General features: G+C 66.0%; 74 protein-coding genes. 63 read left to right on the top strand and 11 right to left on the bottom strand.

The genetic code is table 11. From position 1 onward, the window contains the following. Positions 1-101 precede the first annotated feature (101 nt). The 48 genes from AB0N02_RS42980 to AB0N02_RS42745 all read left to right on the top strand — a co-directional run bounded on the left by AB0N02_RS42980 (position 102) and on the right by AB0N02_RS42745 (position 33849). Positions 102-416: a hypothetical protein gene (locus AB0N02_RS42980; RefSeq protein WP_363959870.1), complete on the top strand. Its 315-nt coding sequence runs from the start codon at positions 102-104 to the stop codon at positions 414-416. A gap of 82 nt (positions 417-498) precedes the next feature. Further along, a complete protein-coding gene (locus AB0N02_RS42975) occupies positions 499-639 on the top strand; it encodes a hypothetical protein (RefSeq protein ID WP_363959867.1) in 141 nt (46 codons plus the stop codon). 118 nt (positions 640-757) lie between these two features. Then, a complete protein-coding gene (locus AB0N02_RS42970) occupies positions 758-1528 on the top strand; it encodes a hypothetical protein (protein ID WP_363959864.1) in 771 nt (256 codons plus the stop codon). Between the two features lie 934 nt (positions 1529-2462). Beyond that, positions 2463-4133, top strand: coding sequence for a TROVE domain-containing protein (locus AB0N02_RS42965; RefSeq protein ID WP_363959860.1), 1671 nt, complete (start codon positions 2463-2465; stop codon positions 4131-4133). 146 nt (positions 4134-4279) lie between these two features. Further along, on the top strand, positions 4280-4510 hold the full coding sequence (locus tag AB0N02_RS42960; RefSeq protein ID WP_363959972.1) for a helix-turn-helix domain-containing protein: 231 nt from the start codon (positions 4280-4282) through the stop codon (positions 4508-4510). Between the two features lie 277 nt (positions 4511-4787). Further along, complete coding sequence (locus tag AB0N02_RS42955; RefSeq protein WP_363959857.1) at positions 4788-5168, top strand: hypothetical protein; 381 nt, start codon at positions 4788-4790, stop codon at positions 5166-5168. Between the two features lie 31 nt (positions 5169-5199). Continuing rightward, a complete protein-coding gene (locus tag AB0N02_RS42950; protein WP_363959854.1) occupies positions 5200-5934 on the top strand; it encodes a hypothetical protein in 735 nt (244 codons plus the stop codon). Then, positions 5931-6269 (top strand): hypothetical protein, encoded by a 339-nt coding sequence (locus AB0N02_RS42945; RefSeq protein ID WP_363959852.1) that lies wholly within the window; start codon positions 5931-5933, stop codon positions 6267-6269. The genes AB0N02_RS42950 and AB0N02_RS42945 overlap by 4 nt, the downstream gene beginning before the upstream one ends. Further along, complete coding sequence (locus tag AB0N02_RS42940) at positions 6269-6592, top strand: hypothetical protein (RefSeq protein WP_363959849.1); 324 nt, start codon at positions 6269-6271, stop codon at positions 6590-6592. The genes AB0N02_RS42945 and AB0N02_RS42940 overlap by 1 nt, the downstream gene beginning before the upstream one ends. Continuing rightward, positions 6589-6885 carry a hypothetical protein gene (locus tag AB0N02_RS42935; RefSeq protein WP_363959846.1) on the top strand — a complete coding sequence of 99 codons (297 nt, stop codon included), beginning with the start codon at positions 6589-6591 and terminating at the stop codon, positions 6883-6885. The genes AB0N02_RS42940 and AB0N02_RS42935 overlap by 4 nt, the downstream gene beginning before the upstream one ends. Beyond that, the gene (locus AB0N02_RS42930; protein WP_363959843.1) at positions 6882-7079 is read left to right on the top strand and encodes a hypothetical protein; all 198 of its coding nucleotides are present in this window, start codon (positions 6882-6884) and stop codon (positions 7077-7079) included. The genes AB0N02_RS42935 and AB0N02_RS42930 overlap by 4 nt, the downstream gene beginning before the upstream one ends. Further along, positions 7076-7264, top strand: a complete 189-nt coding sequence (locus tag AB0N02_RS42925) for a hypothetical protein (protein ID WP_363959840.1) — start codon at positions 7076-7078, stop codon at positions 7262-7264. The genes AB0N02_RS42930 and AB0N02_RS42925 overlap by 4 nt, the downstream gene beginning before the upstream one ends. Positions 7265-7365: 101 nt before the next feature. Then, positions 7366-8079, top strand: coding sequence for a GIY-YIG nuclease family protein (locus AB0N02_RS42920; protein ID WP_363959837.1), 714 nt, complete (start codon positions 7366-7368; stop codon positions 8077-8079). Between the two features lie 173 nt (positions 8080-8252). Beyond that, positions 8253-9056, top strand: coding sequence for a BRO family protein (locus AB0N02_RS42915; protein ID WP_363959834.1), 804 nt, complete (start codon positions 8253-8255; stop codon positions 9054-9056). A 256-nt stretch (positions 9057-9312) separates the two neighbouring features. Then, positions 9313-9456 (top strand): hypothetical protein, encoded by a 144-nt coding sequence (locus AB0N02_RS42910; protein ID WP_363959831.1) that lies wholly within the window; start codon positions 9313-9315, stop codon positions 9454-9456. A 29-nt stretch (positions 9457-9485) separates the two neighbouring features. Further along, positions 9486-9719 carry a hypothetical protein gene (locus tag AB0N02_RS42905; RefSeq protein WP_363959828.1) on the top strand — a complete coding sequence of 78 codons (234 nt, stop codon included), beginning with the start codon at positions 9486-9488 and terminating at the stop codon, positions 9717-9719. 72 nt (positions 9720-9791) lie between these two features. Next, a complete protein-coding gene (locus tag AB0N02_RS42900; protein ID WP_363959825.1) occupies positions 9792-10160 on the top strand; it encodes a hypothetical protein in 369 nt (122 codons plus the stop codon). Positions 10161-10214: 54 nt separating this feature from the next. Next, positions 10215-10865 carry a hypothetical protein gene (locus AB0N02_RS42895; RefSeq protein ID WP_363959822.1) on the top strand — a complete coding sequence of 217 codons (651 nt, stop codon included), beginning with the start codon at positions 10215-10217 and terminating at the stop codon, positions 10863-10865. 34 nt (positions 10866-10899) lie between these two features. Further along, positions 10900-11871 (top strand): hypothetical protein, encoded by a 972-nt coding sequence (locus tag AB0N02_RS42890; protein WP_363959820.1) that lies wholly within the window; start codon positions 10900-10902, stop codon positions 11869-11871. 26 nt (positions 11872-11897) lie between these two features. Then, a complete protein-coding gene (locus AB0N02_RS42885; protein WP_363959817.1) occupies positions 11898-12206 on the top strand; it encodes a hypothetical protein in 309 nt (102 codons plus the stop codon). Between the two features lie 10 nt (positions 12207-12216). After that, positions 12217-12897, top strand: a complete 681-nt coding sequence (locus AB0N02_RS42880; RefSeq protein WP_363959815.1) for a hypothetical protein — start codon at positions 12217-12219, stop codon at positions 12895-12897. Then, the gene (locus tag AB0N02_RS42875; RefSeq protein ID WP_363959812.1) at positions 12894-13574 is read left to right on the top strand and encodes a hypothetical protein; all 681 of its coding nucleotides are present in this window, start codon (positions 12894-12896) and stop codon (positions 13572-13574) included. The genes AB0N02_RS42880 and AB0N02_RS42875 overlap by 4 nt, the downstream gene beginning before the upstream one ends. Positions 13575-13585: 11 nt before the next feature. Continuing rightward, complete coding sequence (locus AB0N02_RS42870) at positions 13586-14554, top strand: NAD(P)-dependent oxidoreductase (protein ID WP_363959809.1); 969 nt, start codon at positions 13586-13588, stop codon at positions 14552-14554. After that, complete coding sequence (locus AB0N02_RS42865; RefSeq protein WP_363959806.1) at positions 14551-14781, top strand: hypothetical protein; 231 nt, start codon at positions 14551-14553, stop codon at positions 14779-14781. The genes AB0N02_RS42870 and AB0N02_RS42865 overlap by 4 nt, the downstream gene beginning before the upstream one ends. Then, entirely contained in the window at positions 14778-15446 is a 669-nt protein-coding gene (locus AB0N02_RS42860; RefSeq protein ID WP_363959803.1) for a hypothetical protein, read from the top strand. Before AB0N02_RS42865 ends, AB0N02_RS42860 begins: the two co-directional genes overlap by 4 nt. 10 nt (positions 15447-15456) lie before the next feature. Continuing rightward, positions 15457-16170, top strand: coding sequence for a hypothetical protein (locus tag AB0N02_RS42855; RefSeq protein WP_363959800.1), 714 nt, complete (start codon positions 15457-15459; stop codon positions 16168-16170). Beyond that, positions 16121-16423 carry an HNH endonuclease gene (locus AB0N02_RS42850; RefSeq protein ID WP_363959797.1) on the top strand — a complete coding sequence of 101 codons (303 nt, stop codon included), beginning with the start codon at positions 16121-16123 and terminating at the stop codon, positions 16421-16423. The genes AB0N02_RS42855 and AB0N02_RS42850 overlap by 50 nt, the downstream gene beginning before the upstream one ends. Before the next feature lie 91 nt (positions 16424-16514). After that, positions 16515-17054, top strand: a complete 540-nt coding sequence (locus AB0N02_RS42845) for a hypothetical protein (RefSeq protein WP_363959794.1) — start codon at positions 16515-16517, stop codon at positions 17052-17054. Then, positions 17047-17205 (top strand): hypothetical protein, encoded by a 159-nt coding sequence (locus AB0N02_RS42840; RefSeq protein WP_363959791.1) that lies wholly within the window; start codon positions 17047-17049, stop codon positions 17203-17205. Before AB0N02_RS42845 ends, AB0N02_RS42840 begins: the two co-directional genes overlap by 8 nt. 181 nt (positions 17206-17386) lie before the next feature. Then, a complete protein-coding gene (locus AB0N02_RS42835; RefSeq protein ID WP_363959788.1) occupies positions 17387-17560 on the top strand; it encodes a hypothetical protein in 174 nt (57 codons plus the stop codon). Between the two features lie 148 nt (positions 17561-17708). Next, entirely contained in the window at positions 17709-18533 is an 825-nt protein-coding gene (locus AB0N02_RS42830) for a hypothetical protein (RefSeq protein WP_363959786.1), read from the top strand. 40 nt (positions 18534-18573) lie between these two features. Then, entirely contained in the window at positions 18574-18783 is a 210-nt protein-coding gene (locus AB0N02_RS42825; RefSeq protein ID WP_363959783.1) for a hypothetical protein, read from the top strand. A gap of 299 nt (positions 18784-19082) precedes the next feature. Next, positions 19083-19559: a hypothetical protein gene (locus AB0N02_RS42820; RefSeq protein ID WP_363959780.1), complete on the top strand. Its 477-nt coding sequence runs from the start codon at positions 19083-19085 to the stop codon at positions 19557-19559. Positions 19560-19673: 114 nt separating this feature from the next. Next, on the top strand, positions 19674-21224 hold the full coding sequence (locus AB0N02_RS42815; protein ID WP_363959777.1) for a hypothetical protein: 1551 nt from the start codon (positions 19674-19676) through the stop codon (positions 21222-21224). Beyond that, the gene (locus tag AB0N02_RS42810) at positions 21221-22663 is read left to right on the top strand and encodes a phage portal protein (RefSeq protein ID WP_363959774.1); all 1443 of its coding nucleotides are present in this window, start codon (positions 21221-21223) and stop codon (positions 22661-22663) included. Before AB0N02_RS42815 ends, AB0N02_RS42810 begins: the two co-directional genes overlap by 4 nt. After that, positions 22638-23402 carry a hypothetical protein gene (locus tag AB0N02_RS42805; RefSeq protein ID WP_363959771.1) on the top strand — a complete coding sequence of 255 codons (765 nt, stop codon included), beginning with the start codon at positions 22638-22640 and terminating at the stop codon, positions 23400-23402. Before AB0N02_RS42810 ends, AB0N02_RS42805 begins: the two co-directional genes overlap by 26 nt. Before the next feature lie 87 nt (positions 23403-23489). Then, positions 23490-24107, top strand: a complete 618-nt coding sequence (locus AB0N02_RS42800; protein ID WP_363959768.1) for a hypothetical protein — start codon at positions 23490-23492, stop codon at positions 24105-24107. A 15-nt stretch (positions 24108-24122) separates the two neighbouring features. Then, on the top strand, positions 24123-25079 hold the full coding sequence (locus AB0N02_RS42795) for a phage major capsid protein (RefSeq protein WP_363959765.1): 957 nt from the start codon (positions 24123-24125) through the stop codon (positions 25077-25079). 62 nt (positions 25080-25141) lie between these two features. After that, on the top strand, positions 25142-26203 hold the full coding sequence (locus tag AB0N02_RS42790) for a glycosyltransferase family 4 protein (protein ID WP_363959762.1): 1062 nt from the start codon (positions 25142-25144) through the stop codon (positions 26201-26203). 9 nt (positions 26204-26212) lie between these two features. Next, entirely contained in the window at positions 26213-26614 is a 402-nt protein-coding gene (locus AB0N02_RS42785; RefSeq protein ID WP_363959759.1) for a hypothetical protein, read from the top strand. Next, positions 26614-26955: a hypothetical protein gene (locus AB0N02_RS42780; RefSeq protein ID WP_363959756.1), complete on the top strand. Its 342-nt coding sequence runs from the start codon at positions 26614-26616 to the stop codon at positions 26953-26955. The genes AB0N02_RS42785 and AB0N02_RS42780 overlap by 1 nt, the downstream gene beginning before the upstream one ends. Positions 26956-26964: 9 nt before the next feature. Further along, a complete protein-coding gene (locus tag AB0N02_RS42775; protein ID WP_363959753.1) occupies positions 26965-27294 on the top strand; it encodes a hypothetical protein in 330 nt (109 codons plus the stop codon). After that, entirely contained in the window at positions 27291-27668 is a 378-nt protein-coding gene (locus AB0N02_RS42770) for a hypothetical protein (RefSeq protein WP_363959750.1), read from the top strand. Before AB0N02_RS42775 ends, AB0N02_RS42770 begins: the two co-directional genes overlap by 4 nt. A 65-nt stretch (positions 27669-27733) precedes the next feature. Beyond that, on the top strand, positions 27734-28318 hold the full coding sequence (locus AB0N02_RS42765) for a hypothetical protein (protein ID WP_363959747.1): 585 nt from the start codon (positions 27734-27736) through the stop codon (positions 28316-28318). Between the two features lie 111 nt (positions 28319-28429). Continuing rightward, positions 28430-28660, top strand: a complete 231-nt coding sequence (locus AB0N02_RS42760; protein WP_363959744.1) for a hypothetical protein — start codon at positions 28430-28432, stop codon at positions 28658-28660. A gap of 194 nt (positions 28661-28854) precedes the next feature. After that, positions 28855-29193: a hypothetical protein gene (locus AB0N02_RS42755; protein WP_363959741.1), complete on the top strand. Its 339-nt coding sequence runs from the start codon at positions 28855-28857 to the stop codon at positions 29191-29193. A gap of 36 nt (positions 29194-29229) precedes the next feature. After that, positions 29230-33630 carry an NlpC/P60 family protein gene (locus AB0N02_RS42750; RefSeq protein ID WP_363959738.1) on the top strand — a complete coding sequence of 1467 codons (4401 nt, stop codon included), beginning with the start codon at positions 29230-29232 and terminating at the stop codon, positions 33628-33630. Positions 33631-33699: 69 nt separating this feature from the next. Next, on the top strand, positions 33700-33849 hold the full coding sequence (locus AB0N02_RS42745; protein WP_363959735.1) for a hypothetical protein: 150 nt from the start codon (positions 33700-33702) through the stop codon (positions 33847-33849). Positions 33850-33861: 12 nt separating this feature from the next. On the opposite strand, the gene AB0N02_RS42740 is transcribed toward AB0N02_RS42745, so the two are convergent. Further along, the gene (locus tag AB0N02_RS42740; RefSeq protein WP_363959732.1) at positions 33862-34137 is read right to left on the bottom strand and encodes a DUF4429 domain-containing protein; all 276 of its coding nucleotides are present in this window, start codon (positions 34135-34137) and stop codon (positions 33862-33864) included. 146 nt (positions 34138-34283) lie between these two features. Here AB0N02_RS42740 and AB0N02_RS42735 point away from each other — a divergent pair, with 146 nt between their 5' ends. The 13 genes from AB0N02_RS42735 to AB0N02_RS42675 all read left to right on the top strand — a co-directional run bounded on the left by AB0N02_RS42735 (position 34284) and on the right by AB0N02_RS42675 (position 43761). Continuing rightward, positions 34284-34529 (top strand): hypothetical protein, encoded by a 246-nt coding sequence (locus tag AB0N02_RS42735; RefSeq protein ID WP_363959729.1) that lies wholly within the window; start codon positions 34284-34286, stop codon positions 34527-34529. After that, positions 34516-34974: a hypothetical protein gene (locus tag AB0N02_RS42730; protein WP_363959727.1), complete on the top strand. Its 459-nt coding sequence runs from the start codon at positions 34516-34518 to the stop codon at positions 34972-34974. The genes AB0N02_RS42735 and AB0N02_RS42730 overlap by 14 nt, the downstream gene beginning before the upstream one ends. Positions 34975-35049: 75 nt before the next feature. Beyond that, entirely contained in the window at positions 35050-35529 is a 480-nt protein-coding gene (locus AB0N02_RS42725) for a hypothetical protein (protein WP_363959724.1), read from the top strand. Then, the gene (locus tag AB0N02_RS42720; protein WP_363959722.1) at positions 35529-36233 is read left to right on the top strand and encodes a hypothetical protein; all 705 of its coding nucleotides are present in this window, start codon (positions 35529-35531) and stop codon (positions 36231-36233) included. Before AB0N02_RS42725 ends, AB0N02_RS42720 begins: the two co-directional genes overlap by 1 nt. A 12-nt stretch (positions 36234-36245) precedes the next feature. Continuing rightward, positions 36246-37325 carry a hypothetical protein gene (locus AB0N02_RS42715; protein ID WP_363959719.1) on the top strand — a complete coding sequence of 360 codons (1080 nt, stop codon included), beginning with the start codon at positions 36246-36248 and terminating at the stop codon, positions 37323-37325. Between the two features lie 39 nt (positions 37326-37364). Beyond that, positions 37365-39224 carry a hypothetical protein gene (locus tag AB0N02_RS42710; RefSeq protein WP_363959716.1) on the top strand — a complete coding sequence of 620 codons (1860 nt, stop codon included), beginning with the start codon at positions 37365-37367 and terminating at the stop codon, positions 39222-39224. Then, entirely contained in the window at positions 39217-39612 is a 396-nt protein-coding gene (locus tag AB0N02_RS42705) for a hypothetical protein (protein ID WP_363959713.1), read from the top strand. The genes AB0N02_RS42710 and AB0N02_RS42705 overlap by 8 nt, the downstream gene beginning before the upstream one ends. Positions 39613-39679: 67 nt before the next feature. Further along, a complete protein-coding gene (locus AB0N02_RS42700) occupies positions 39680-40111 on the top strand; it encodes a hypothetical protein (RefSeq protein ID WP_363959710.1) in 432 nt (143 codons plus the stop codon). A 65-nt stretch (positions 40112-40176) separates the two neighbouring features. Continuing rightward, on the top strand, positions 40177-40632 hold the full coding sequence (locus AB0N02_RS42695; RefSeq protein WP_363959707.1) for a hypothetical protein: 456 nt from the start codon (positions 40177-40179) through the stop codon (positions 40630-40632). Next, positions 40629-41408: a peptidoglycan-binding domain-containing protein gene (locus AB0N02_RS42690; protein ID WP_363959704.1), complete on the top strand. Its 780-nt coding sequence runs from the start codon at positions 40629-40631 to the stop codon at positions 41406-41408. Before AB0N02_RS42695 ends, AB0N02_RS42690 begins: the two co-directional genes overlap by 4 nt. A 122-nt stretch (positions 41409-41530) precedes the next feature. Further along, positions 41531-42115 (top strand): hypothetical protein, encoded by a 585-nt coding sequence (locus AB0N02_RS42685; protein ID WP_363959701.1) that lies wholly within the window; start codon positions 41531-41533, stop codon positions 42113-42115. A gap of 2 nt (positions 42116-42117) precedes the next feature. Then, positions 42118-42480, top strand: coding sequence for a hypothetical protein (locus AB0N02_RS42680; protein WP_363959698.1), 363 nt, complete (start codon positions 42118-42120; stop codon positions 42478-42480). Positions 42481-43230: 750 nt separating this feature from the next. Beyond that, positions 43231-43761, top strand: a complete 531-nt coding sequence (locus AB0N02_RS42675; protein ID WP_363959695.1) for a hypothetical protein — start codon at positions 43231-43233, stop codon at positions 43759-43761. A gap of 795 nt (positions 43762-44556) precedes the next feature. Here AB0N02_RS42675 and AB0N02_RS42670 read toward each other — a convergent pair. Both AB0N02_RS42670 and AB0N02_RS42665 read right to left on the bottom strand, forming a co-directional pair. After that, entirely contained in the window at positions 44557-45423 is an 867-nt protein-coding gene (locus AB0N02_RS42670; RefSeq protein ID WP_363959692.1) for an aminoglycoside phosphotransferase family protein, read from the bottom strand. Next, the gene (locus AB0N02_RS42665; RefSeq protein ID WP_363959689.1) at positions 45398-45862 is read right to left on the bottom strand and encodes a hypothetical protein; all 465 of its coding nucleotides are present in this window, start codon (positions 45860-45862) and stop codon (positions 45398-45400) included. The genes AB0N02_RS42670 and AB0N02_RS42665 overlap by 26 nt, the downstream gene beginning before the upstream one ends. A gap of 203 nt (positions 45863-46065) precedes the next feature. Here AB0N02_RS42665 and AB0N02_RS42660 point away from each other — a divergent pair, with 203 nt between their 5' ends. Together AB0N02_RS42660 and AB0N02_RS42655 are read left to right on the top strand one after the other, a co-directional pair. Continuing rightward, the gene (locus AB0N02_RS42660) at positions 46066-47475 is read left to right on the top strand and encodes a helix-turn-helix transcriptional regulator (RefSeq protein WP_363959686.1); all 1410 of its coding nucleotides are present in this window, start codon (positions 46066-46068) and stop codon (positions 47473-47475) included. Positions 47476-47568: 93 nt separating this feature from the next. Beyond that, the gene (locus AB0N02_RS42655; protein WP_363959683.1) at positions 47569-47838 is read left to right on the top strand and encodes a hypothetical protein; all 270 of its coding nucleotides are present in this window, start codon (positions 47569-47571) and stop codon (positions 47836-47838) included. A 67-nt stretch (positions 47839-47905) separates the two neighbouring features. Here the strand turns inward: AB0N02_RS42655 and AB0N02_RS42650 are convergent, their stop codons facing one another. The 8 genes from AB0N02_RS42650 to AB0N02_RS42615 all read right to left on the bottom strand — a co-directional run. Further along, on the bottom strand, positions 47906-49666 hold the full coding sequence (locus tag AB0N02_RS42650) for an RNA-binding domain-containing protein (protein WP_363959680.1): 1761 nt from the start codon (positions 49664-49666) through the stop codon (positions 47906-47908). Positions 49667-49858: 192 nt separating this feature from the next. Then, positions 49859-50056, bottom strand: a complete 198-nt coding sequence (locus tag AB0N02_RS42645) for a hypothetical protein (RefSeq protein WP_363959678.1) — start codon at positions 50054-50056, stop codon at positions 49859-49861. A 45-nt stretch (positions 50057-50101) separates the two neighbouring features. After that, entirely contained in the window at positions 50102-50335 is a 234-nt protein-coding gene (locus tag AB0N02_RS42640) for a hypothetical protein (protein WP_363959675.1), read from the bottom strand. Then, entirely contained in the window at positions 50332-50622 is a 291-nt protein-coding gene (locus AB0N02_RS42635) for a hypothetical protein (RefSeq protein WP_363959673.1), read from the bottom strand. Before AB0N02_RS42635 ends, AB0N02_RS42640 begins: the two co-directional genes overlap by 4 nt. 100 nt (positions 50623-50722) lie before the next feature. Then, entirely contained in the window at positions 50723-50968 is a 246-nt protein-coding gene (locus AB0N02_RS42630; RefSeq protein WP_363959670.1) for a type II toxin-antitoxin system HicB family antitoxin, read from the bottom strand. A 20-nt stretch (positions 50969-50988) separates the two neighbouring features. Beyond that, a complete protein-coding gene (locus AB0N02_RS42625; protein ID WP_363959667.1) occupies positions 50989-51204 on the bottom strand; it encodes a type II toxin-antitoxin system HicA family toxin in 216 nt (71 codons plus the stop codon). Positions 51205-51738: 534 nt separating this feature from the next. Next, positions 51739-52743, bottom strand: coding sequence for a SpoIIE family protein phosphatase (locus AB0N02_RS42620; RefSeq protein ID WP_363959664.1), 1005 nt, complete (start codon positions 52741-52743; stop codon positions 51739-51741). Between the two features lie 104 nt (positions 52744-52847). Next, positions 52848-53489 (bottom strand): DNA translocase FtsK (locus AB0N02_RS42615; RefSeq protein WP_363959661.1); only part of this gene is annotated, 642 nt, incomplete at its 5' end.

Genomic DNA, 53489 nt, shown 5'->3' with positions numbered 1-53489 from the left:
CACGGCATCCTGCCAGTGACCGAGGCAGACGCCTGTGCAGCAGGCAAAAAGCCGTGCAGGCAGTGCGTGACGACGGCAGCTCCTTCAGGGGAGGCGACCCGATGAGCGATACGCGCATCGTCATCCACATCGTCGGAGTCGAGTCCCTGGAGATCGCCGTGAGCCTCCTCGCCGCAGCCGACGCCCGCCGTATCGGACGCTCCCGCCAGTTCGCCGTAGACGGACCCACCATCACAACCACCCAGGCCGAGGCCATCCACCGCCTCGCCGACGAGGAAGGCGTCTCCGTCACCCCTGGCGACATCCCTGAATGGTGGAGGATCACCGCCGAGTACCAGGAGATTCCCGAGATGAGCTTCAACGAAGCCGATGCTTGGTGGAGCGCCAGCTACAAGAACCCGGCGGCCAAGCTGTAAGGGAACCGTCCCGCAGCTGAGAAAATGACTCATCATGGTCGAATCCCCTCCTCTCATACTCAGCCATCCACGCCTGCCCGGAGTGCAACTCCACCGCGGCCCCCGCTCAGGCAGGTCCTACCTGCTGGCCATCGGCGTAGAGCTCGATGGCGAGCAACTCGTCGATGTCGGCACCTGGCTCGCTCAAGAGGGCCGGGAAGAACTGGAGCGCTCCGGACGCTAGAAAGCGGAAACGGCTCCCCGCTGTCCTCGGAGAGCCGCTCCACCACCTCGACCGCCTCGCCGACCACCGCTGATCACGAAGCCTCCTGCAAAGCGTACGACCTCGGGGAGGCTCCACCGTGTACGACGACATCGATTCCTGGTGCCAGGGCCAGTGCATGAACGCCAACCGGCGTAAGGTCCGCACCTACCAGCACGCCCTCGCCACCTACGACGCCGAGTCGAGCCGGTGGCACGCCCCGCTCGTTCTGCCGGAGCCGCCGGCCACGCCGCGCCTGGCCTACCCCATCTACGGTGAGCCCGTCTACTGCTCCGCCTGTGTCTACGGCATCAAAGCCCAGTTGTCGCAGCTGGATGTGCTGGCGTGCGTCTACCTGCGCGAGTGCGACGGGATGCGCGGGGCATCCTCCGAACCGCGCGTGTCCGGCTCCGCGGAACCGCCCTCCCCGTCACCCGCCCTGGACGAGCTGGACGCCCTCGACGGTTGGTTCCGCTCCTGGCGGGCCGACTACCTCAAAGTCGACTCTTTCGCCCGGCAGGGCCTCCTGGTGGACTCCCTCACCTACGGCTGCGCGTGGCTGACCGCCCGCGCTGAACGCATCCTCGGACGCGCTGAGGTGGCCCAGTTGTTCGGCGACGAGGTCATCGAGTGGCACAACAAGCTGTCGGGCGTAGCCAAGACGGAACCACGCCGTGTCCCTAAGACGCTGCGCTGCCCCCAATGCCACCTCGCGACCCTCTCCCAACTGGAGGGCGAGGACCGCATCGAGTGCCGCAACAGCAGCTGCGGAGAAAACCGAGGCGGCCCCAAGGTCATGACCCTCGACGAGTACGAAGGTCACGTCGCCGACGCTCTCCTCGCCGTCCAAGCCGTTCGGCGGGCATCATGAGCGAGTCCTGCCCCACTTGCCTCGGCCGCGGAACCCTGCCCGACCTCAAGACGTGCACTCTGCCGGACTGCGGACGCGAATTCCGGTGGCAAGACGACGGCCGCGGCCGGGAACACCCCCGCGAGGATTCCGCCTACTGCTCGACGTCCTGCCGGCGGGTCGCCGCCCAACGTGCTTACCGCCGACGGCGCGCCGCGTAATCGCATCGCTCGGAGGGATGCGATTACATTTCCCGACATCGTCTAAGACGCCCGGAAATCCAGGTGTGGCACCTCAGGGGAATCGGTAGCGTTGCACGCAGTTCATCGGGCTTGGAGTAGGTGCGGGTCGAAGGACATCGGTTATCAGGCTTGGATTCGCCGGTGTCTGCCCTCATATCCGCTCCCACTCCCGGCTCGATGAACTGGTCAGGTCTGGTGCTGGCACGGGTCGAAGCATCATCGGTTATCGCTTTGGGAGCCGGATGTCGCGGGTTCGAGTCCCGTCGCCCTGCATTCGCGGGGTGTAGCTCAGTTGGCAGAGCGCCGTAAAAAGCCGGTGGGCATCCCCACATCCGTGCCGGTTCCAGACCTGATCGTTCGTCAGCCTTGTCGGCGGTGCGGGTCGAGTATCGATCGGTTATCGCCTTCCAAGCGGGTGACGCAGGTTCGAATCCTGCCGGGCCTACCGCGCAGGCCCGTCGTCTAGCGGCCCAGGACACCTAAACGCCGGTCGGAGCCCCCACATCCGCACCGCCGACAAGGCTGACGAGCAGGGGGAGAGCGGGTCGAATCCGGTCGGTTATCACTCACAGTGAATGCAGGTTCAAATCCTGTCGGGTCAGCTCGCCTGGCCCGTCGCCCAACTTGGCAGGGCACAGCCGGCCGGAGCCACCGCATCCGCTCTCCCCTTTCCCATATCCGCCCCCAGGCGGGTCGAACAAAGGAGAACACTGATGGCCCGTGACCCCCTCGCTGGGATCTCCACGATCGCAACGCCGCAGAACCAGCGCATCCCCGGCCGCACCGACCAGGTCCTCAACAACGCCGGCGGGTACGTCTTCGACAAGGACACCTGGACCCGCCTGGAGGACTTCCTCATCCTCGGCACCACCGGCGGCACCTACTACGTCGGCCAGGACCAGCTGACCGCAGAGAACGCCGACGTGCTGTTCGCCGCGATCGCCGAGGATGGCTCCCGCGTCGTTGACCTCGTCTGCGACATCTCCACGGCCCACCCGCCGCGGGCACCCAAGCAGCGTCCGGCCATCTTCGCTCTCGCCGCGGCGTTCGCCCGTGGTGACCTCGACACCCGCAAGGCGGTCAAGGCTGCCTTCCCTCAGGTCGTCCGCACTACGGATCACCTGGCGATGTTCGTCGGCTACCTGAAGAATCTCGGCGGCAAGCCCTCCCGCAACGGCACGAGCCTCGTCGTCGGCCGCGCTCTTCGTACGGCCCTCGCCTCGTGGTTCCTGCGGGACGAGCCCGACGCGGTGGCGTTCCGCGCCTGCAAGGCCATGCAGCGCAAGACGCCCAGCGGGGAGGCGTTCTCCCTACGCGACGCGCTGCGCATCGCCCACCCGGCCGCGGACACCGACCAGCGTCGGATCCTGTTCGGTTGGATCGCCGGCAACATCTCCGACGACGAGGCCCGCGACGAGCTGCCCGCCGTCGACAGGTTCCTCACCGCCAAGGCCGTCACCACGCCAGCGGAGGCGATCCGCGTCGTCACCGAGGCGCGGGTGCCGTGGGAGTTCCTTCCCGACGCCATGCTCCGTGAGCCCGCGGTGTGGGAGGCGCTCGTCGACACCGTCGGCATGACCGCCCTCATCCGCAACCTCGCGAGGATGACCCGCATAGGCACGCTCAAGCCCATGGGCGACGCCACCCGGAGAGCGGTCGCACGCCTCACCAACGCCGACGCACTCCTGCGCGCCCGCATCCACCCCATGGACGCCTGGCTCGCCCTGCGTGTCTACAACTCCGGGCAGAGCCAGCCCAACCCGCGAGCCGACCGCCACACCTGGCAGCCCGTACCAGCCATCTCCGACGCCCTGGAGGAGACCTACGAGCTGTCCTTCGGCACCGTGCAGCCGTCCGGCAAGCGGCTCCTCGTCGCCGTCGACTCCTCCGGCTCCATGAGCAGCAGCGGCCCCTACGGCGTCAACGTAGGCGGCTCACCAATCGGCACCCCATACGAGGTGGGCTGCGCCATGGCCGTCATGCTCGCCCGCATCGAGAAGGGCAACGTCCACGTCATCGACGTCGACACGTCCGTCCACGCCTCCAAGGTGACTCCGCGCACGAACCTGCGCGAGATCGCCTCCTGGCGGCCGTCCGGCGGCGGCACCGACCTGTCGCTCCCATTCACCTGGGCACAGCGCGAGCATCTCAACGTGGATGGCATCATCTGCTTCACCGACAATGAGACCTGGGCAGGCCGCTCCCACGCTTCCCAGGCCCTCACCGCCTACCGCAGAGCCATCAATTCGAACGCCCGCGTCGTGGTCGCCTCCATGGCAGCCAACGGCTACTCCATCGGAGACCCAGCCGACGCCGGAGTGCTGAACATGGCAGGTGTGGACGCCTCCCTGCCGATGGTTGTCAACGGCTTCATCCGCAGGTAATTCTCGGGGCGCGCGAGGGGAGGAGATACGTCCTCTCGCGCGCCCAATAGACAAGATCAGGTTTTTCTGCAACGATAGCTCTCGACCGCAGGTGTGCCCTTTGGAGGTTCTTCTCCGAGGGGCTTTTTTCGTTTTCGGGGGTGACCATGCCTCCCGAGATCGATCCAGACATTGACCCCTCCGAAGTCGTCACTCCCTCGCAGGCCGCGGAACGTTTCGGCATCCCGGCAGGCACTGTCCGGTCGTGGATCTCTCGCCGAAAGATCAAGCCCCTCGGGACGATCGGCCGCTACAACGTCTACGACTACCGGGTCCTCGCACGGATCGAGTACGAGATGAACTACCTGCCCGATGAGGCCAAAGCTGCCGTCGCCTAGACACCTTTAGACATTCCCAGACGCGCACCTGGCGGGGTGCGCTGCTCCGCGGACTTCCCCGTGCCGTGTTGAGCTCGTGGCGGCCGGCCCTGGATCTGGCGATGGGCCAGGACCGGCCGCCACCCAAAAACGCACGCTGTTCACGGCGGCGTGCTGCGTGCCGCTGAGCTGGAGTCCCCCGACAACACGCTCGCCACGCAACGTGGCCCGGCCTCTCTGCAGGGGGTGCGGGAGGCCGGGCCACACCCCAACCCTCCAAACCCCCTGGAGACGATTCATGACCATCTGGCAGGCACTCTTCGGGGTGCTGTTCTTCCTGGCCGCTTGTGCCGCACTCGCAGGTTGTGTTGGCCTGTACAACCTGATGCTGTCCGACAAGGGCACCCGCTGGTGGGCGCACGCCGCAGTCTGGCTGGCCAGTGTCGTGAGCCTCGCGCTCCTCGTCGCCATCGCGGTGAATAGCGGATGGATGACCGGACGCCGCTACAGCCGGGAAATCAGCATCTCGGTGCAGCAGCCACAGCCCGTACCGACCTCCACAGTCAAGCTCGACCTTCCCGGCACTCCCACAGCTGAGCAATGCCGCCGCGCCGTCAACGAGGGGCAAGCCAAAGGCTCTGTCCCCTCGGGCGTGACCATCGTCGCCGAGTGCTACTAACCCTCTGCTCCAACCCCCTTGGAGAACCCGCATGTCCGAGTACCGGAGTCGCACTGACCGCTACGTGCCCGACAAGCTCTTCCTTGACGGCCGCCCTCACTACGCCGAGATCGGCTTCACCAGAGACATCGAGACCGGCCGCAAGGAGACCCTCAAGGCCCGAGTCGCGCACGGCCTCGCCGACGAACTCAACCGGGAAAGCCACTGGCAGTGGGGCGACGTGTTCGGCGACGGCTCGCACTGGTCCCATTTCAGTGGTCACCACGTACAGATCGACGTCGCTTTCCGCACTGAGAATCGCCGCGAGGTGAACGACTGGAAGGGCCGCGACGAGATCCGCGCCGAAGGCGAGTGGACGCTCGCGCTGAACCGGCAGCCCTGCTGGGAAGGTGTCATCGCCCCTGACCCTCTCGTCACCCTTCGGAAGATTCCCGACATCATTGAGCAGCTCCTCAACCATCCGGCGATCGACTGGCTGGACGACAAGCCCGCCGCCGAGCAGCTCCTCGGCAGACGCGTCTACTACGAGCGGACACCCGCCGTGGTGTCGTCTGTATCCGTGCTCGACCAGGGGTGCGTCATGCTCCGGCCGGTTGGTGTCGAGGTTTTCCCACCCGCTGCGTATGAACTCGACGGGGACGACGACGGCGACGTCTCCGAGCGCCGCACCTACAAGGTGGATTTGCTGTCGCCGCACGTGTGGTGGTGGCGCAACAGGCTGTACGGGGGCGAAGTGGAGGCGGCCACGCCCGAGGCGAAGGCGTGATCCCCGCCCGCTACCGGAGCCGACCGGTCGAACCCACCCAGGTGGAGGCACTGCTTCTCACTGAGGACAACCTTCAAGAGGTCGCCGACTGGTGGAACGACTTCCCCGCCAGCACGCTCACGAGGCACGGCAGAGCTACGGTTGACACCTACGAGGACTTCCATCGGACCTTCGAGACTCACACCCCGGACGACCCGTCGCTGTGCTCCTGCCTCACCCCTGTAGGGGAGGGCACCGCAAAGGACAACGGCCCTTTGGTATGGGAGCCGGACTGCAAAAGGTGCGGTCGCCCCCTCACCCAGGAGGCGCTTGACTCCCTGAAGGGGCAGGCCTGATGCGCATCCAGATCCTGACCTTGCCCTCGGTCGTCGTCGGCGAGAACGTCGAGGAGCCCTTCGCCCTCATCGTCGACCAGTGCGGCCCAGTCACCGTGCCTGCCTCCAACGATGCCGAGATATGGCAGCGGTTCAAGCAGGACTGCGGAGCCCGCGCGATCCTCGTCACTGACGAGACGGTCGAGATCGTGGACCCGTACCTTCAACATGTCGCGGATGCCGATCACTTTGACGATCCGGATGCCCTCGGGAAGAACCTGGAGGAGCGCGAACGGCTGCTGAAGAGGGTCCGGGAGAACGCGGGCTTCGGAAGCGTCTCGTGAGGTTGTTCTTCCGCCGCCACCGGGGCTCCCAGAGCGTGCGCGGCCCGCGCGTCTCGATCAGCATGTCGCCGGATGCTGATCCGGCGCAGATCGCACGAGAGCTGAGCTTCGTCATGGCAGGGCGCCCGCGTCCTGAACGCCTCACCGCCCGCCAGGTCCTCATCGACTCCCTCAGGAAAGACGACTACTTCGTCCAGGAGCCCGACCACAGGATCGGATGGCTCGCCAACCAGCTCCTGCTCGACCTCGACGAGGCAGGGCTGGAAATCGTCGCCGAAGAGGACGTCGAGTGATGATCGTCGTCTCTATTAGCTGGTACGACGGCGAGTTCCACCACGAGTTTTACGGGCCATTCACCGTACGAGCAGACGGCTCGCACCTCGCGGAGGTCGAAGAGTTCATGAAGCGGTGGATGAGAGAAAACGACGGCCGCCACAGCACGATGGTGCTTCACCTCGTACACCCACACAAAGCAGTCGGAAGATGAGCCGCGAGTATCTCCGCCTGTCGGTTGGCGCAAGCCTTTCCTCCAGTACCGACGAGGAGATGCTCGCCCACCGCCGCCTGTACGAACGCCTCGTCGGACGGCTCACCAAGGTCGTCGAGGACCCGGAGTTCGAGCCCATCCGGTCTGTAGTTCTGGGCAGCGGCCTGTACTGGCTGGGTGACTAACTTTCTGCCTCACGTACCCTCACAAGATCCTGCGGTTCGCTACCTCAGGTAGAGCGCCCCGAGTCTCCCGGCTCGGGGCGCTCGCATTTCCGGGAGAAACAATGCAATGGGTCTGCCCGTCCTGCCACAAGAGTGCTGCGCTGGTCGACTTCTCGGGCGATGAGCTACAAGTCATCGGGTGCATCGAGTGCGACTGGAATCAGGTGCTGCAAGCAGACAGCTGGGGTGAGCATCGATGCGTCAACCCTTGCGAGTCTGGCCGAAGATGTTCTCAGTCTGCAGGCCTTGGCGGACGTTGCTGGCAGCATGCGCGCAAAGAAGCGGCCTGGGAGTCGGTATATCGCCGATTCCGTAACGCAGGTGACGATGAGATCCCTGAGGCATATCGCCAGATCTTCACGCGAGCATTGCTAGACGCGAACATCGTGATCCGCGACGAAGAGCACCAAAGGCAGCTCCAAAAACGAGCCGCAGAGCAGCGCGTTCAACCTGAGCGGGCACCCTCGCTGATCTACTTCGTGCAGCGTGAGGGACTCATCAAGATCGGCGTAACGACCAACCTTACTAACCGTCTTAAGGCGCTCAGCAGAGGGTCATGTATGCCGCCAGGCATGACCGTTGGCCCTGTCGAGCTACTGGCAACCGAACCTGGAGACCGTTGCGTTGAGGGGCGCTTGCACACTAGATTCCGCAAGACGCGAATCCAGGGAACAGAGTGGTTCCGTCCATCGAAGGCGCTACGTAACTACATCGATGACTTGACGCGGATCCAGAAGGATCCAAACCACTTCTTCCGCCGAATTAACGCGGCGTGATAAATGAAGTCAAAGGTGGGCGACGCTGCCGCTCTGGCACTCGGCTCAACCAGGAATTGAATGCCCAGACTGGTAAAATAAAGGTAATTCGGGCCTTCTGAATGAAGGTGCCCTGACGGCCGCGCGAACGGTCCGACAGGGCTTGCCGATCAACTCCGTAGCAGGAGATCGACATGACAGAACTTAGCTTCTTCGCAGGTCCGTCAGCCAACCTCCACGGCGAGTCTGGCGTGGTTCGCTACCCGGAGACCGGTCAGTCTCTCCGTTGGGTACGACTTGATGGCGTCCTGTGGATGCACTTCGGGGACATCTGCAAGGGCACCGGACACAGTAACCCGCGCTCTGCGATCCACCTCGTAGAAGAGGAAGACAAGCGCAAGATCGACATGCGGACCATTTCCGCAGGTCAAACCGCCGTAAGGTTCCCGACGCCGGGCACTGGAAACTCCGAAGCATGGTTCGTCAACGAGGACGGGTTCGCCACGATCGGTCTCGCCGGTCGGGGCGACGGGCCAAAAGTGTTCCGCCGTTGGGTCGTCAAGGTCGCCATCCCACAGCTTCGCCAGACAAAGCGCGACGTAACCCGCAAGGAACTGGCGCTGATGATCCTTGCCGCCGAGGAGGAGCTAGAGCGGGCTCACCTTCAGATTGAGGCGGACAAGCCGAAGGTCGAGGTCTTCGATGCCTGGTTCGATCCGGAGAACGCGGTGGAGACCACGGACTTCGCCAAGCGTCTCGGTCTCCGATCGGCGCAGGAGCTGAACAAGCTGATGCAGCAGTGCGGAATCGTCCGTAAGGACACCAACCCGCGCACCCGTCAGGCCCGGAACCTCCCGACCGCCGACTGGGTCCACTGCTTCAAGGTGGTACCAACCAGGATTCCGACCGGCGCCTTCGTAGACGTGGCCTGGATCCTGCCCCAAGGGCAGCTTGAGATCGTCGAAGAACTCCGCAACCACGGGCTGATCGATGTGTAGTCGTGTTCTTCGGCCTGGCTCCTTTGTCCGCGGGGTCCGGGGCCAGGCCGAGCTAGACCCGGGCGGGCAGCTCCCGATGAAAGTCGGCCTTCGCGGTTGCTCGCCCGGCACCAACCCCTGACCGACCTGGAGTATGTGCATGCCTGTCGACTGGCCACACCCTGTCCCGCCCGCTGTCGGAGTGGTCGTCCACTACGTGGATCAGGCTCTCCCAGGCGAGGAAGCCGTCCCATGCAGGGCAGCGATCGTCACCGAGGTGACCGTCCAGCTGGCCGGAGAGGCCGCAGTCGGCCTCGCAGTGCTTGAACCCGACCGGATGTTTTTCTGCCGCGGCGTCACACAGGATGAGGCCGGCGGCGATTCGCGCGGCGGCACCTGGCATTGGCCAGAGCCCGCCTGATTGTCAGTGCCGTCTCGTAGCCTCACCCCGTGTCCGCAGTCCCGCCTCGTCCGCCCCTGGTGCTGTACGGGAGCCGTACAGCATGGCTACAGGCGTGGCGCCGCGGCGAATACCAGCGGCTGGCGCTGATCTTCTGGGACGCCTCGGACGACTACCGCCGCTACGTGGTCGAGCGGTGGGTTCCAGCAGCCGACATCGTGGAGATCGAGGGCGAGAACTACGCCCGCGTACCGCGGCTGCACACTCCGCTCAGCGACAGCTGACTTCCGCACCACCTGAGGGCCGTCCACAAGGGCGGTCCTTTCGCATGCCCACCTTCTCCCGCTTGGAGCCTCGTGCCTGTCGACCCGTACCTGACCGCTCATATCCGCACCGCCCCGGTGCACATGACCAGCCCCGGCTACAGGAATTTCCTCACCTGGCTGGGCACTCAGGATCTGGAGACCCAGGGCTGCGTCTACGAGTGGGAGACCGCCTCGTCTCTCCCGCCGGGCGAGCGCGTGTACGCCAACCACAGGGTGCTCACCCTCTGGGATGAGAGCCCGCTCCGAGGCGTGGCGGCCGTATACGACCTCGATGGGAACGGTGACCGCATTCCGCTGACCGGCGGGGGCGGCTATCAGACGCACGACGTCGAGGTCACTCTGACCTCGCTGCCCAGTAACACCGGCACGATCGGGGATCCGGACCCCGAGCTGCCGTAACCGCCGCCCTCCTGGGCGCCTTGACCATTCTTGACGCCCAGGGAGGGCTTGGCTGTGGCCGTCACTGTCTACACCTACGGGCAGCTCCAGAAGAGCCTGCTGTCCGGGTTGCTCAATTTCAGCAGCGACACGATCAAGGCGATGCTCCTGTCGGCCCACACGGTCGGCACCACGTTGGATACCGCCCAGTTCCTCAACACGGTCCTGGCCGCCGGCACCGAGGCGAGCGGTTCCGGCTACACCACGGGCGGCGCCACCCTGGCCAGTAAGACGGTCACCTACACCGCGGCCAACAGCTGGGGCGTCCAGCGCGCCAACTCCACGGCCTACACGGTGGGCGACGTCATCCGCCCCGTGAGCGCCAACGGGTACGTCTACCAGGCTGTCGTGGGCGGCACCTCCGGCGGCTCGGTCCCGACCTACCCGACCGTGATCGGTACGACTGTCACTGACGGCGGCGTCACCTGGGCATGCCAGGGCACCGGCGTCCTGGTCGCGGACGCCGCTGACCCGTCCTGGACCACCTCGAACCCGGGCACACTGGCGGGCGCCTACATCGTGTTCTACAAGGACACCGGTACCGCTTCCACGTCGCCTGTGATTGTGCTGTGGGACCTCGGCGGCACCCAGACCGCCAGCAACGGCGGCACCTTCACCCCAACCCTGGACAGCACCGAAGGCCTGGTCGCGATGTTCACCAACTGACCCCTTCAAGCACGCGCTGAGGGAAGGGGATCGAGTGGCGACACGTCACAACCTCTGCCAGAACCCGGCATTAGCCAACAACAACAGCGGCTGGGGCGGCGCTAGCACGCCGGCCCGGGTCAGTGTCAGCGGGTTCGGCAGGTCGACCGCCGCCGAATACACGGCCGGCTCCTACGGCGCCACCGCAGCGACCTCCACCGGCGCTGTCACCGTAGGCGCCACCTATACGCTTTCTGTCTACGTGCGGACAGTGTCATCGCAGGTCAACTCGGGGACGTTGTTCATTGAGTGGCTCAACGCTGGCGGTAGCGGATTCGGTTACCCATCTGCCAACTACACCCTGTCCACCCAGGTCCTCACCCGGCTGTCGATCACTGCGACCGCACCAGCCAACGCGGTCGCCTGCAGATTGATTGTTGACGGAATCAACTTTCCGATCAACACCACCCATATCTCGATGGTGCTGACCGAGGAAACCGCCACCCTCGACACCTACTTTGACGGTGACACCGCTGGCGCCACCTGGGACGGCACACCGGGTAACTCCGCCTCGACGTTCGTTGACTCCGCCACCATCACCGCCACAGGCACCGCTGGAGCCATCCGCCTTCGCCCTGGAAGCGCCACCATCACCGCCGCCCAGGCCGCACCTGTCTCCGCCGCCGCAGGCACGGTACGGCTACGCGCTGGCGCCGGCCAGGTGACAGCCGTTCAGAATGCCTCACCGGCCGGCTCGTCAGGCCGGATCGTCACCCGGGCAGGCTCAGGAGCAGCGACCGCAGCCGCGGCCGTTGCCCTCACCGGAGCCGCAGGCAGCATCCGCCTCCGGGCCGCACAGCCCCTCATCACGGCTGTTCAGCAGCAAACGCTCACCGGACGTGCGGTATCCATCCGGGTACGCGCTGGCCGCGGGCAAGTCGCTGCCCGCACCCCATCTGCCGGAGACATCGCGATCCGCCTTGGCGCGACCCGCCGCGGCTGGGCTGCCCGCTCTTCTCGCCGCTAGCACGTGCTTCTGCTGGGAGGTGACGTGTGGCGATCGAAACCTGGCCTAGAGAGACCTGTGAGTATCTGTCCGTAGTAGTCGAAGGCGACAGTAACCTCGACAGTCTCCCAGTCCAGATGACTGTTCTCGCTTACGGCATCCGCCCCACCGATGCTGATTGGGAGACCGCCGAATGGGATGTCGATGATGACGGCGCCACCGTCGCCAAGATCAAGATGGGTCCCGGTACGCCTTTTGACTTCAGCGTGACACCCGGCCCCAAGGTCCCCTGGGTGAAAGTCACAGCCTCTGAAGAGGTTCCCGTCCTCGAAGGCGAGCCCATCCGTGTCACCTGAGAGGAGCGGTGTGTCTGACCTGCTGATCATCGTGCCGTCGAGAGGACGCCCCGGCAACATCGCCGCACTGCACGACGCATGGAAGGCCGCCACGGCAGGCGCTGCTGCCCTCCTGGTCGCTGCGGACGATGACGACCCGATGCTGGAGGAGTACCGGTATGTGTGCCGGTCCCGGCAGATCGAGCTCACAGTCGGACCTCGTCTGCGCATGTGCCCCACCCTCAGCAAGATCGCTGTAGAGCGGGCACCGCACCACTTCGCGGTCGGCTTCTTCGGTGACGACCACCGGCCTCGAAGCCACGGCTGGGACCGTCGGTACGTCGACGAGCTCCACGGCCTCGGCACCGGCATCGTCTACGGCGACGACCTCCTACAGCACGACCGCCTCCCCACGCAGGTTGCGATGACCTCCGACATCGTCCAAACCCTAGGGTGGATGGCGCCGCCCGGCCTACTTCATCTGTGGGTCGACAACGTGTGGAAAGACTTGGGCCAGGCCATCGGCCGGCTCCGCTACCTGCCGGACGTCGTGATCGAACACATGCACTACCTCAACGGCAAAGCCGCCGAGGACGACCGGTACCGAGAGGTCAACAACTCCGCCGCGGCCGAGGCCGACCGGCTCGTTTACGCAGCCTGGCTGGAGCACGACATGCCCGGCAACGTCGCCAAGCTCAAGGCCCTGCTGTGAAGCTGATCTCCTTCAGCCTGTTCGGCCCGCAGGAGTTCTACGTCGCCGGCGCGCTGGCCAACGCCCGCCTCTGCGCCGACCTCTACCCAGGCTGGGTATGCCGGTTCTACGTCGGCGACTCCATCCCTCAGGAGGCCCGCGACCAGCTGGCCGCCCACACCAACGTCGAACTCGTCCCGATGCCTGGCGCGGCAGAGAACTGGTTCTCCACGTTCTGGCGCTTCCACGCCCTCCGCGACGAGGCCGCAGAGGTGGTGATGTTCCGCGACGCCGACTCCCGGCCCTGCGAACGCGAGCAGGCTGCAGTCCACGAGTGGCTCGCCTCCGACAAGCAGTGGCACGTCATGCGCGACCACCCCGAGCACGGCATGCCGATCCTCGCCGGCATGTGGGGCGCTAAGCGAGACGGTGCCCGCGTTTCGGCGGCCCTGCTACCGGAAGGGCATGACGGGGTGGAGCGCTGGCAGGCCGATCAGCTGTGGCTGGCCCACCAGGTCTACCCGGTCGCCAAACGCTCCCTGATGGTCCACACGAGCCCTGAGAGCCCCCAGTTCGAGCCGGCCGGGTTCGACGACAAACGAGACTTCCCCACCCCTCGACAGCCCGGCAGGTTCGTCGGCCAAGGCTGGTACGGAGACGACACCCTTCGCATCCCGGCTGACGCCCTGCGCGTGTAAGGAGGCGCTTCGTGCCCACTGCTCTCGTCACGGGCGCCGCCGGCTTCGTCGGACGCCACTTCACCCACGCCCTCGACGAGGCGGGCTACGACGTCACCGCTTTCGACATCAATCCTCGCGGCCTTCCCGGCGTGCGACTGCTGGATGCCCGAGCGTTCTTCTCCGCTAACTCGGAGCACTACGACCTCGTGGTGCATCTGGCCGCGGTCGTCGGCGGCCGAGCCAAGATCGAAGGCGAACCGCTGTCCTTGGCGGTAGACCTGGAGATCGACGCCAGCCTGTTCCAATGGGCGCTTCGGACCAAACCCAAGCGCGTCATCTACTACAGCTCCAGCGCCGCCTACCCGGTGGCCTACCAGCAACCGCACGGCGCCGATGGCACCCTCGACCGCCCGTACCCACTGCGGGAAGACGACCTCAACCTCAACCCCTACACCGCCGACCACGACGCGTTCCGCCTCGGCAGCCAGCGGCACGTCATCCCGGACATGACGTACGGCTGGGCGAAGCTCACCGGCGAGATGCTCGCCCAGCACGCCGAAGCCGAAGGCGTCCGCGTCCACGTGTTCCGCCCCTTCTCCGGCTACGGCGAAGACCAGTCAAGCGACTACCCGTTCCCCTCGTTCGCCGACCGGGCCAGACGTCGCGACGACCCGTTCACGGTCTGGGGCGACGGCACCCAGGTCCGCGACTGGATCCACATCTCCGACGTGGTCGCCGCTACCCTCTCGGCTGTCGACCACGACGTTCCAGGCCCGGCCAACCTGTGCACAGGGCGGCCGACGCCGTTCAACGACCTCGCCCAGATGTTCGCCGCCGCCGCGGGTTACACGCCGGAGTTGAAGCACATCCTGGACGCGCCGAAGGGCGTCGCCTACCGGGTGGGCGACCCCACCAAGATGCTGGCCTTCTACACGCCCAAGATCACCCTCGAAGAGGGCATCGACCGGGCGCTGAAAGCCGGCCCGTGGCCGTCGTGAACATCGCTGCGATCGACGCCCGCTTCCAGCTCATCGGGGATGAGGACTGCGGCGTCGGCCTGCACTGCCGTCGCTGTGACCGCGGCGGCCTGCCTGTCGCCTACTACGCCGGCCTGTGCGACCCCTACGACGGCGACCCCACGGTCGAAAGCGTCACCGCGATCTTCGGGCTGCTCGCCGCCGCTGACCGCCACCACCGCACCGCGCACGGGGAGGAGGCCGGTTGAGCATCCCCATGATTGTCCTGACGAACGGGCGAGCTGACTGCATCATCCAGTCCCTGCCGTCCGCGACCGGCAACGTCGTGGGCGTCGGCTCGGTGACCATCGTCGACGACTCCGGCGACACCGACTACCGGGCGTGGCTGACCGAGGAGTTCCCCGGCTGCGCCATCGTCCCGGTCGCCGAACAGGCGGCCGGCTACTGGCGGGCCATGCAAACCGTGTGGCGCCTCGCCGCCGACGCCCCGCACGTGTTCTTCGTCGAGGATGACTTCACCTTCAACCGGCCCGTCGACCTCGCCGAGCTCGCCGCGGTCCTCGACACCTACGACCACCTCACCCAAGTCGCCCTGCTCCGTCAGCCGTGGTTCGGCAACGAGCACCACCACGGCGGACTGATCGAGGCGCTCGAAGCACAGGGTCAGCTGTTCGAGGAGTGCACTGACGGCCACTTCTGGTGGATCGAGCACCGCGCCGGCTTCACCGGCAACCCCAGCCTCCTCCCGGCCCGAACCCTCGCCAAGCCCTGGCCAGAGGGCGCCTGGTCCGAATCCCGCTTCGGCCGGCAGCTCTTCAAGAACCGGGCAGCCCGCGGCGCCTACTGGGGACGCCGCAGCGACCCGCCCGCAGTAACGCACGTCGGGCACGAGAGGGCAGGCTATGACTACTGATCCAACAGTCATGGTGGTCATCCCATGGCGGCCCACCACGGACCGCCAGTACGCCTACGACCTGACCGTGGCCCACTACCGTGACCTGCTGCCCGACACGGCGGTCCTGGCCGTCGACACCAACCACCAGCCGTTCTGCCTCGCCGGATGCCGCAACCGCGGCGTGCGCCTCGCCGAGGAGGCCGGCGCCGACGTGGTGGTGCTGGGCGACGCCGACACCCTGCCCGAGCGCGACCCTCTCCTGGAAGCGATCCGAGGCGCCGCCACCAGCGGTCTGGTCCACTTGCCCTACACCGCCTACCGGTCCCTCAGGCGCGACGGCACCGCCCAATACCGCGGCGGCGTCCCGTTGCAGGACTGCAACTACGTCGAAGTCCCCGGAGCATGCTCCGGCGTCTACGTCACCACCCCCGCCACCTGGTGGTCTCACGGCGGCCAGGACGAGCTGTTCCTCGGCTGGGGCGGCGAAGACGCCGCCTGGAGCGCTGCCCACCTGACGCTCCTCGGCGCCGAACCTGCCCGGTATGAGGGCCGCGTCTACGCGCTGCACCACGCCTCCGCCGTCAAAGAGGGCGAGCAGTACACCGCGAACTTCGCCCGCATCTACCGCTACCACCAAGCCCAAGGCGACCCCGAGGCAACGTGGAAGCTGCTCCGCGAAGGCGAGGTAGCCCATGCCGAACGGCCAGTGGAAGGGCCACAACAGGCAAGCGTCGCTCCCTAAAGGCTGGCCTGCCATCCGCCAGCACGTGCTGGAGCGCGACAACCACACCTGCTACAAGTGCGGCGGCCACGCCACCCATGTCGACCACGTCCAAAACGCAGCAGCTGGCGGGTCAGACGACTACGCGAACCTCGCTGCGATCTGCGTAGACGACCACCGGAGCAAGAGCAGCGCCGAAGGCGGACGGGCCAGGGCCGCCAAGCAAGGCCGCCGCCAACGCCCCCCTGAGAAGCACCCAGGGCTGCGCGACTGAACACCACCGAGATCCTCCAGGTCGCTCCTGGAGGTAGAGAGCCTCGGTGTCCTCGTGCGCCGGGGCTCTCGCCATCCACGAGGAGAAGAACATGTCCGAGGAGACCTACACCCTCGATGAGGCTCGGACGGTGCTCGCTGACCAGGAGTGCCAACACCATGGCCACGACATTGAGGTCACCACCCGTCACGGTTCACCTGACCCTGTGTCCGTGTTCTGTTCCCGCTGCGGAGACGCCTGGACGGTCGAGGCCAAGGCGGTCGTGATGCCTGAGCCTGAGGAGCCACGTCTGGAGTCCGGTGTGCTGACTCCGGAGCAGTGGATGCAGGCGTGGAACGAGGCCGACGCCGCTCGCCAGCTCAAACTAGCTGGGATCGTGATCAGCAATGCGGAGTGCGTATCCCGATGCTTCCTGCTTGACCATGACGCTCAAGCTGAAGAGATCGAGCGCCTTCGCGCCGACAACGCCCGGATGAAAGTCCTCCTCACCCGCATCTTGGACATCCCTCGACGTCCCGCACCGTCCGAGCAGGAAGGGGCGCTTGGGTGCGCCTACACGCGGGGCTGGGAGTCCGTCATCGCGGCCATAGACACGGCGCTGCTCACGGAAGTGGGGGCTGCTCATGCCTGAGCCTGAGGACCCCATCACTCAGCTCGCCCAGGGCGCCGTCCAACTCCACGAGGTGTTCGTCGCCTATGTCGAGGCGGGTTTCACTGAGCAGCAGGCGCTGTTCCTGATTGGCCAGATGATTCAAGCCCTCGCCAGAGGCGTCACGGGATGAAGATCATCCAGCACGCCCGCCATGAGTTCTGGTGGGCGGCTGAGCAGTGGTCCGGCCGACTCTGGAGCCGAATCTGTGCTGACGGCATCTCCTGCTGGCTGGACTGGCTACCTGCCTTCTGCGCCCGCCGCCGCTACGCCGCCCACCGTGCACTACACCCCGAACTCTTCTGGCCGAAGAGATGACCGAGCCAGCTCTGATCGTGCTGCGCCCTGGCGACAAGGTCCTGGTGGCCTTCACTCAAGACCTGTCCGACGACGATGCCCAGCACGCCGCCACGACCCTCCGCCGCTCCTTCCCTGGAGTGACCTTCACCGTCCTGGCCGGCGTCTCCGGCATCTGCGTCCAAAGCTAACCCCCACCAAGATCACACGGAGGTGAGCGTGGGACGCCACAGCGCCACCACGTGGAACGAGCACGACCACCCGCGCGCCCTCGACGGCAAGTTCTCCCACGGCGGAGGTGGAGGCGGAGCCCATAAGGCGGGAGCCCGCTCTCGGCGCATGCCCGATATCATCGCCGGATCCGACATCTCAACCCGCGGGGGCGGAGAGATCGCCCTTGACCATCACGTAGACGGCGGTCTCACTGTCAACACCCCGAACGGCTCCGTCCACCTGACGAAACAAGGCGCCCTCACCTTCAAGCGCAGCCTGAAAGACATCAGCCGTTCCGACGACAACGACGGCAAAGAAGACTGGATCACGCAGGTAGACAATCAGGACGGCAGGCCGTACTCCAAGCTCGTTGGGCTAGTCCGCAAGGACGGTGATGACACCTACTCTCTGCGCCTACCCCCCAACGACGACCCGTCCCTGGACGAACTAGGAAACGCCCCAGCCCTGCAGCTCAGCGGCAAAGACCTCACCAAGATCGACGACGCCCTGTTCCGCATGGAATCCGCCAGCCGCATAGACACCGGCCACGGCGACCTCGACATCTTCATCACCGACGACAACAAGTTCGGCTTTCGCAACGTCGGAGACAATGGCCGACCTGTCGAAACAAAGTTCGACGCCAAGTCCTTCGCGAAGCTCAACCACGCTATCGACGTTGTAGTCGACGGCTTCGACGACAGCGACCCCAACGGCCCCGACGAAGGCGTCACCCGAGTAGACGTCAAGACCAACGCAGGAACAGTCCGAGTCGAACTCACCGGAAACTGGAGAGGCACAACCCCAGACGACCGCCTCAAGATCACACCAGTTGGGGGCGGCACCTGGAGCATTGACGTCGCAGGCGCCCACCAGAGCGACCTGCATGACGCCTTAAGCAAGGTCTCAGAAGCAGGCGAAGGCCTCGACTTCTACGACCCCTTCGGCTACTGACCCAAGCAACTCGCGGGTACCCGAGGTAGAGGTGATCACCATGGCGCGACCCCAAGGCAACGCCGAAACCCTCAGACGCTACTGGAGCACAGGAGCTGGCGGACGCTCCATCCGATGGGGAACCTCGGGAGACTGGACACGCTGCGCGCGCAAGCTCAGTAAGTACATGGGGCCCAGAGCGCGTGGCTACTGCCAGCTCCTCCACAAGAGGAACACGGGCTACTACACCGGCTCCTCGAAGAACAAGTAGACCTTGGCGCCGAGATGCGTCCTGTGTGCCGAGAGGGCAACTCGATGGCTCATCACAGCCTCGATGCCTGTAAGCGCGATGCGTTTCGCTGTGTCGCGTTCAGGTGGCCACAGCTCTCGTAGTCGCATAGAGCGACGACATTGTGTCCGATTTATGTCCAAGGTGGGGGATTATCCCCTATGTCCGGTAAATTCAAAATCGGCTGGTGTAGAAGTCGCCCCGACGTACAGGTCTGGGGACCTCGGGGGCAGCTCATAGCCCTGCCTTAGCTACTCATCGTCATTGGAGGTGATCCCTCCATGGCCGGAGTAGGCCCTGCGCCGAAGGACCCCTCGCGGAGGGCGCGACGCAACAAGGACCCTCAGCCGCAGACGATCCTGCGCTTCGAGAAGGCAGATGCTCCTGACCTGCCGTCGTTCTCGATCGAGAAGGACGGGGTGTTGCTGGAGTGGAGGTGGCCGTCTCGGACGGTGGAGTGGTGGGAGACGTGGAAGTCCTCGCCGCAGGCTGAGCACTTCTCTTCCACGGACTGGCAGTTCCTGCTGGACACCGCATTGATTCACGCCCGGTTCTGGATGGGGGATCTGTCGGCCGCGTCCGAGCTCCGGCTTCGGGTGGCCAAGCACGGCGCCACGATGGAGGACCGGGCCCGCCTCCGGATGCAATTTGCGCAGGCGGACGAGGCGGACGCCAAGCGGCCGGAGCGCCCCAAGTCGGAGGACCGGTACGCGAAGCTGAGGGTCCTGCCGTCCCGCCAGGCCGACGAGGACGAGTAGATGCCGTGGCGGGGGCCCCGATATCCCGGGGAACTGCCGACGCTGGGCTACATCGTCCTGGACTGGATGACCGCGCACCTGGTCGTCCCGGATGGTCCTAGTGCAGGAGCTCCGTTGGAGCTGACGGACGAACAAGCGCAGTTCATCCTCAACTTCTACGTGGTCGACCCCGCGTTCTCCGGGCCGGCGGTGAAAGGGCGGCACCTGGACAACGCCCGCCGTATTCGCCGGGCGATTCTATGCAGGCCAAAGGGCTGGGGGAAGTCGCCGCTGTTGGCGGCGCTTTGCCTGACCGAGGCGCTCGCTCCGGTGGTGCTGGATGGCTGGGACGCCTACGGGGAGCCGGTGGCGCGCGAGTGGACGTCGATGGGTTTCAAGGCCAAGGCGCAAATCGTCGCGGTCAGCGAGGACCAGACGGCCAATACGTGGGATCCGCTGCTGGAGATGGCCCGCAACGGCCGCGTCTATGACGAGTACGACATCGAGCCGATGGAGTCCTTCGTCAATGTGCCGCGGGGCCGTATCGAGTACACGACATCGGCGGCCACCTCGCGAGAGGGCTTCAGGCCGATCTTCGCGGTGATGGACCAGACGGAGTCGTGGATGCCATCGAACGGGGGCCGCAAGCTTGCCAGCACCATCCGGCGCAACCTGACCAAGGTGAACGCCGCTTCGGTGGAGAGTCCCAACGCCTTCATTCCTGGCGAGGACTCGGTGGCGGAGAAGTCGTGGGAGGCCTGGCAGAACCAGCAGGCAGGCAAGCTCAAGGGCGGCGACGGCATCCTCTACGACCACCGAGAGGCCGCGGCCGATACTGACCCGGAGGACCGGGATTCGCTGCTCGCGGGCTTGGCTGTGGCCTACGGCGACTCGGCCGACGTGAACGGTGGCTGGGTCAACCTCGACCGGGTTCTCGAAGACTACTGGGATCCAGACACAGACCCCACAGATGCCAGAAGGTTCTTCCTGAACCAAATCACCCATGCCACTGACTCCTGGCTGTCGCAGCCAGAATGGGCCGCCTGCACGGACGCGACGAAGGCCGTAGCGGATGGGGAAAGAATCACCCTCGGCTTCGACGGCAGCCGCCACCGGGAGCGAGGCGTCACCGACGCGACAGCGTTGATCGGTTGCCGCGTCAGCGACGGTCACCTGTTTGAGATTGCGGTGTGGGAGCAGCCTGACGGCCCCACCGGTAAGGACTGGTGGGTACCGATCGCCGAGGTCGAGGCCGCGGTACGTTCGGCGTTTTCGAAATACCGGGTGATGGGGTTCTATGCCGACCCCGCAGCTGACTGGCGGTCGTACGTTGCGGATTGGGAGTACACCTATGGCCGGCGGCTGAAGGTGCGTTCCACTGCTCAGCATCCGATCGAGTGGTGGATGAACCGCACCAACCTCGTGGTGCGAGCGCTGGAGCAGCTGCACGCCGCGATCGTCAACGGCGAGCTCACTCACGACGGGTCGTTCGCCCTGACCCGGCACATACTGAACGCCCGCCGGCGTAGTTCCCGCTCCGGACTGCAGATCGCCAAGGAGCACCCGACCAGCCGCAGGAAGATCGACGCCGCGATCGCCGCGATGCTCGCCTGGCAGGCCCGAGTGGACGCCGTCTCCAAGGGGCTGGGACGTAGAGGACAGGGACGGGCGGTGGTACTGCGATGACCGCGACGATCCCTGACCTGCCGCTGCTGACCCTGTCGGACGACGAGCAAGCGCTGTTGATGGCACTGCGGACCGAGCTGCTGTCGGACCGGTTTCGGCTGGAGCTGCGCGACTGCTACTACAACGGCGAGCAGCGAGTCCGAGACCTGGGCATTTCGATCCCGCCGCAACTTCGGGGCCTGCACACGGTCATCGGGTGGCCGCAGATCGGCGTGGATGCCCTGGAGCAGCGCCTGGACATCGAGACCTGGCGCTATAAGGACGCCCCGGGCAACTCCAACGAATTGGCCGACATCTGGGAGCCGAACGAACTGGTCGCCGAATCCCAGCTCGCCCACCTGGACTCGCTGATCTACGGCCGGTCGTATGTGGCGGTCGGATCCGGGGACTGCGGCTCAGATGACTGCCCGCCGCTGATCTCGGTGGAGTCGCCGCTCGACATGACGGTGTTTTACGACGCCCGCGCCCGTGCGGTGACGTCGGCGCTGCGGCTGTACAAGCTGGACAACGACGATGCCGCGGTGCTGTACCTGCCGAACGCGTCGATCCACATGGTGCAGACCTCCACCGGGTGGGAAGTCATCGACCGCGACGACCACGAGCTCGGCGTGGTGCCGGTGGTGCGGATCTCCAACCGGCAGCGCACCGCGGACCGGGTCGGCAGGAGCGAGATCACCCCTGCGGTCATGTCGATCACCGATGCGGCGTGCCGGACCCTCATGGGAATGGAGGTCGCCCGCGAGTTCTACGGCGCCCCCCAGCGGTACATCCTCGGCGCCTCCGAGAGCGCCTTCCAGGACGCCGAAGGCAACCCCTTGTCAGCGTGGGAAACCTACCTCGGGCGTGTGCTCGCCCTGGAGCGGGACGAGGACGGCGAGGTCCCGCAGGTCGGCCAGTTCGCCGCCTACGACCCATCGGTATCGACCCGCATCGTCGACCTGTACGCGCGAATCATGGCCACCCAGCTCGGCCTGCCGCCCCACTACCTGGGCTACACGACCGACAACCCAGCGTCGGCGGACGCGATCCGCTCCACCGAAGCGCAGCTGGTCAAACGGGCCGAGCGCAAGCAGACCCTGTTCAACACGCCCTGGTCCAACGTGTTCCGCCTAGCGCTGCTGATCAAAACCGGTGAGCTACCGGACCGGGCCCGCCGCATCGAGACGGTATGGCGCAACCCCGCCACGCCGACCATGGCCTCCCAAACCGATGCCGCGGTCAAGCTGGTGCAGCAGCAGATCCTTCCTGCCGACTCCGACGTCACGCTGGAGATGGTCGGCCTGACTGAAGGCCAGCGGCAGCGAGTTCACGCCGACCGGCGCCGCTCAGCTGGGCGGCAGGCGCTCGCCGAGGTCGGCAACGCCCTCGCCGCCAACCGTCGGGAGCGCGCTCGCCCGGAGGTGACGGCCGCCGATGACGCAGCAGGAACGGGCGGCTGAGTATCAGGACGCGCAACGCGCTTTGTCGGCTCAGCTGGTCGAGGAAATGGCTCCGCTATGGGATCTGATTCGCCTTGGTGCGTTCGCCACCACCGTCCCAGCATGGATCGAGGCGGTCATCGAGTTACTGCGGCGCTTCGCCGGCATGTCCGGGGCGCTCGCCGCTGACCACTACGTCGATGAGCGCGACCTTGCCGGGGTGCGCGGCATTTTCCAGCCCACTCCCGCGGAGATCCCGGACGGCAAGGCCGAGGCGGCGCTGAGATGGGCCACCAAGGACCTGTGGATCCCCGAGGCGGACAACCCGCCGCCGATCGAGGAACGCCTCGCCGCAGCCAAGGAGAAGGCTGCGGGCGCTGCCCAGAAGATCGTGGCGGATGCCGGGCGAGACACGATCATCCAAGCCGTCGATGAAGACTCCGAGGTGCTGGGCTGGGGGAGAACCACCGGCCCTGACACCTGCTTCTTCTGCGCGCTGATGGCCTCCAAAGGGCCGGTCTACCACTCTGAAGAGACCGCTGGCGGGGCCGTGAACGCCCAGTTCGAGGGCGAAGGCAAATACAAGTTCCACGACCACTGCGACTGCACGGTCTATCCCATTTTCCGAGGTCAGAAATGGGAGCCGCTCTCCTACGTCGATGAGTGGGACCGGCTCTACACCGTCTCCACCGGCGCCGAGCGCGGCACCCGGGCCAAGCTGCGCGCCTGGCGCAAGGCCTTCGAGGGCCGCGAGGACTGACCTGCATCACTGACTCCCCGCATCACGCGGGTGATTTTCCCTGGCCGTAGCCGCGATGGCACAGGCCACCATTCCTGAAAGGCCGCGATGGCTGACGACAGCACCACCGAGCAGAACAACGACTCCACCACTGTGGAGCCGACCGCGGAGGCCTCTGCGACGGAGACCTCCCGCAGCGATAACAGCACGCTCGGCGAGACCGGCAAGACCGCGCTGCAAGAGGAACGCAGGGCCCGGCGCGAGGCCGACAGAGCCCTACGGGAGGCGGCCAGAGCCCAGAAGGAGCTGGAACGCAAGCTCCAGGAGTTCGAGGATCGCGACAAGAGCGATCTTGAAAAGGTCACCGCCCGCGCCGAGGGAGCGGAAAGCCGCGTCCAGGGCCTGATCACTAAGGCAGTCCGCGCGGAAGTCCGTGCTCTGGCAACCGCAAAGTTCGCCGACCCGGCGGATGCGATTGCCTTCCTCGACTTGTCTTCTTACGCCGACGAGGACGGCGAAATTGACGCCGAGCGTATCCAGACGGACCTCGCTGACCTGCTGGAACGCAAACCGCACCTGGCGAAGAAGGTGCCGCAGCCGGAGCCGGAACCCAAGCGTCCGGCCCCTGACCGGACACAGGCGTCCAGCGCCAACTCCCCCCGATCTTCCAACCCTGTCGACGAGTTCGCGGGGTTCATTCAGTCGCGGCTTCTCAAGGGCCGCTGAGAAAGGTAGTGCCTGATGGTGGCGACCGCCCCGATCAAGCTTTCCGATGTCAATGACGCGCTACTGCCGCGTACGACCTCCGCGCCGATCTTCGAAAAGTCGGTCGAGCAGTCCGCCATCATGTCGCTGGCGCGGCGTGCCCCGCTGGCGATCGACGCCACGACCTCGATCCCCGTCCCGCTGGACGTGCCGACCGCGGACTGGGTCGGTCAGGGCTCCCGCAAGCCCCTGTCGAGTGGCGGGATCGACGTCAAGCAGATGACCGCCAAGAAGCTCGCCGTCCTCATCCCCGTCGCGGAAGAGGTCGCGATGACCAACGCTGCGGGGCTGTGGACGCAGCTGCAGAACGACCTGCCGACCGCGTTCGCCCGCGCTTTTGACCGGGCCGCGATTCACGGCAAGACCATGAAGGGCGCTGCTGGCCCGTTCTCCGATCACCTGATCGAGACCAGCAAGTGGGTGCACCTCGGCACCGCGGCCGACAATGTGGGCGGCATCTACGCCGACCTGGTCAACGGCATGGCAGAGGTCGTCGACGACGACTGGGACTTCACTGGGTTCGCCGCCGACCCGCGCCTGAAGCCGCAGCTGCTGCTCCAGACCGACGCGAACGGTCGCCCGATCTTCGTCGACACCACCTCGCCCGGCATGGACCAGGCCGTGGCCGGCACGCTGATCGGTGAGACGCTCGCCTACTCGCGCAGCGTGTCCGGCAAGCACCGCCGCCAGTCCGCCTCCACCGACACCGGCCTTCGGGCGATCGGCGGCGACTGGTCTCAGGCCGCCTACGGCGTCGGCATGGACATCACCGTCCGCATCTCCAAGGAAGCCACCTACGTCGATGAGGATGGTGGAGTGCACAGCGCGTTCCAGGAGAACCTGGTGCTGCTCCTGGCGGAGGCCTTCTACGGGTTCGTCGTCGGCGACGTCGAGGCGTTCGTCAAGTACACCGCCGCGGGCAACATCTCCTGATGCCGCCCCGTCGAAGAGCGGCTGATGCCGCCCCAGCGAGGCGGACACGTACGCCGAAAGCTGTGGCCACGCCGGAGGGCGGCACCTTGCAAACGCCGCCCTCTCCTGCTGTCGCAGAGCTCACCGGCCGGGCAGATCGGCCGAAACGCATCGTGGTACGCATCCACTCAGCACCGCCGGACCACAACGCCGGCGGCGAGTGGGCGCTGTTTTCCATGCTGCGGCCCCTGGCGGCTCGCGGCCACGAGGTGAGTGTGTGGCTGTCGCGCTACGGCAAGGCCCGCGACCCCTACACCCTTGATGGCATCAAGGTCGTTCCGCTGGCGTCCCGCCTGGACTTCGGGACAGCGATCCGGCACGCCGACGTCGTCATCAGCCAGTACGAGAACGTGCCCGCCGCCGCAGCTCTGGCCCGCGGCTACGGGATCCCGTTCGTCGCCCTGGCGCACAACCCGGCGCCGATCATTTTCAAGAACATCGCCGCCGGGTCGTGTGCGCTGGTCGTCTACAACAGCCTGCATCTGCAGGCCGAGGCTGACGTCCAGTTTGCTGAGCACCCGAAATGGACCAGGCCGGCGCACTCAATCGTGGTGCGGCCCCCGGTGTTCGCCGAGGACTACGCGACCACTCCCGGGTCGGCGATCACATTGATCAACCTCAACCGGGAAAAAGGCGCCGAACTGTTCTGGCGGCTCGCCGAGCGACTCCCCGAGCACCAGTTCCTGGGCGTCCAGGGCGCCTACGGGCAGCAGATCCTCCGCGCCCTGCCGAACGTCGAGGTCCTCGACCAGGTGCCCGGAGAGCGAATGCGGGATGAGGTGTATGCCCGTACCCGAGTGCTGCTGATGCCGTCATACGTGGAGTCCTGGGGCCGCGTCGCGGCCGAGGCGATGGCGTCCGGTATCCCCGTTGTCGCGAACCCCACTCCCGGCCTATCGGAAGCTCTCGCGGACGCAGGCCTGTTCTGCGAGGTCACCGACATCGATGCATGGACGGCGACGATCCGTGCCCTGGACGACCCTGCCGAGTGGCAGCAGGCATCCACCCGGGCCCGGCAGCGCTCCAAAGAGCTCGACCCGACCGAGGACCTGGCCCGCTGGGTTGAGGCGATCGAGGCACTGTAGGAGGTCGCCGTGGCGTTGACCGCCGTGGATCTCGCCCTCTACCTGGACCTGACGGAGATCAACGAGGCCCGGGCAGACTTGCTTCTCAGCCAGGCCACGCTGCTGGCTGAGTCGATCGTCAAACCGCTCCCGACGGGCGCGAGCGCGGTGGTGCTCGCCGCCGCCGGCCGGTGCTACGCCAACCCGCAAGGCGTCGCCTCGGAGTCCGTAGGGCCTTACAGCGTGCAGCGACCTCAGGCGGGCTTGTACCTCACCAAGGCTGAGACGGCGACGCTGAAGCGGCTGGGCGGGCGTGGGGGAGCGTTCACTGTCGACCCCACCCCGGACACCGCTGACCCGTCCGCGTCCTGGCCGATCCTGATCGACCCGACCTGGCCGGAGGAAGGGTGGCATGAGGAGGGCTGGTACTGATGCCCGTCCCTCTGCCGCAGGGCGAAACGGTGGTGATCCTCCGGCCCGGCGCCCGTACCCGGGACAGCGCTGGCAACTACCTACCAGGCCCGGATCGGGAGATCCCGGTGCCGGGGTGTGCCGCCTGGCCGACCGGCAGCACCGAGCAGGTCGAAGCCCAGGACCAGACGAAAGAGCTGTTCACGGTCCTAGCCCCGTACGGGACGGATATCAGGGCCACGGATCGGGTGCGCCTGTACGGGCGGGTGTTCGAGGTGGACGGTGAACCGCAGTCCTGGAAGTCGCCGCTGACCGGCACTGCGCCCGGCATCGAGATCCGCCTCGAACGAACCAAGGGTTGAGGAGGCGTCGTGGCCAAGGCCCGCTTCAGAGCCAACAACAAAGGCATCGGCGCCATGCTGCGGTCCGCGAAGATGGAGCAGGAGATGATCAGCCGGGCGCGCATCATCGTCTCCTACGCCCAGGCGGACGCCCCACACGAGTCCGGCGAGTACGCCGAGTCGTTCACGATCGACAGTGGCCAGTCCAGCAGCCCGATCCAGCTCGGCACAGGCGATCGCGCCTGGGCGAAGATCCGAAACGACTCTCCGGCCGCGGCGCCTATCGAGTTCGGCAACCGCCGGGTCGGTGAAGGCAAGCGGATCCTGGGGCGGGCGATCGACCAGGTGAGTCGCGAGTGATCGACGTCGAGGCGCTGCTGACGTCGTGGATCGAGGCCACCGTCGACAACGTCCACGCCATGTCGGAGACACCCAACGACCTCGATGACCTCCTGCCGGCGGCAAAAATCCGCAGGATCGGTGGCCCCTACGACGGGTTCCGCCTGGACCGGGCGACAGTCGATGTCGACGTGTTCGACGCCACCCGGGACGGTGCGTCCGCCGTAGCCCTCCACATCCAGTGGGCCCTGCACAACCTACTGGCCCGAAACAAGACTGGCGACGCCGTGGTGACCCGGGTGGAGACCCTCACCGGGCCGCGGCCTTTGCCGTACGACAACTCCGGCCTGCGCCGCTTCGGCGCCACGTACCGGATCACTGTTCATCCGGCCTGACCTGGCCAAGTTCTTCCAGCCCCGAGCCTTGCTGGCAGGGGCTTTCTGCATTCAAGGAGATCCTCGTGGTTACGATTGCTCGCTCCGACGATCTGGCCATGGTCGGTGCCAACGGCGGCGGCTGGTGTGGCCCGCGCGGCACCGCTCAGCCTCTCGACCCGCGCAACGCCCCCACTGCCCCTTGGGCAGCGCTCGGCACCATCAGCGACGACGGCCTGACCACCGCTTTCGACGAGGACAGCGAATCGTTCACGGGATGGGGCCAGTCGGCGCCGTTCCGGACCGTCATCACCTCCAGCGTCAGAACCCTGCAGTTCACACTGTGGGAGACGCGCCGCCCCATCGTGCGCTCCATCATGTTCCGCCAGCCTTTGGCGGCCCTCGACCCCGACGTCGACGGCATCGTCACGTTTGCCGAGTCCGCCACCGTCACCCCGGACAGGAGATCGTGGATCTTCGACATCTATGACGGTGACCTGTGGGAGCGCATCTACATCCCCGAAGGGGAGGTCACCGACCGCGGTGATGACAGCGCCAAGCAGGACGAAATGCGCGGCTTCGAGCTGACCGTCACCGCCTACCCCGACGCAGCCAACAACACCCTTTACCGGGCATACCTTGCCCCCGAGCTCTACGAGGTCAACTCCTAAATGCCCCCAACCCGACGCGCAGCGAAAACCAAGGTCATCACTCAGGACGGCGCCCCTGTCTCCCTGTTCTCTCTACGAGATCGGCAGCGCGAAGCCACTGGTCAGCCGTTCGTGTTCGATGTGGACGGCGAGATTTTCACCATGCAGCCGGCAAGTGCGGCTGACTGGCAGGTGACGGCAGACCTCAACGAGGGCAGCGGAGATCTCCGGAAGTTCGTCGCGGCCCTCCTCGGAGACGACTACGAGCGTTTCTGCAAGCTTGAGGGAATCTCCAACGACGACGTCAACGCCCTCATCGAGGCATCTACCAAGCACTACCAAGGTCTTACCCGGGGGGAATAGCCGGCCTCGACGCTCTGATCGACCGGTACGGCGACGAGATCGAGGCCGATCTGTGGATCCACTGCCACCGCACCGACTTGCACGACCTGTGGAAACCCGGAGGCGGCGAAAGCAGGCTCACGTACCGGCGCCTGCGGAACTTCATCCGGAACTTCCCGGCGGAGTCGGCGACGAAGACAGCACTGCGCAACGCGATGAGCGACACGGAGATGGAGCAGGCCGGTAAAGACGCCGACCCTACTCAAGCCCCGTGGTCGCAGGCCGAGATGCTCCTGGCGTCCCTGATCGACTCCGTCCGAACGTTGATCTGGATCACCCTCCGCGTCAACGGCGGCAAAGGTAAACCGCCGCCGCCCATGCCGCGCCCCGGGGTGAAGAACACCAAACGGCGTAAGCGGCAGCTCACCCCGGAGCAGCGGGAGGCGCTGTGGCACCGCATCAACGGCGGCCGGATCGAAGGCCAACTCCTTCACAGAACCGCTGAAACCGTGACCGTACGCAGCAAGCCCGGCTCGGCGACTCCACCCACCTGAACACAGGTCCACGACTCACAGACGGGCAGGTGAGTCGTGGCCGAGTTCACCGCTGGCGATGTCATCGTCCCCGTGGTGCCCAGCGCCAAGGGGTTCATCACCGACCTGAAGAAGCAGCTTCTTCCCGGTGTGTATGACCTCGGTCAGACGATCGGCAAGGACATTCAGCGGGGCATCAGTGACTCTCTGAAAGGCGTCTTTGAGCCACTGAGGGAACAGACGCAAAAGCAGCGTCAGCAGGCCCCCAGGGACGGGGCTGCTGCCGGTGGGGCGTTCGCGAAGGCGTTCCGCGGTCAGGTCGAGGGGGCGCTGAAGGCGCTTCCGAAGGTCGAAGTCAACGCCGACACCTCGGCGGCACAGGCGCAGGTTCAGGAGCTGCGCGGCCGGCTGGAGGAACTGTCGAAGAAGACCGTCGGTATCGACATTGATGCCGCGGCTGCCGAGGCGGAGCTGGCGGCGATCCGCCAGGAGCTGTCGGCGATCGACGGCGAAGCTGTGACGGCTGACCTTCGGGTCGATATCGCTTCTGCTTTGGCGGAGATCGCTGAGGTCGACGCGGGCTTGTCCCGGGTGGACGGACAGGTTGCTCGGGCGCGGGTGGATGTGGATGTGTCCGGGGCGATCACTGCGATCGCATCGGTCACGGTGGCGCTGGCGGCGGTTCCCGCAGCGACCACGGCCGCACTGGGGGCGGGCGCCCTGGGGGGTGCTCTGGTCGCTGCCGGGGCTGGATTCGCCGGGTTGGCTGCTGTGGCGGTGCCGTCGGTGGGCCGGATCAGCGAGGCGCTGAAGGCGCAGGAAGCCGCCACGAAGTCAGCGCAGACCGCGACGAGCGGGGCGGCAGGGGCAGCTCAGCAGGCACAAATCCAGGCGATCAACCTCGCCGCAGCCGAGGAGCGCGTTGTCGAAGCCAAGCGCAATGCCCGCACCGCAGAGGAGGACCTGACCCGGGCCCGGCAGGAAGCCAAGCGGGCGGCTGAGGAACTGTCGCGGACAGTGGCGAACGCCGCACTCGACGAGGAGGATGCGACCCTCGCGGTCGAGGAGGCCCGCGACCGCCTGGCGAAACTCCAAGCTGAGTCGCAGAAGCCTGGCTCGAAGGTCACCGACCTGGAGTTGCAGCGGGCTGAGCTCAGTGTCCGTCAGGCGGAGCAGCGAGCCAAGGACGCCTCATCCCGGAACAAGCAGCTCCAAAAGGAGCAGAAGACCGCTGACAAGGCAGGTATTGAGGGATCGACTCAGGTCGTCGCTGCAAAGGACAAGATCGCTCAGGCGGACAAGCGGGTACAGGAAGCCGAACGTCAGCTGAAGCTCATGCAGCTGCAGCAGGCGGCGGCATCTGCCCAGCAAGCCGCCGCGTCGGGCAAGGTTTCCTCGGCCCAGTCGACGCTCGCACAGAAGATGGGCGAGCTGTCACCTGCGGCGCAGAAACTGATGAAGCAGTGGCAGGCCTTCGACAAGGCCTACACCAGCTGGCAGAAGAACCTGGAACCGGCGGTTCTGCCGACCCTAGCCAAGGGACTGAAGCTCGTCCAAGCTGTCCTGCCGAAGCTGTCGCCGCTGGTGACGGGAGTGTCGAAGTCCCTGGGCGGGCTGTTGACGCAGGCCACCAAGGCACTGCAGGGCAAGTTCTGGACCGGCTTCTTCGACGAGCTCGGCACGCAGGCGCCGATCGCGGTGTCGAATCTCGGCAAGTCCTTCCTGAACATCGTCACTGGTGTAGCTGGGGTGATCAAGGCGTTCTTGCCGTTCACCGGCACCGTGACCGGTGGCATCAAGAACGCGACCGCGGCTTTTGCGACATGGGGCAAGAGCCTCGGCAAATCCGAAGGCTTCAAGTCTTTCATCGAGTATGTCCAGACCAACGCACCCAAGATCATCCAGGTTGTCACGAATATCGCCACGGTCATCGGCAAGCTCCTGCAGGGGGCGCCCTCGGCGGGCGGCGGCATCCTGGACGTGCTGGTCTCCGTCACCAACTGGCTCGCCAGCCTCAGCCCCAGCCAGATCCAGGGCATAGCTCTGGCGATCGCCGGCATCTGGGCGGCCTTCAAGGGCTGGAAGGTCGTCACGACCGCTGTCGACGGGGTCAAAAAGGGCATCGAGACGGTGTCCACCGTGGTCGGCGGGGCAAAGAAGGTCTGGTCCGGGCTGAGCATCGCCGCTCAGGGCAGCGCCAAGCTCGTCAAGGGCGCCGCCACTGGTATCGCCAGCGCGGTCAAGGGCATCAGCTCTGGGGCCGGCAAGGCCGGCACCGCTGTCTGGTCGGGTATCCGAACTGCGGCTTCGAAGGCTGCCTCGGTCGCCAAGGCTTCAGGCTCGGCAATCGCCACCGCTGCGAGAACTGCTGGGGCAGCGACCGCTAAGGGTGCCTCTGCGGTGTGGTCAGGTATCCAGACCGCGGCGGGCAGGGCCGCGTCGGCAGCGAAAGCCGCAGGCAGTGCGGTCGTCACTGCGGCGCGTACGGCTGCCACGGCGGCTGTCGGGCTGGGCAAAGTCGCGTTGGAGTACGGGCGGGTCGCTCTGCAAGCCGGTATTGCTCGTGCTCGGATGCTGGCAACGGCGACGGCGCAAGGCGTCGTGAAGGTCGCCACTTTGGCGTGGGCCGCAGCTCAGCGGGTCCTCAACCTGGTCCTGTCGGCCAACCCCATCGGTTTGATCATCACGGCGATCGGGCTGCTGGTCGCCGGGCTGATCTACGCCTGGAACAACAGTGAGACGTTCCGCACCATTGTTATGGCGGCCTGGACCGGCATCAAGACCGCAGTCTCTGCAGCCTGGGAAAATGTCATCAAGCCTGCCCTGACGGCGCTGTGGAACTTCATTCAGAACACGCTGGGGCCGATCTTCTCTTGGCTGTGGAACACGATCATTGTCCCGGCCTGGAGGGGCATCTCGTCGATAATCAAGACGGCCTGGGAAACGATTATTCTGCCTGCCTTGAAGGCGATCTGGACGTTCATCACCCAGACCCTGGCCCCCAAGATCACGTGGCTGTGGGAGAACATCGTCAAGCCTGCGTGGAAGGGTATCGGCGACTTCATCAAGGCCGCTTGGACGAACGTGATCCAGCCTGCCCTGGAGGCTGTGCGCAGGTTCATCGTCGAAACGCTGGCACCGAAGATCTCGTGGTTCTACGAGAACGTGATCAAGCCTGCCTGGAAAAGCATCGGCGAGGCAATCGACGGCGTTTGGACGAAGGTCGTCAAGCCGGTGTTTGAATCCCTGAAAACCTTCGTTACCGAGACGATTCCGAATGCCTTTGACAAGGGCGTTGGCCTGATCAAGACGGCCTGGGAGAAGATTCAGGCGGCTGCCAAGACACCGGTGAACTTCGTTATTGGCACCGTCTACAACGGAGGCATCGTCAAGGTCTGGAACGCCGTTGCGGATGCGCTGGGCTTGAAGGACATGAAGCTCAACGAGATTCCGCAGCTGGCTACCGGTGGCATCATGCCCGGGTACACGCCGGGCCGTGATGTCGCCATGGCTGCGGTGTCCGGTGGCGAGGCCATCATGCGGCCAGAGTGGACACGGGCCGTTGGCGAGCGCTACGTCCATGGCGCGAACGCCGCAGCCCGCTCTGGTGGAGTAGCCGGCGTAGCGCGATTCCTCGGCGTTGCGGGTGACCCTGGAGGCGGATTCGCCGGCGGGTTCGCTGAGGGCGGCATCGTCGGCAACATCAAGGACGTGCTGGCTGGAGGCTTGAAAATAGGGGCGGAGAAGCTCCTCAACCCGTTGCTGGATCAGGCGCAGGCCGCGATGGGCAACAGCCCATGGGGAAAGATGCTCGTCGGCGTTCCCCGCAAGTTGATCGCGGAAACGATCAAGTTCATTGGCGGCAAGGAGGACGCAGTCGGAGGGCCGAAGGCTGCCAAGGCCATTGCCTTCGAGCGGGCTCAGCTCGGCAAACCGTACCTGTGGGGTGGCACGGGCCCCGACGCCTTCGACTGTTCAGGTCTCGTTATGCGGGCTCTGCAGGCCGCCGGTGTGGAAGGGGTGCCGCGAGTTAGCCAAGACCAGATGCAGTGGGTCAAGCCGGTCGCCAAACCGGTACCGGGTGACCTGGGGTTCCCGCACCCGGGCCATGTGTGGATGTACTCGGGTGGCGGGAAAATCATCGAGGCGCCTTACACCGGGGCGTTTGTCCGGGAGGTGCCGGCCCGCGCCGCTCAGCTGATCGGGCGCCCGCAGTACGACAACGGTGGCTATTTGATGCCGGGCACGTCGCTGGTGCACAACGGCACCGGCAGGCCCGAGCCGGTGTTGACGGACCGGCAGTGGCAGTCCATTCAGCAGGGCGGTGGTACGCGAGGCAGCGATGGAGCTCTGGTCAACATCGAAGGCGACTGGATTGCCAAGGCGGACCAGTCGCCCTACGCGGTGGCCAAGGAACTGCGGTTCGTCATGGGTACCGGTCTACGGTCGCGGGGGTAGTGCGCCCTGTCCCCACCCCTGAGGGGGCGGTGGATAGGGCGGCTGCCCGCCGCCGAGGAGACGCATCTTTTGCATCTCGAACTCCTGGATGGTCATCGCGCCTTGCTGTACAAGCTGCCACAAGGCGCTCAGCTGCCCGGCTACATCAGGCTGTTGAAACTGTGGCTGCGGCTGTGGCGAATGAAACGCCACTTTGGCCTGTTCGATTGCTGCGGCTAGGGCATCGAACTCTTACTGGTGAGAGCGGGTGTATACGACCGTGTTCTCATCCGTGGCGGACTCGTACCCCTTCTGGGGGCGGGATCGCCCTAGCGAGCCGGGGACAGTGAAGCGAATGTAGCCGTTGAACAGCCGGCCAGCGCGTTTGATCCTGACCGCGGTGACCTCGCTGACGTGGACCCGTTTGGCTCCGCTGCCTACAAGAAGCCGGGTGGCTCCGCGGTGTGCGATGGTGACGAACTGGCCGTCGAACTCGACATAGCCGCCTAGGTAGCCGTTCGCACGCATCTGGCCTCTTTCTCGTGTGTGGCGTGTGACGTCCCCCGACCGTCGGCAGTGTGCCATGGCTTGTACCTGGCTCGTGGCGTATTGGGGCGATCGGTAGCCGAGGGGCCTGATTTCCAACCTTTGACGTGATAGGAGGCGGCTTCGGCGTGCCCGAGTATGACCCGTCCCAGTGGCCGTCGTACGGCGCATATTTGAGGGACAAACACATCCAAACCCGCCCGGAGGGGTGGACATACGCCACTCACGACCAGCGCACCCAGGGCCAGCGCGATGACGGCGTGCGATGGCAGCGGACCCGCGACCAGCTCGGCCACGACACCACCGAGCATTTCGACGGCCGTCGTGACGTACGCATCAATCTCGGACTGAGGGGCGCCGATGGCAGTCAGTGATGGCTGGTTCGTGGACACATTCGTCAAAGCACTGGCGAACACGATTGCGCTGGATTTGTCGTCGGCGTCCGGCTTCAAAATCGCAATGTTCACCAACTCGGTGGTGCCGAACTTTTCGCAAACGAACCCCGCTTACGGGTCGTCGCCGTGGGATGCGAACGAAGTCTCCGGAACTGGTTATTCCGCCGGTGGGGCGACGCTCTCGGTCACGTCGTTCGCCGAGCTGGTATCGACGCCAGGTAAGGCGGGCTGGAAGTTGGGCACGGTGAGCTGGGCGGACTCCACTATCACTGGCGCTCAGGGTGGCCTCATCTACGCAACCGGCTTATCGAACCGGTGTGTTCTGCTGCGCAACTTTGGGCAACCGTACGCCACGCAAGGCGGCCTGTTCGAGATCACGTTCCATTCGGACGGTGTATGGCGCCAAGGGCTAGTGAGCTCCTAGCAAGCGCCCGCCGTTCTTTTCTGCTCCGCCGACCCGGTGGGGCTTTTTTTATGCCTCGAAACGGAGTAGTGGCGCATGGCTAAAAGTGGCTACGTTACCTCGACGGAGGGTGCGGTTTCCCTGTCGGCGGCGACCGCGAAGTCCATCATCGGCGTCAAGTCGGGCGCCACCACCGCCAATCATGGCGTTGATCTCAAAAAGTGGCGGGTGTCCTTCGATGGTGTGAGCGCCTCCGCGGTTCCCGTGCTTGTCGAGGTCTGTTTGGCGACGTTCGCCACTAACGCTCCCGGTACGAACAGTACGAGCACCACCATTGACCAGGCATACGGGCGCCACGCGTCCACCGGTTTCAGCGCGGCGAAGGGCTGGACCACCGAGCCGACGGTGCTCACGCCGCTGGAGGAGCTGCTCCTCACCCCGAACGGCGGCACCATCTTCTACGACTATCCGTTGGGTGAGTCGCCCGACTCCGCCTTGGGAGAGGGTTTCGTCGTCCGCTGCACTGCCCCCGCCACGGTCAATGTGCGCGCCACCGTCTGGTTCGAGCGGGTCTGATGGCGGTATCACTACGCGCGGTCTCCTCCAACGCGTCCATTGCAGAAGGGGCGGACACCTGCGCAAAGCCCACAGGCACCGCAGCAGGAGATCTCCTGCTGGCGTTTCAAAGCGCTGACCTTGGCACGCTGGCCCAAATCGGCACGCCGACCGGTGGAACGACCTGGCAGCTGCTTGCCTCCCGCGCGTCTGGTACGGACGCGGATCTCAAAACGAAGATCTGGTGGAAGATCGCCGGGTCTTCGGAGCCCGCCACCTACGGGTTCACCTGGTCGAGTATTAGCTATGCGTGCATCGCGATTGCCGCGCTTCAGGGAGCCGGCACTTCGACGCCCGTAGTGGCGCAGACCGGTAACGACGTGGCTGACACGACCGTGCCGACTCCGTCGGGAACACCGACCGGTAGTGACGATCTCGAACTGCGGTGGGGGGCAGCGTCTGCGCTGGGCTTGGACATACCCGGGTGGACGCCTCCAGCGACCTACACCAAGCAGGTCGACATCACAGCGGGCGAATACCCCACCGTCAGCTTGGCAACCAAGGTATTGACGTCGTCGGCCGCGACCGGCTCGTTGAACTTCGCCACGTCGTCTTCGGTGTCGTATCGCCACGGCTTCACGGTTGATGTGGCGTCGGCGATCTCTCCGGCGCCGAGGGCACCGGTTGTCATGTCTCAGGCAGCCATCCGCGCATCTCGCTGGTAAGGGGGAGAGCGCGTGGCTCGTATCGGGCGTGGTCACCCCAATCGGCCAGTCGTCGTCAGGCAACCAAGGTTCTTCGATGCACACGCCCCGCTGGACGTCTTCGAGACGGTCGCCGAGTGGCCTGCCCTGTCGATCTTCACGCCGGGCATCACAATCCCCCTCAGCGTCTTCGAGACGGTCGCGGAGTGGCCGTCCCTGCTCGTCCGCCAAGACGTCAACCTCGCTCTCGGCGTCTTCGAGACGGTCGCCGAGTGGCCTCAGATCACGGTCACCACGCCGATCCTGCCCGGCGACCTCATCACCGGTGACTGTCAGGTCGAATGGGGCCGACTGCTACTTGGCGGGTTCGGCAACGTCTACCAGGTGCTCGACCCTGGCGTAGAAGGCTGGGACGACCTTCCGGAGCTGGACTCTGGCAACGCGCCACGGTCCGCCCGTCATGGCTCCTGGTCGGGCCGGGACTACGCGCAGGAACGTACGGTGTCGGCGACTATCGCGATCGACGGACCATTGGATTCCACAGCGTTCGTGCTGGCCATGAGGAACTTCCGCCGCGCTTTCGGAGTCAGTGAGGATGGTTCCGAGCAGACACTGACGATCCGCACCCGCGGGGAGACGCTGCTGGCCTACGCCAAAGCTCAGGCCCGGGTGATGCCGACGGCCCTGTATACGCAGGGCTGGACCGCGGTGAATGTGCGGTGGGTCTGCTCCGACCCGCGGCGCTACGACCTTCAGCAGCAATCCGTCACCGTCAGCCCAGGCGGTGCAGCCAACTGCACCAATGACGGCGACGTATCGACCTCGCCCAGAATCAAAATCTTCGGCCCGGTCGCCAACCCGGTGATCGAGAACACCAGCCTCGGCCGGATCCTGCGATTCAACGTCAATGTCCCCAGCGGTCAGATGCTCGACGTCGACACCAACAAGGGCACCGTGCTCCTCGATGGTGAGGATGCCATGGACACGCTGTCGCAGCTGGCGGTGCCGGTTGAGGAATGGGTGCTGGCCGCAGGCACCAACACCATTTCCTACACCGTGACGTCCGGCGGAACTGGCGGTATCGAGATCCAGTTCCGTAGCGCCTACCTGTAACCCCTGTAGCTGCATCGACCTACCCGAGGGGAGGCCGATGTGGCACCCACCATCCGCTCTGTCTCCACCGTGGTGTTCGACGGGCCGTCATCCACCATCGGCCGCCCTGAAGCTGCTGCGACTGGCGATCTACTGCTGCTGATCCACTCGGCGGACAACGGGACCTTGGCCGACATGCAGGTCTCGGGGAGCTGGCAGGTCGCCGGTACTGCGGGCGGTTCGGTCGGCAACTGGGCCGGCACGAAGGTCTGGCAGAAGATCGTCACTGCTGGCGATCCCGACACCTACACGATCAGCCAGGGCGCCACAGCCGACGGTGTGGCCGTCATGGTGGCCATCAGCGGCGCCACCACCGGCCTGGTGATCGAGAACATCAGCCGGCAGTCACAGACGATCTCCATCATGACGCCCGCGGCCACCCCGCCTGCGATTGGGTGCCTGGAGCTGCGGTGGGCCGCCGGCGTGCGGTTCGCCTCGACGGCCATCACGTGGTTCACGCCGGGCGAGTACGACGAGATCACCACACTGCAGTCCCGCACTCACGCCACAGGCGCGCTGGTCGCACGAGGCCTAACCAATAACGCACCGGTCGGCGCGGCCGAGTTCCTCACCTCACTGGGCCTGAATGTGTGGAACGGCGTCACGATTCTGGTGCCGCCGCCCTCGGGTGGCGGGCCTGGGGGAGAGCCGCCTCCTCCGACATCGCCGCCGCCGACGATCCCCGCGATCCCGTCGAGTGAGCGTGTCGTTCACTATGTCTACGAGTTCTGCGACCTGCTGACGGATGCTCTGATCTGCAAGGACCTCGACCTGTACGAGGTGTCCTATGACCGGCGGATCATCGAGGCCGGAACGTTCTCGGCGACCTTGAAGATCGTCGATGAGGCGACCGCAGTGAAGGTCGCCCGCATCGTCCCCCGCCACCCCGACGACCTGTCCACAGGGCCCGGCAGGACGATCGCGCATGTCTACCGCAACGGCGTCATATGGGGGAGCTACGTCATTTGGCGGGCCTCGGTCAGCCGTTCGGGGCGTAGCGAGCCGATCCAGGTCCGGATCGAGGGCGCGTCCCTGGAGTCCTACCTGAAGCAGGTCAAGATCCGCACGGACCTGTCCTACGACGGCGTCGACCAGCTCGACATCGCTCGGGGCCTGCTGACAACCATGCAGGCGACGCCCCGCTACGACATCGGGCTGATCCTGCAGGGCGGGGCATCCAGCGCTACAGCCTCGGTTGAATACCTCGCCTCGGAGGCCAGCACCTACGGTGACCGCCTTGCCGAACTGGCGAGTGCCGACGACGGGTTCGAGTGGGCTGTTCAGACGATCGATAATGACGACGGCACACGCAGCCGGTACTGGGTGTGGGGCTACCCCACGCTCGGCACCACCTCCGCGCACGTGTTCACCGAGCCCGGCAACGTCCTGTCTTGGTCAGAAGACATCGACGCGCTACGAGGCGGCACCACCTTCCAGGTCCGCGGCCAGGCGAACAACGCCGATGCGAGCACGTCGAGTGAGCCGCTGGTCTCTGAAGTGGTCTTGGCTCAGGCGCATCTCACCGCTGGCTGGCCCGGCATTGATGTCACCGCCGACCAGTCAGGCTTGTCCGATGGGGACGCGCTGACCCGGTACGCCACATGGTGGGCATCGCGCCGTTCGGGCGCCGTCCGCGTACACGAGGTCACTGTTCGGCTGCCGGCGGCCACGACGTTCGGGCCAGGCAACTTGGGCGACTGGGTGACGGTCATGCTGGTCAACCCTTGGTGGCCGATTACGAACGGTGTCGCGTCGTTCTCGAAATCGTGGCGCGTCGTCGGAATGGCCTTCAAGCCGCCCGCGAAGGGCTCCGGCCAGGAGGAATGCACGCTGACGCTGGAGGAGGAGGCTGATGCCTGAGTATCGCGACGACATTCTGGCGGAGATCGGCACGATGAAACGGCAGATCGCTGAGGCGTTCGGTACCGGCCAGCAGCGTGTGCCGATCACCGAGGCATCCGCCGGGTGGTTCATGCCGAACCGGACCGAGCCGCCTGCTCCGCTCTCTGGTGTGCATATCTACGCCTCCGGAGGTGAATTCCGCGTCAAGACGTCCTCTGGCGTGGTGCGAGGCATCATCCCGCCTCAGGGGACGGCGGTTGCCAACCCGGCCGTGGTGTTACACAACCCGCCGGCGAGCTACACGCAGGCGCAGATCCAGGAGATCGTCAACACCCTCGACTCGGTCAGCACCCAGTTCCTCGCGCTGCTGACGTCCCTGCGGAACGCAGGGATCATCTCCACCTAAGCCTCCCTGCCCCTGACCAGTCTTTCGCCGTCTCTGTAGCCCATGCCGCCTGCTCTGGAGCCACCTAATGCGACCTGCCTGGATGCGCCACCTGCGGCACCGAATCGGCATCCGCGGAGAATTCCTTCTCGCTCTCGCCTTGCTCGACGTCTGCCAGTGTGTCCGCCTGTGCTGGCCATCCCCAGATACTGCAGCCTCTCCCACCAGCCAGTTCCTCTCCTCGTTGCTGCCGTTGCCTGTATGGGGCGCGGCCTGGGGTGTTGTCGGCGTCCTGTGTCTGGTGCAGGCGTTTCAGTGCCGGGACGGCTGGGCGTTCGCCGCCGCCTCGTCCCTGAAAGTCAGCTGGGCGCTCGCTAACGGCGCCGCTTGGGCGTGGGGTGTGCCGCAAGCCTGGTGGTCGGTGATCATCTGGCTGGCGTTCGCCCGCGTCGTGCACATTCTTGCCAAAGTTCCTGATCAACCCGCTGTTTCCTCGACTTCGACTGGTGGTGCCCCCTGAACGCTCACGTCCCACTGCTACTGACCAATCCCGGAGCTTGGGCGGCCGGCGACACGGTCGCGATCGTGGTGGCGGTACTCGCACTGATCAGTGCGGTAGCGACAGGAGTGCTGGCCGGCCGGGCATCGGTGAAAGCCAACAAAGTCACGGCGCAGTCGAACGAGCGGGTCGCCGAGCAGGCCGCGGCGGCGGAACGGGCCCGGGTGGAGTCGGAGGCGTTTGGGCGAGCCAAGGAGATTTACGACCACGCGATCACCGAACTGCGTGAAGAGCTGGAGCGGATCCGCACCCAGTACGAGCGCACGCAGGAGCAGGTCGACATGATCTCGCAGAAGCTTTTGGCGGAGCGGACGTCGTCGCAGGAAGTGCGCGACCAGCTGTATCGGGCGCAGCGGGAGCTGAACGAGATGAGCTCCCGTATCGCGTACATGGAGCGGGTGATCACGAACCTTCGGCAGCAGTTGTTGGCCGCCGGACTGGAGCCCGCAGAACACATCATCCACGGAGGGAGCTCCCCATGAGAATGATGCAAGCCCGCCATTTCCATGAGGGGCGGATCGCGTCGATCCGGCTGATCGTCATGCACAGCATGGAGTGGGCCGAGAAGGGCACCACGGCAGAGGATTGCGCGAGGATGTTCGCCACGATGGGGCGTGAAGCGTCCGCCCACGTGTGTGTCGACAACGACAGCGTGGTGCGATGCGTGAAGGACTGCGATACCGCTTGGGCGGCGCCAGGAGCCAACGCCGATGGCCTTCAGATGGAGCTGGCAGGCTTCGCGCGGCAGAGGCGAGACGACTGGCTTGACGCGTACTCGAAGGACGTGTTGAGGCAGGCCGCGGCGGTCGCTGCCGGGTGGGCGAAGCTGTACAAGATCCCGATCCGGCATCTGTCCAGAGCCGAACTGAAGGCAGGTAAGAAGGGCTTCACCAGCCACATGGATGTGTCGGCCGTGTACAAACGGTCCGATCACGGTGACCCGGGCGTCGGCTTCCCCTGGGACGTGTTCCTCTCCATGGTGAAGGACGTTCTGTCCGGTGAGGACGACGGCGACGACGAGATCGTGGTGCCCAAGTGGACCCGCCCGCTCTCGACTCCTCCAACAACCAAGGGCACGGACGTCCGTGTCTGGCAGAGGCAGATGCGCAAACGCGGTTGGAACATCACCGTGGACGGCTGGTACGGGCCCGCCGACCAGGAGATCTGCAAGAAGTTCCAGTGCGAGAAGGGGCTCCCGGCCACGGGCATCGTGGATGCGAAGACCTGGGCTGCCGCATGGACCGAGCCCATCACCTGAGTGATCTTGGTGTTGCGAAACCGCCGATATTATCAGCGCTTTTTCACATAGCCCCTGACCTGCACGGTCGGGGCTATTTCATGCCCGCATCCGGGCGCCTACCCACTTCCTGGAGGTCGCCCATGCCCTCACCCGACCGCGCGTTCGAGGCGCGGCGAACAGCCCTGCATGCCGCGGCGGTCCTTCACGGTCCGCTGGTGCTGCAGCCAGGCATACCCCGAGACGACACCGCCCGCCAGGCGCAGAAAGACATCCGCGCTCTGGCGGACCAGCTCGCCGCGTACGTGCTCGGCGCCGCTCACATCTCACTCGTTCCTGGCCCGGTCCTCGATGAGGCAACGGGCCTGCCATCCAGCACCACCCAGCAGAAAGGCGACAAGATGCAGATCAACACCGGTCAGAAGTTCAGTATCAAGGTCACCGCGAAGGACGCCGCCGGCTACCCGACCGCCGCGGACTTCCAGCTGTCTGTCGACAACCCTGACGTTGTCTCCCTCACCCAGGACGAGGACGGCACCTGGTGGGTCATCTCCGGTGCGCCCGGCGAGTCCGTGGTGACCGGCACTGTCCAGCAAGGTGAGGGCCAGGAGCCGCTCACCGCTCGCCTCGTGGTCGACGTCGTCCCGGCCGGCGCTGCCACGGTCGAGTTCGAGGTCGGAGACATCGTCGAGGAGAACGCCGCGTCGACGCCGGGTGAGGGCCAGTAATCGTGGACCAGCAGGAATTGACTGGCGAGCCCGCTCTGTGGGCGAGCCTTATCGCGTCAGGCATCCAGCTCGCCGCCGCGTTTTGGTTGCCGTGGTCGGATGCTCAGATCGCTGTGGTCAACGCTGCGGTGTTGGCTGCGGCCGGCGTGTGGGTGGCGTTCACCACCCGCAGTATTGACAATGGCGGCTCGATCAAGGCCGCGATTCTCGGTTTCGCCCAGGCAGCGATTTCGCTGGCGACGACGTTCGGCTGGGACGCGACTCCCGAGCAGTCGGCATCGCTGATGACGTTCATTGGTTTGGCGGTCGCGGTGTTCATCCGGCAGACGTCAAGGCCGAAGAATGCGTACGATCTGGCGGCCTGATCGGCAGTAGCATCGGGGCATACCTCGCGTCTGGTGAGGAGCGGCCGGAGTGATCACCGGTCGTCGCCCGACGGCAGGACCCTCAACGGCGGCTTGGCTGCAGGCAAGCTGCTCACGAGACCTGGCCCGCGAACCCGTGGGGGAATGGGCTCCCCACGCTAAGCCTCCCGCCTCTGCCGCAGGAGACTGCGGACCCGCCCCGGGGCGGTATAGCGACGGTTAAGGAAGACCCCCTCATCGTCACCATGCTGACGTGAGGGGGTCTTCAGCTCCCGTTCCCGGCACGTTCACGGGCACTACTTTGGTGTTACCTCCGAGGGGTCCGGAATGCCAGGCTTCCCGCCGAAACAGACCTTTTTGCTATGGCCGTAATCGGTGCTGTGGAGCAGTGATGGGGGCGCTATGGCTCGCATGCTCGGCCGCCAGGTTTGGTACGGCGTTCCCTGCTCCTGCTGCAACGGGCCGCGGTCAGTGAAGCAGGAACGCCTCCGGGAGAAACGGGCACTGGCCCGCGAGCTACGGCCCGAGGGCGAGTTGGTCGCACCTACCGACGATCTCAGCGACTGCAGGCACGGCTGTAACGGCGACTGTCTGACCGTGGGCGGCCCGCACGAGTGTGGGTACGTCTGCCATCCGGGGCGGCTGGACGGGAGCTTGATAACCCCCCGTGCCGGTGAACTGAACTAATCAACTAAGCGCCCTACCTGCCCATCTGGGCCGGTAGGGCGCTTTCTCTATCTAGGAGTGTCCTTGCGTAAGGCTGCTGCCGCCCTCGCGGCTGCTGCTCTGGTCCTCGCCGTCGGCGGTACGGCTACCGCCTCCGCTGCCGGCCCTGACGCCTACGACGTCTGCGTCAACAAGACGTCCGGCGTCCCGCGGTTCGTCAGCTCGACGAAGGCGTGCAAGGCGGCCGAGAAGCGGGTCCGTCTGACTAACGAGGACGAGCGGGAGCGAGGTATCGCCTCACAAGGGCCGCAGGGGGAGCGCGGCCCACAGGGACTCAAGGGTGACGTCGGCCCGGTCGGTTCTCAGGGGCCTGTTGGTCCTCGCGGGCCTCGGGGCCTGCCTGGAGTCAAGGGGGAGCCCGGCCCGGCGGGTAAGGATGGAGCGCCCGGCAAGGACGGTGTCGACGGCAAGGGGCTCGACACGTTCGTCCTGGACCTGCAGGGCGCGCAGTCCCTGTGCTCGTGGGACGGCACCTTGAAGGGCTACCCGCGGTTGAAGTGCCGGCTCGGTGTACCGGCTCCCACGGCGAGCCCGGCGCCGTCGACTACTCCGTAAGCGTGCGGCGAAGAGGCCATTGCTACGCTCGGGAGTGTGGGGTCCTGGACGTGCGGACTCACAACTGGGACCCCACGCTTTTGGTCGGCTGAAGGTTTCGGCTAGCCGGGTGTCGGGGCAGGGTGTATCGGGTGTGAAGGCCCCAGAAATGAAGCGGCATTTTCCATCACAGACTGTCCGGGATCTTGCTAAACCGGGCGCCTGAACGGTGTTACCGCCATACTCTGGGGCCTCGTGTCACGGGTGCATCGGGGTCATCGGAAGATGGCCCAGGCCGCGGCTGCAACCGCGATTAGGATGCACGCGCGGATGGTTCGAGCGTTACTTTCCACGGTGTGCTGGACCATCCGCGCCACCTCCCCCACCCAGGTGAGGGCCTCCGACTCGGGCGAGGGAGGCGGGGAGCGGTCCGCGCCCTCGGGGGCCGGCGGATCGGCCGGTGCTGTCATGGCGTTGCTTCCTTCCTGTGTTGGTTGACTCCCCAGACATGGAGAAAGGCTCGCGCAGACCTCCTGATGCGCGCAGTGGAGGATTCTGCAGCGAGCCACGTCGACTTCGGTCCTTTTGCGCATGAGCGCGCTGACGCAGGAGGGATGCGTCGTCGCATGCGGGTCCGGGTGCCGGAGTCTGCTGGGACACACTCAACAGCCCTTTACTCACGGTCCGCAACCGGTTCCGCACACTCCATCATTTCGCACGAAAACCATCGAGCGTCAGCCAGCCGTGCGACCCAAACACGCGAGCGCCCCGTCGTCCTCCTTGCGGAGGGCGGCGGGGCTTTCGTCGTGTCCGGGCTCAGGTGGTGCGGTACTCCACCCATGCCCGGCAGGCTGCGGCAGTCTGGAGCCGTTTCACCTGCAGAGACGCGGGCCCGATCTCAGCCATGCGCGCTGAGAACAGGCCTCGAACGGTGGCCAGCGAGGTGACCGCGTCTGGCGGCGCCGTGCTCCAGGCGGGCACTCGATCGGCGGCCTGCTCTGCCTGGGCGGGTGTGTGGCCAGCGTCGATCAGGCGGGGGATCAGCAGGGCGACGTCGACCCAGGCGGCGCCCATGCTGGCCATCGACCAGTCGACGATCCGCACCTGTTCGCCGTAGGCGAGAAGGTTGTCGGCGTGAAGGTCCGCGTGCAGCAGCGTGGTCCCGCTGAAGTCGTCGAGGTTCAGGGCCTTGATGAGCGGCTCGTAGGCGGTGTCTGCGGGTGAGGCGGCCACCTGCTCCTCGGCTACGCGGAGGAGTCCGCGGATCTTGCCGGCCACGGGCGGGGCGGGCCACGAGCACGGCACCCCGAGGGCGGCGACGGCGTCCAGTACAGCGGGCAGATCGGGTGAGTGCGGGGCGAGGTCGGCGGGGCGGCCGGGGACGTGCTCGAAGAGGAGGACATGCCAGCCAGCGACATCCGCCGTCCACAGCAGGCGCGGCGCCGGGAGGTCCGCGGGCAGGGCGTGGTTGGCGGCGCGCTCGCTCAGTAGATGGTGGGCGACTGGCGCGCGGGCGGGGGCCGCCTTCACGAAGAAGACGGCCCCCTGGGTGGTGATGGTGGCGGCGACGCCGGAGGTCAGGCCGATCGGCGCTGACCGGACACCGGTGACGGCACCGATCTGCTCCTGGATCGCCTCGTGGGCCTGCCCGGGCAGGTCAGCCCAGCTTCTTCGGGCTGTCATAGCAGCCCGCGTGGCATTGATTGCACTTGCTGGTGCATTCGGCCCCCTTCGGCCATAGGGCCGGGTCGACGCGGTAGCCGGCCGCGGTCATGGCCTCGATCGTAGCCGCCAGGCTGGGGCTGGTCCCGGCTTCTCCGGGGATGTCGTCGGGGGTGTGGTGGATGAAGCGGCCCGCGACCCGGTCGCAGAAGTCGGCGTAGTCGGCGGTGTAGAGGATCAGCGTGTGCCACCCGATGTCGACCAGGTCGCTGGGGCCGAGGGCGGCGCCGGGGTTGGCGGCGCAGGTGGCCAAGAACGCGAGCGCCTGCTCCATGATGGGCTCGGCGATGTCGGCGTGCTCGGGGTGGTCGATGCGGATCCGCGTGGTGAGCCGGTCGAACAGCTCGGGCGCGATGAGGGTGCGCGGGCTGGCGGTGGGGCGGTCGACGGTGATGGTCATTCGATCCTCCGTGACGGTCCTGGCCCCCTTTCGGCGGGGGCTCGCGCTTCCACAGTGGCTGCGGCGAGGCGTCGGCGTCATTGCCGGTGTAGTGGCTGGTCATTGATGGCCGGTGTCAATCACAACCGCATGTCCTGCACGGTAAGTAGTGCTTCCGTTACGGTGCACCTGTCGGCGTGGACACCACGCGGAGGTGCACCCTCATGGGGCAGATCACCAGGTCAAGGCGGGCACAGATCCAACGCGAGGCGATGGGTATCCGCGCCCGCGGCCAGCGCGACGGCTTCCCGCCGGCGCGGATCGTCACCGCCCTGCGCAGCATCTTCCCGGAAGTGTCGGCGCTGGAGGCCTGGCGGCTGGCGCTCGGCTGGTCCCGCGCCCAGGCCGTCGGCCAGGTCGCTGACCTGTACCTCGCTGACGGGCTGAAACCTCCCAGCCTGTCGGAGGCGATGCTGTGCCGGTGGGAGCACGGCCCCGGCCGGCCAGGCCCGGAGTATGCCGTCATGCTGGCCCGCGCCTACCGGACGAGCGTGCAGGAGCTAGGTCTGGCGCGTCGGTGCATGTGCGGGGGCGGAGGCGCTGGGTACGGTCAGGCCGGGGCCCACGCTGGGTGGGTGCCGGTCCTGCTGTCAGGAGTAGAGCTCATGACCACAGCCAGTGGACTGCCCGCCCTCCGCGAGTCGCTGCGCCTGGCCCTGCTGGACGCACCCCACGGCAGCACGGCGGTGGTGGAGCTCGCCGAGGCGGCCGTCGAGCACTACGCCCTGACCTACTCCCGCCACGCCCCCGCAACGTTGTTCGACGAGGTGCACGCCGTCCGCGCCCTGCTCGTCGACGCCCTATCCACTCCGGCCGACGTCGCCGTCGGCGCTGGGCTACGCCGGGCCGCCGGATGGTTGTCGGCGCTGCTGGGCAACCTGGCATTTCACCTCGATGACCACGCCGGTGCTCGCGCCCACCTGGCTGTGGCGACCTCTCTCGGGGAACGCGTCGGGGAGGCCCGGCTGACGGCGTGGGGTCACGGCGCGCAGAGCATGGTGGCCCGGGCCCGCGGTGATCTGGCCGGCGCCTTGGCCGCTGCCGAAGCGGGGCTGGTGCACGCTTCGGGACCGTTGGTGAGGGCGCAGCTGCTGGCGTGGGCGATGCTGCCCACGCTCGCCCAGCTCGGCCGGGCCCAGGAGGCGGAGCAGGCGTTCGCGCAGGCCGTGGCGGCGTTCGATGCTGCTTCTGGCGGGGCGCCGGGCCGGTTCGGGTTCGACGATGCCGAGTTGGCGCTGCACGAGGCTGACGCATGGCTGGCGCTCGGCCGCCAGGCGCGGGCGATCGCCCGGGCGGAGGCGTCGGCTGGCGCGTGTGTTCCGTACACCCCGGGCTGGGCCGCCGCGGTGCTCGTGCTCGCCCGGGCCGAGGCGCCCGTTCGGGCGGGTGACGCCGCCGCCCGGGCACTGGAGGTGCTGGAGCGGATTCCCGCTGACCGGCTGCGCTCGACGTCCCATGTCCGGTTGTGCGCTCTGGCGGCCGAGGTCGATGGCGTCGATACCGCGGCGGTAAGGGACCTGCTGGAACGTGTGCAGGCGCTGCCGCCCGTTGATACACACGGCCGTACCGCCTGATCTTTACCTGGCCTGCCGGGGGCCCAGAGCTTTGCCACTGGGGGTGGGCCGTAGGATCGCCGCCGTACCACGCACCATCCGGGGAGATGCACCATGGCCGACGACGAGTTCCCGCCCGACCTGCTCGGCGCGCAGCGTACCTACTGGGCGGCGGACGCCCGGGTGCAGGAGGTCACCGACGCGCTGCCGTCGGCCCAGGAGGTCCTTGAGGGGGCCATGACCGACGAGCAGCGCGAGGAACTGGCTCAGGTGCGGGAGGCTCGGTTGCAGGCGTTGGAGGCGCTGAACCGGCACCCGTGGTGGAAGGACGCGGGGGACCGGTACGCCGCGCAGAAGGCGCTGCGGCAGGCCGCTGGCGCGTAAGCCAACGCCTGCCCGCTCGATGTCGCCAGCGAGCCGCCATACCCTGTGGTCATGGGCGATCGTGCATCTAAAACAGCAGATCGTCGTTCGGAGGCAACTCTTTCGCCTTACGGGCTGCTTTTGGTCGAGTCTTCTTCGCGGGAAAGGCTGGGCCCGGACCATATCGGACAGCGGTCCCCCTTGTCTGTTCGGAGATCCGGGTAATGAGCTCGCGACCCACGAGATCTCGTAGTATGTCTCGCGCTGGATAAACGTCCACATCGAAAAGTCGTTGGATGGTGCGGCTGTTCACCTCTCCGTAGTCCCGGATGTGCTCGATAACTTTCCGATCAATTTCATCGATCGCCCTACTGTGGTAGGAAACAGCGGCCCCAAGTCGAGCGACCACCTCGCCGCGTAGGCGGTACGAGGGAAAAGTACGGCGCGTTGTGCCCCGTGTGGGCTCAAGGATATCCACCGGGCTGGTCGATAGCCGCAGCAGGCTTGCCTGCGCCTCGTCGGCGGAGCGTTGGATGATGGGGGCAATCTCATGGGCGTCGACTGTGCGTTTACGACAGAGGGTCCGGATTATCAGAAGAGCATCAGTGTCCTCCTGCTCTTCGGTCGGAAGTGTCGCTAGGAAGCGGGCAATCTTCGTGTTAGGTGGTTGTCCACGAAACGCGACTGTCACTTGGTCGCGGTCTTCTGTGATGACAGGTGCATCGCGACCCGACTTGATCATCTCCCTGTACATGCGGTCGACTCCCTGGCCTACCTCTTCCGCCAGTCCTAGCAGACGGAAGGCTGCGGCAAGGGTGGGATACCTGGCGCGAGAGCCTGTGGTCAAAATGTTGTTAACCGTGATTCCGTTAACCAGTGGGCCGGGGGACGTTATGCGCAAGTACTCGACAGAATGGTCTATCTGGATGGGGGAGCGAAGGCGCCAATCCCCGTGTATGAAAGCGTTGGCGATAGCCTCGCGTACGGCGGCGGACGGATAGTCTTCGATTTGGATTTGCTGTCCGTCGACCAGGGTTACTGGTGTAATGCCCTGCCTTGCCCGAATAGACTGCAAGACTTCCTCGAAAGCCAGTACCATGGGGGACTGCATGCGGACAATCGCGTCTGCTTCTCCGGCCTGTGTTCGGCGATGCTGATAAACCGCGAGCTCTGGAGAGGTGGACGTGGATTCCTCGCAGAGCAAGATCTCGCCAGCGCGGTTCAGCAGGCCGTCGTCTGTGACGACCTTCAGGGCGCGCAGGAGATCAATATCGGATAGGCGGCCGTAAGACTGGCGTTTCACGTCCGAGGAATTCTGTAGTAGGCGTCGACAATAACGAAGTGCCAGCGGATCTATATCTTCAATTGTGCGTCCACTTGATGTTGCCGACCAGTCAATTCCGCGTCGCTCTTCGGTGAGACGGCTGATGTCGAGTGGGCGCATTGGAATGCATTGATCATTGATTCGCTGGTATGCGTACCCTTTTGTTGTGGAATAGACGTCCAAGCCTGCGGGGACGTTGATCACCAACAGTCTTGCGCCCGCGAAGTCAAGAGCACTCACCTCAACCAGCAGGTTCGGACTCGTGAGCTGATGAATCCTTCCCCGCAGTACTCCTGCGTCGAGCTCACACCCTACGAAAGCTTCAGGCCCCGCTTTGGAGTCCACAACCCCCACAACGACGAAGCCTCCGCTCGCGTTGGCAAAGCAGACTGCCGCTTCAGCCAAATCGCTGCATGCCTCCTTGAAATCAGGCTTGGCCTCCTTGAAGTCCAGCTTCTCGCTCTCGCACTTGCGCGCCGCCGTGCCCGAAGCAACGGCTTCAAGGGCGCGGAGAACGATGTCCATCGTTTGAGGCTCCTTTGGGTGAAGTGACACAGTGCAGGCTATCCCCAAAGGAAGCTCAAAGCGAGCAGGTGGGCGGGTGTGAGAAAGCTGATGTCGTAGGCGCACAGATGCGGTGAGGCAACCTAGCGGAGGTGAGTGGCGGTCACGGTGCCGATGCATCTTGCCGTGTGGAGCATGCAGCTCGCCATGTGGCTATGGGCGATCGTGGATGTCTGACTGCGCGTGAATTTTGATCTTTCTGCGCGGTTGCTGCTCGCGCAGCGCGGGCACCCGCATGATGGCCTCCGCCTCCTCCTGTGTCCCGCCGCCGGCGAGGCAGAGCCGGGCCCGTGCGGCGTCGTGGTCGAGGCGGGTGGTGGCGGCGGTCATGGCGCCGAGTTCGGGGTCCATGCCGTTCATGGTGGCGCGGCCGGGTGATCGTGCGCAGGCGGAGCGTCAGTTGATCTCGCGCATCTGAATGAGCTGCCCAATCGGGGAGCGCAGGGCCACCCGCATGTCCTGCACACGTCTGCCGAGCTGTTCGGCGGCTGTGGATGCCGCTTCCAGGCCAGGACGGAATGCTTCGGCGAACGCGGCGGCGATCACCGCAGGGTCGGGGAGTCTCGGCGGTTCGGCGGTCCACACCATGGCGTCGTCGCTGCCGTGCCAGGTGATGACGTCGTCGCTCACAGCAGCCCATCCAGGGTGTCCATCACGGTGGTGGGGTCGGGTTTCAGGTCCGGCCGTAGCCATTCGGCGATCTGGTCATGGGGCAGGTGCTCGGCTTGTCGGACGTCGTGGCTGTGCGCCCCACACAGGTCGATCATTTCGCCGGGTTTCCAGTCTCGGCCCGCGAGACGGCCGTACTCGCGGACCATGAAGGCTTCGACCGCGCGGGTTCCGCAGCCGGGCACTACGCAGTCGTGTATCTCGTCGCGGCGTCGGCGCTCGATGCGTTGAGCGTCGCTGATTGGCATGGCGTCTCCTCGGGCTGTTGTGGTCAGGGTACGGGGCGGAGGCCGGGGCAGGCGGACAGTACGAAGCCCCCGCCGATGTCGACGGGGGCTCCGGAATGTCTTAGGAGCAGATCGCGAAGCGCTGCTCTCGCGCGTGGACCTTGATGGACTCGGACTGCTGAAGCTCGACTTCCACGCGCACGGTGTCACTCGACAGGTACAGGCCGATCGCCTCAGAGAGGTTCGACCACAGCTCTTCGATGCTGTCGCCTGATGCGAAGCAGCCGGGAAGCTCTTCGACCTCCGCCCAGTAGCTGTCGTCCTCCTCGTGGACCTGGATGGTGTAGGTCTCGGTGTGTTCGTCCATGGCTGGCGTCATGTGGAGCTTCACCGTCCCTTCAGTCCTGCCTGTCGGAGTATCGCATCCGTGAGCGAGGGCGAGTAGTCCCGCCCACCGTGCATGGGGAGGGTGATCGGTCGGTGGCCGTCTTTCTCCATCTTGACTGTATGTTTCCCGCCCAGGGTCTCAACCCACCCAGCCGCTTCCAGCAGCTTCTTTGCCTTCCGCTGATTTAGAACGCGCGGAAGCCCATCATTGGCCACAAGCACTCCTCTTGCGATTGCGACGCCGATTTGGATTCCCGCCCGCGATGAGGGTAGATGATCGGGTGTGCCAGGCAGGGGTGAATGAGGAGCATTCACGTCAGCGGGCACAGAAGGTTGGAGTCACAACCTCGCGATTTGTGCTGAGCTGGAATCTATGCCGCTCATGCCAGCGCGGCTGGGTGATCGTGCGTAGGTAGACAGCAGGACGCCCCCGCCTCCAGTGGGCGCGGAGGACGGGGGCGTTCTGTCGGCAGGGTGGCAGACCGTTGGTCACGGGTCGTAGAAGTCCAGCGGGTCGTCAACGTCGAGGTCCTCGACGGGGGGTAGCGCGGGCTTTTCTGATGGCGCGTGATCGTCGTCCGGGTCGTACGGGGTGGTCATCGCTACCTCCTCGGGGCGGGCGTTCGATGGTGGTCCCAGTGTGGGGGAAGCGGGCGCGACCCGCCCTGCTACCTGGGTTTTTGTCAGGTTTCTGTCTGCTTCTGGTGGCCGGGCGGAGCGCAGGGCGATCACGGGGCGCCGTGGTGTCGGTCAGTCGTAGAGGTAGACCTTGAGGTGACGGCGGCCGAGGCGCCGCGCCACCTCCACAGTCCCACGCCCCTGCAGCACGGTGCCGTCGGGCAGTTCCAGCCGTACCTGCTGGCCTCGCCCTACTCGGGGGTCGCCGTTCGTGATCCACCCCCATGCCTGACGGCACCCGGGTGACGGTATGCCGATCTGGCTGTCTGTCCATAGCTCAGTCACCCGGCCGGCGCCGTCGATGAGGCGGCCGACTCCCATCTGATCTGCGGGCATGATGACGGTCTCCTGCCGCTGGGAAGCCGGAAGTTCAGCCGCCAGGCCGTGTCTGAGGACCACCACGGTGGCGTCGTCCCGGTAGCCGTCCTTGTCGGGCTGGGCGGCGACGACGAGGGCGTCAGCCAGGGCCTGAGGGGTGTCGGCGTGCTCGCGCACCAGTGCTTCCAGCGTCGCGGGTTCGACCTGGTCGTGGACGCCGTCGCTTGTGAGAAGAACGAGTAGGGGAGCCTCAACCCACGCCTGTGCCACCGTGGACACGGCAGCGGTGGCCACGGTGGTGGTGACCCACTGCGCGGCCCGCTGGGTGATCTCGCCGTCGTAGCCGCACATCCTCAGCTGCTCGGCCAGGTTGTGGTCAACTGTGAGGTGCTGCAGCTGCCCATCGATCAGGGCGTAGGCGCGGCAGTCGCCCACCCAGGCGATGCGGACCCGATCGTCGCCTGCCTCCACGGTCGCTACTACGGCGACGGCGTCCGGGTCGGGCTCGTCGTCGGCGCGGGGTTCGGTGATCTGGTCGGTGGCGGTGAGCAGGCCGGCCAGGGGACCGCGGTGCCGAGCGGCGGCGCGGGCGGCCACCCGGGCGAGGAGTGTGGCCTCCTCGGCCACCTCGTTGGAGTGGCCGATGCCGTCGATCAGGGCGGCGGCTACGGTGCCGTCAGCCTGGTGGACGACGGCGGCGGCGTCGCCGCTGGGGGTGACTGTGCCTGGTCGGGTGGCTGTGGCGGTGGTCCACGTCATGGGGTGGTCCTTTCAGGGGTGGGGTGAGCGTACGGCGGGCCGGTGACAGCCCGCCGGTTACCAGGTCTTGTCGTCTCCGGTGCCGTCGCAGGGCGGGTAGTCGATCACGAGGTCACACCGCTTCGCAGGTCCGCCAGAAGGCCGGGAAGCTCGTCGGGCTTGACCATCACCTCGCGTGCCTTCGACCCCTCGCTCGGCCCGACGACGTTCCTGCTCTCCAGCAGGTCCATCAGGCGTCCCGCCTTGGCGAAGCCGACCCGCAGCTTGCGCTGGAGCATCGAGGTCGAGCCGAACTGGGTGGTCACGATCAGCTCGGCCGCCTGGACGAGCAGGTCGAGGTCGTCGCCGATCTCCTCTGCGGGCTGTTTCACGCCCCGGTCGGGGACGAAGATGGGCGACTGTCCGGGGCTGATCTGCTTCTTGCAGTGCGTCACGATCGCCTCGATCTCCTTGTCGGAGACGAAGGCGTTTTGCAGCCGGCTCGGTTCGGAGGCACCCATCGGCAGGAACAGTGCGTCGCCTTGGCCGACGAGCTTCTCGGCACCTGGCCGGTCGAGGATGACGCGGGAGTCGGTCAGCGAGGAGGTGGCGAAGGCGAGCCGGGAGGGCACGTTGGCCTTGATCAGGCCGGTGACCACGTCGACCGAGGGACGCTGGGTGGCGATCACCAGGTGGATGCCCGCGGCGCGGGCGAGCTGGGTGATGCGGACGATGGAGTCCTCGACGTCACGCGGGGCGACCATCAT

The organism is Streptosporangium sp. NPDC051022 (genome assembly GCF_040683035.1).
Taxonomy (GTDB): domain Bacteria; phylum Actinomycetota; class Actinomycetes; order Streptosporangiales; family Streptosporangiaceae; genus Streptosporangium.
This window is presented reverse-complemented; position numbering and strand designations above follow the sequence as displayed.

What these genes read in the sequence shown, in the direction of transcription:
- AB0N02_RS42980 (WP_363959870.1), top strand. Translation starts at nt 102, where the DNA reads ATGAGCGATACGCGCATCGTCATCCACATCGTCGGAGTCGAGTCCCTG.
- AB0N02_RS42965 (WP_363959860.1), top strand. Translation starts at nt 2,463, where the DNA reads ATGGCCCGTGACCCCCTCGCTGGGATCTCCACGATCGCAACGCCGCAG.
- AB0N02_RS42960 (WP_363959972.1), top strand. Translation starts at nt 4,280, where the DNA reads ATGCCTCCCGAGATCGATCCAGACATTGACCCCTCCGAAGTCGTCACT.
- AB0N02_RS42955 (WP_363959857.1), top strand. Translation starts at nt 4,788, where the DNA reads ATGACCATCTGGCAGGCACTCTTCGGGGTGCTGTTCTTCCTGGCCGCT.
- AB0N02_RS42950 (WP_363959854.1), top strand. Translation starts at nt 5,200, where the DNA reads ATGTCCGAGTACCGGAGTCGCACTGACCGCTACGTGCCCGACAAGCTC.
- AB0N02_RS42940 (WP_363959849.1), top strand. Translation starts at nt 6,269, where the DNA reads ATGCGCATCCAGATCCTGACCTTGCCCTCGGTCGTCGTCGGCGAGAAC.
- AB0N02_RS42925 (WP_363959840.1), top strand. Translation starts at nt 7,076, where the DNA reads ATGAGCCGCGAGTATCTCCGCCTGTCGGTTGGCGCAAGCCTTTCCTCC.
- AB0N02_RS42920 (WP_363959837.1), top strand. Translation starts at nt 7,366, where the DNA reads ATGCAATGGGTCTGCCCGTCCTGCCACAAGAGTGCTGCGCTGGTCGAC.
- AB0N02_RS42915 (WP_363959834.1), top strand. Translation starts at nt 8,253, where the DNA reads ATGACAGAACTTAGCTTCTTCGCAGGTCCGTCAGCCAACCTCCACGGC.
- AB0N02_RS42855 (WP_363959800.1), top strand. Translation starts at nt 15,457, where the DNA reads ATGGTGGTCATCCCATGGCGGCCCACCACGGACCGCCAGTACGCCTAC.
- AB0N02_RS42850 (WP_363959797.1), top strand. Translation starts at nt 16,121, where the DNA reads ATGCCGAACGGCCAGTGGAAGGGCCACAACAGGCAAGCGTCGCTCCCT.
- AB0N02_RS42845 (WP_363959794.1), top strand. Translation starts at nt 16,515, where the DNA reads ATGTCCGAGGAGACCTACACCCTCGATGAGGCTCGGACGGTGCTCGCT.
- AB0N02_RS42840 (WP_363959791.1), top strand. Translation starts at nt 17,047, where the DNA reads ATGCCTGAGCCTGAGGACCCCATCACTCAGCTCGCCCAGGGCGCCGTC.
- AB0N02_RS42835 (WP_363959788.1), top strand. Translation starts at nt 17,387, where the DNA reads ATGACCGAGCCAGCTCTGATCGTGCTGCGCCCTGGCGACAAGGTCCTG.
- AB0N02_RS42830 (WP_363959786.1), top strand. Translation starts at nt 17,709, where the DNA reads ATGCCCGATATCATCGCCGGATCCGACATCTCAACCCGCGGGGGCGGA.
- AB0N02_RS42825 (WP_363959783.1), top strand. Translation starts at nt 18,574, where the DNA reads ATGGCGCGACCCCAAGGCAACGCCGAAACCCTCAGACGCTACTGGAGC.
- AB0N02_RS42820 (WP_363959780.1), top strand. Translation starts at nt 19,083, where the DNA reads ATGGCCGGAGTAGGCCCTGCGCCGAAGGACCCCTCGCGGAGGGCGCGA.
- AB0N02_RS42810 (WP_363959774.1), top strand. Translation starts at nt 21,221, where the DNA reads ATGACCGCGACGATCCCTGACCTGCCGCTGCTGACCCTGTCGGACGAC.
- AB0N02_RS42805 (WP_363959771.1), top strand. Translation starts at nt 22,638, where the DNA reads ATGACGCAGCAGGAACGGGCGGCTGAGTATCAGGACGCGCAACGCGCT.
- AB0N02_RS42800 (WP_363959768.1), top strand. Translation starts at nt 23,490, where the DNA reads ATGGCTGACGACAGCACCACCGAGCAGAACAACGACTCCACCACTGTG.
- AB0N02_RS42795 (WP_363959765.1), top strand. Translation starts at nt 24,123, where the DNA reads ATGGTGGCGACCGCCCCGATCAAGCTTTCCGATGTCAATGACGCGCTA.
- AB0N02_RS42780 (WP_363959756.1), top strand. Translation starts at nt 26,614, where the DNA reads ATGCCCGTCCCTCTGCCGCAGGGCGAAACGGTGGTGATCCTCCGGCCC.
- AB0N02_RS42755 (WP_363959741.1), top strand. Translation starts at nt 28,855, where the DNA reads ATGAGCGACACGGAGATGGAGCAGGCCGGTAAAGACGCCGACCCTACT.
- AB0N02_RS42740 (WP_363959732.1), bottom strand. Translation starts at nt 34,137, where the DNA reads ATGCGTGCGAACGGCTACCTAGGCGGCTATGTCGAGTTCGACGGCCAG.
- AB0N02_RS42730 (WP_363959727.1), top strand. Translation starts at nt 34,516, where the DNA reads ATGGCAGTCAGTGATGGCTGGTTCGTGGACACATTCGTCAAAGCACTG.
- AB0N02_RS42725 (WP_363959724.1), top strand. Translation starts at nt 35,050, where the DNA reads ATGGCTAAAAGTGGCTACGTTACCTCGACGGAGGGTGCGGTTTCCCTG.
- AB0N02_RS42720 (WP_363959722.1), top strand. Translation starts at nt 35,529, where the DNA reads ATGGCGGTATCACTACGCGCGGTCTCCTCCAACGCGTCCATTGCAGAA.
- AB0N02_RS42705 (WP_363959713.1), top strand. Translation starts at nt 39,217, where the DNA reads ATGCCTGAGTATCGCGACGACATTCTGGCGGAGATCGGCACGATGAAA.
- AB0N02_RS42700 (WP_363959710.1), top strand. Translation starts at nt 39,680, where the DNA reads ATGCGACCTGCCTGGATGCGCCACCTGCGGCACCGAATCGGCATCCGC.
- AB0N02_RS42690 (WP_363959704.1), top strand. Translation starts at nt 40,629, where the DNA reads ATGAGAATGATGCAAGCCCGCCATTTCCATGAGGGGCGGATCGCGTCG.
- AB0N02_RS42685 (WP_363959701.1), top strand. Translation starts at nt 41,531, where the DNA reads ATGCCCTCACCCGACCGCGCGTTCGAGGCGCGGCGAACAGCCCTGCAT.
- AB0N02_RS42670 (WP_363959692.1), bottom strand. Translation starts at nt 45,423, where the DNA reads ATGACAGCCCGAAGAAGCTGGGCTGACCTGCCCGGGCAGGCCCACGAG.
- AB0N02_RS42665 (WP_363959689.1), bottom strand. Translation starts at nt 45,862, where the DNA reads ATGACCATCACCGTCGACCGCCCCACCGCCAGCCCGCGCACCCTCATC.
- AB0N02_RS42660 (WP_363959686.1), top strand. Translation starts at nt 46,066, where the DNA reads ATGGGGCAGATCACCAGGTCAAGGCGGGCACAGATCCAACGCGAGGCG.
- AB0N02_RS42655 (WP_363959683.1), top strand. Translation starts at nt 47,569, where the DNA reads ATGGCCGACGACGAGTTCCCGCCCGACCTGCTCGGCGCGCAGCGTACC.
- AB0N02_RS42650 (WP_363959680.1), bottom strand. Translation starts at nt 49,666, where the DNA reads ATGGACATCGTTCTCCGCGCCCTTGAAGCCGTTGCTTCGGGCACGGCG.
- AB0N02_RS42645 (WP_363959678.1), bottom strand. Translation starts at nt 50,056, where the DNA reads ATGGACCCCGAACTCGGCGCCATGACCGCCGCCACCACCCGCCTCGAC.
- AB0N02_RS42635 (WP_363959673.1), bottom strand. Translation starts at nt 50,622, where the DNA reads ATGCCAATCAGCGACGCTCAACGCATCGAGCGCCGACGCCGCGACGAG.
- AB0N02_RS42630 (WP_363959670.1), bottom strand. Translation starts at nt 50,968, where the DNA reads ATGGACGAACACACCGAGACCTACACCATCCAGGTCCACGAGGAGGAC.
- AB0N02_RS42620 (WP_363959664.1), bottom strand. Translation starts at nt 52,743, where the DNA reads ATGACGTGGACCACCGCCACAGCCACCCGACCAGGCACAGTCACCCCC.